The sequence below is a fragment of the Actinoplanes sp. NPDC089786 genome (assembly GCF_040684855.1).
Taxonomy (GTDB): domain Bacteria; phylum Actinomycetota; class Actinomycetes; order Mycobacteriales; family Micromonosporaceae; genus Actinoplanes.
Genome location: NZ_JBFBGU010000010.1, coordinates 167894 through 223079 on the forward strand (window position 1 = coordinate 167894; position 55186 = coordinate 223079).

Below are 55186 nucleotides of genomic sequence, written 5' to 3' on the forward strand. Positions count from 1 at the left end.
GTCCACGTTCGACGGTGTGCTGGCGCTGGGCGGTGGCGCGGTGCTTCGCGAGGAGACCCGCGTGGCGCTGCGCGAGCACACCGTGATCTACCTGTCGGCCGAGTTCGCGACCGCGATCAAGCGGGTCGGGCTGGGCGCGGGCCGGCCGCTGCTGTCGATCAACCCGCGCGCCACCCTGAAACACCTGATGGATCAGCGCCGCCCGCTCTACACCGAGGTCGCGACCCACACCGTCGCCACCGACGAGCGCCTGCCCGACGAGATCGCGGCGGAGATCGCGAAGCTGATCTCAACACGCTGAGGCTCTCAGCAGGCCAGGGCGAAGAACAGGATCAGGATGATGATCACGTCTTCCTGGGTCAGGGTCATCGCGCTTCGAGGGCCTCGACGCGCTTGACGATCGGGGCCAGCTCGCGCCGCAGGAGCATCAGCAGCGCGCTGTTCTGGGCCGCGGGGTTCTTCGCCTGGGTGTAACCGGCCAGCGCGGCCGACACCGAGCGCCGCAGAACCTTGGCGTCCGCCCCCGCCTCGCGCAGCGCGTGGCCGGCGCCGCCGTCGGTCTCGGCGGCCAGCCCGATCAGCAGGTGTTCGCAGCCGACGTAGTTGTGGCCCAGGGCGGTCGCCTCGGCCACGGCCAGCTCCAGCGCGGTCGCCGCGGGCAGGCTGAAGCCCTCGGAGCCCGGCTCGTCGACCTGGCGGGCCGCCTCGACCAGCCGTTTCGGGGAGATCTCCATCGACTGGAGGATCGCCACGGCCATGTTCGCGCCCTCGTCGGCCATGCCCTGGAGCAGCTGGGTGGTGCCGATCTGGCCGTCGGCGGCGTCGCGGGCGAGCTTGAGCACGGTGATCGCGCGCGCCGTGAAGGAGGTCAGCTGGTTGCCCAGCTCCTCGTCGGAGATCGCGGTGAGCACGGTCTGCCGGATCGTGGTGATGCGCCGGACGGCCAGCTCGAGGGCGCGCTGGCAGATGGCGGAGACCGGGAGGCCGGCGTCGCGGACGGCGTCGGCCAGGTCGTCGGGAAGGTACACGTTGATTTTTGGCATGCGGCATTTATAACCCGTGTGGGGTTAGAAAGATATAACCCCACGACGGGCCGAATAGTGTGCTCGGTGTGACCACCCGCATCCCGGTGCGTGGCGACCGGCCGTACGACGTCCTCATCGGCCGGGACCTCGCGAAACACCTGCCCGAACTGATCGGCGGAGCGGCCCGCGCGGCCGTGCTCTTCGCCGCGCCGCTGCGGGACCACGCCGAGGCGGTGGCCCGGGAACTCCCGTCGCCGCTGCTCATCGAGGTGCCGAATGCCGAGGCCGGCAAGACCGTCGAGGTCGCCGCCCGCTGCTGGGACGAGCTGGGCGCGGCCACCTTCACCCGAACCGACGTGGTGATCGGCGTCGGCGGGGGAGCGGTGACCGACCTGGCCGGCTACGTCGCGGCGAGCTGGCTGCGCGGCGTCCGCTGGGTGCCGGTGTCGACGTCGCTGCTGGGCATGGTCGACGCCTCGGTCGGCGGCAAGACCGGGGTGAACGTGGCGGCCGGCAAGAACCTGGTCGGCGCGTTCCATCCGCCCGCCGGGGTGCTCTGCGATCTCGACATGTTGGACACTCTGCCCACCGACGACCTGCTCGCCGGGATGGCCGAGATCGTCAAGGCCGGCTTCATCGCCGACCCGCTGATCCTCGACCTGATCGAGGCCGATCCGGCCGCCGCCGTCGACCCGCGCGGCCCGGCGCTGCGGGAGCTGGTCGAGCGGGCGATCCAGGTCAAGGCCGACGTGGTCGGTCAAGATCTGCGCGAGTCCGGGTTGCGCGAAATCCTCAACTACGGCCACACGCTGGGTCACGCGATCGAGAAGCGCGAGGCGTACGCCTGGAAGCACGGTCACGCCGTGTCGGTCGGGCTGATCTTCGCCGCCGCCCTGTCCCACCTGGCCGGCCGCCTCGACGCCGCGACCCACGCCCGGCACCGGACGGTCCTGGAGTCGCTGGGCCTGCCGACCGGCTACGCCGCCGACGCCTGGCCCGAGCTCCTCCCGGCGATGCGCGTGGACAAGAAGTCGCGCGCCGACACGTTGCGCTTCGTGGTGCTGGACGGTCTCGCCCAGCCGGGCATCCTGGCCGGGCCCGACCCCGAGATGTTGACGCGAGCCTATGCGGAGGTGGCGCGGTGACCCGCGTGTACGTGCTGAACGGTCCGAACCTCGGCCGGCTGGGCACCCGTCAGGTGGACGTGTACGGGCTGACCTCGTACGCCGATCTCGTGAAGCTCTGTGAGACGGCCGGCGGCGAACTCGGCCTGGACGTGGTCGTGCGCCAGACCGACGCCGAGCACGAGATGCTCGCGTGGCTGCACGCCGCCGCCGACGAGGAGGCGCCGGTGGTGCTGAACCCGGGCGCCTGGTCGCACTACAACTACGCGATCCGGGACGCCTGCGCCATGCTGCGCAATCGTCTCGTCGAGGTGCACATCAGCAACATCCACGCGCGTGAGCAGTTCCGGCACCATTCGGTGATCTCCGCGGTGGCCACCGGGGTGATCGCCGGCCTCGGCGTCGATGGGTACAAGCTGGCGCTGCGGCACGTTGCCTCGCAAAACCCCGGTTAGCAGGCCGGGCGTCGCGCCGGTAGACTCGGACGGTCACCGACGAGAACAAGGCAGGACATGGCTTCCACCAACGACCTGAAGAACGGTCTCGTGCTCAACCTCGACGGCGAACTCTGGTCCGTCATCGAGTTCCAGCACGTCAAGCCGGGCAAGGGCGGCGCGTTCGTCCGCACCACGCTCAAGAACGTCCTCTCCGGGAAGGTCGTCGACAAGACCTTCAACGCCGGCACCAAGGTCGAGACGGCGACCGTCGACAAGCGCACGATGCAATACCTCTACCAGGACGGCGACGACTACGTCTTCATGGACCTGGACACCTTCGACCAGATCCAGGTGGCCGGCGGCACGGTCGGTGAGGCGGCGAACTACTTGCTGCCCGAGGCCGAGGCCACGGTCGCCCAGCACGAGGGCGTTCCGCTCTACATCGAGCTGCCGACCAGCGTCTTCCTCGAGGTGACCTACACCGAGCCGGGCCTGCAGGGCGACCGGTCCACCGGCGGCACCAAGCCGGCGACGGTCGAGACCGGCGCCACGGTCAACGTCCCGCTGTTCATCACCACCGGCGAGAAGATCAAGGTCGACACCCGCGATGGCCGCTACCTCGGTCGTAGCTGACCTGATGGCTGAGGGCCCCAAGACGCAGATGCCGGCGCGCCGCAAGGCGCGCAAGCGTGCCCTCGACGTCCTCTACGAGGCTGACCTGCGTGACCTGCCCCCGGGCAAGGTCATGGAGAGCTACCTCGAGCGGATCGAGAAGCCCCACCCCGACCACCTGGCCTACGCGATCAGCCTGGTCGAGGGGGTGGCCCAACACCTCGACCGGATCGACGAGCTGATCGCCAGCTACGCCGAGGGCTGGACCATCGACCGGATGCCGGTGGTGGACCGCAACCTGGCCCGCATCGCGGTGTTCGAGTTGCTGTACGTCCCCGAGATCGACGACCCGGTCGCGATCACCGAGGCGGTCGAGCTGGCCAAGCAGATGTCCACCGACGACAGCCCGCGTTACCTCAACGGCATTCTCGGCCGGATCGCCGAGTTCGCGACTCGCTGATCGTTTCGCGCATGGAAAAGGGGAGCCCGTCGGGCTCCCCTTTCTGCGTGGTGCTTACGTCAGGACGCGAAGAAGGCGCGCGGGTCGGCGACCAGAACACCCTGCTCGGTCAGACGCTCGATGAGACCGGACGGCGAGATGTCGTACACGATCGCGAGAGCGCGCAGGTCGTCGGCGCGGATCGACAGGACCCGGCCGTTGTAGTCACCACGCTGCTGCTGGATCGCCCGGGCGTACCGGGCCACGTAGGCCAGGTCTTCACCCGTGGTGTCGTACAGCTTCTCGAGGTCGAGCACGATCTTGTTGGTGGCCTCGAGCCGGATGCCGCTGCCGTCGGGCAGCAGCTCGGACACGGGGACCCGATAGAAATCGGCCAGCTCGGCCAGACGCGAGACGGTGACCGCACGGTCGCCGCGCTCGTACGAGCCCACCACGACGGCCTTCCAGCGGCCGTTCGACTTCTCTTCCACGCCTTGCAGGGACAGGCCCTGCTGCTGGCGGATCGAGCGCAGGCGGGCGCCCAACGACTTGGCGTACTCAGACGGCATTCGGACACTCCCAGTACTGTGCTGGCCCGGAGGGTTCTTCCTCCGCGATCGCTACGCAGCGTGACGGTACGGCCGTTGCGACCTCTGGTCAAGTGTTGGTCGCCGATGTGTCGTGGGACTCCTGGGAAAGTTGCCTATCTTTTCCCTCTGTGATCCCGCACTCGGCGTCAGCCACGTCACCATGGTCAACGCAATGCGCACTGGTAACGTAGCGTCAGCCGCGGCCCGCCGATCAAGGGGGGCCGTGACATAGAAGACATCCTTTAACGACCTGTCCCGTGAGGCAGGGAAGGAGGTCCCGTATGCATGCGCACCCGCATGCCAATAGGGCCGGCGCAAGCTACAAAACCATTCTGGCCGCCGCCGACATCCAACGCGTTGTCGACCGCATGGCCCATCAGATTCTCGAGAAGACGTCCGGCGCGACCGACACCGTTCTTCTCGGCATCCCGACCCGCGGTGTCCCGCTGGCCCATCGGCTGGCCGGCCGGATCCACGCCTTCGAGGGTCTCGACATTCCGTACGGATCCCTGGACATCACGCTTTATCGCGACGATCTGCGACTGCACGCCACCCGCGCGCTCGGCAAGACCGAGATCCCCGGCGGCGGCATCGACGGGCGGCGGGTGATCCTGGTCGACGACGTCCTCTACTCCGGGCGTACGGTCCGGGCCGCCCTCGACGCGATCAACGATGTCGGCCGGCCCAGCTCGGTGCAGCTCGCGGTGCTCGTCGACCGCGGCCATCGGCAGCTGCCGATCCGCGCCGACTACGTCGGCAAGAACATCCCGACCGCGCTGGACGAGAGCGTCCGGGTGTCGCTCGCCGAGACCGACGACGGCGTCGACGAGGTCAAGCTGACCGGAGGTCCCCGATGATCAAGCACCTGCGCTCCGCCGCCGACCTGGACGCGGCCACCGCGACCTTGATCCTGGACACCGCGGGCGAGATGGCCGCGCTGGCCGGCCGCGAGGTCAAGAAGCTGCCCACGCTGCGCGGCCGGACCGTGGTCAACCTGTTCTACGAAGACTCCACCCGCACCCGGATCTCGTTCGAGGCGGCGGCCAAGCGGCTCTCCGCCGACGTGATCAACTTCTCGGCCAAGGGCTCCAGCGTGTCCAAGGGCGAGAGCCTCAAGGACACCGCGCTGACCCTGCAGGCGATGGGCGCCGACGCGGTGGTCATCCGGCACCCGGCCTCGGGCGCGCCGCACCGGTTGTCGTCCTGGGTGGACGGTTCGGTGATCAACGCCGGCGACGGCACCCACGAACACCCGACGCAGGCGCTGCTCGACGCGTACACCATGAGGTCTCGTCTGGGAAAGATCGAGGGGCTGCGGGTGGCGATCGTCGGTGACGTGCTGCACAGCCGGGTGGCGCGCTCCAACGTCCTGCTGCTCACCACGCTCGGGGCCAAGGTCACGCTGGTCGGGCCGCCGACGCTGATCCCGCTCTGGCCGGGCGCGGATGTCTCCTACGACCTGGACAGCGTCCTGCCCGACGTGGATGTCGTGATGATGCTGCGGGTGCAGACCGAGCGGATGCAGGATTCCTACTTCCCCTCGGCCCGGGAGTACAGCCGCCGCTACGGGCTCGACGCGCCGCGGATGAGGCGGCTGCCCGAGCACGCGATCGTCATGCACCCGGGCCCGATGAACCGGGGCATGGAGATCGCGCCCGAGGTCGCCGACTCGACCAGGTCCACGATCGTCGAGCAGGTCGCCAACGGCGTCAGTGCTCGGATGGCTGTTCTTTATCTTCTGCTGGGAGGCAAGGCGTGACCTCGTACGTCATCAGAGGCGCTTCGATCCTGGGCGCGTCGCCGACGGATCTCTTCGTGCGGGACGGCGTCCTGGCCGACTCGCCCGCCGAGCAGGCCGAGGTCATCGACGCCGACGGCCTGGTCGCGCTGCCCGGCCTGGTCGACCTGCACACCCACCTGCGCGAGCCGGGCCGGGAGGACGCCGAGACGGTCGAGACCGGCTCACGCGCCGCGGCGATCGGCGGTTACACGGCGGTCTGCGCGATGGCCAACACCTCGCCGGTGGCCGACACGGCCGGCGTGGTCGAGCAGGTCTGGCGGCTCGGGCGCGAGGCCGGGCTGGTCGACGTGCAGCCGATCGGCGCGGTCACCGTGGGGCTGGCCGGCAAGCAGCTCGCCGAGCTGGGGGCGATGGCGGCCTCGGCGGCCAAGGTCCGGATCTTCTCCGACGACGGCAACTGTGTCGCCGACCCGCGCCTGATGCGCCGCGCGCTGGAGTACGTGAAGGCCTTCGACGGCATCATCGCCCAGCACGCCGAGGAGCCGCGGCTCACCGAGGGCGCCCAGATGCACGAGGGTGAGGTGTCCACCCGGCTCGGCCTGACCGGCTGGCCCGCGGTCGCCGAGGAGGCGATCATCGCCCGTGACGTGCTGCTGGCCGAGCACGTGGGCAGCCGGTTGCACATCTGCCACGTCTCCACCGCCGGGTCCGTCGAGGTGCTTCGCCAGGCCAAGGCGCGAGGGGTACGGGTGACCGCCGAGGTGACACCGCACCACCTGCTGCTCACCGACGAACTCGCGGCCAGTTACGACCCGGTGTTCAAGGTCAACCCGCCGCTGCGCACCGCACGTGACATCGAGGCGCTGCGGTCGGCCCTGGTCGAGGGCGTGATCGACATCGTCGCCACCGACCACGCCCCGCACGCGGTGGAGGACAAGGAGTGCGAGTGGGCGTACGCGAGGCCGGGCATGGTGGGACTCGAGACCGCATTGCCCATCGTGCTCGAGGTCCTCGGTGAGCAGTGGGATCTGATCGCCGACCGGATGTCCCGCACCCCCGCGCGCATCGCCGGCCTCTCCTCGCACGGGCGTTCGCTCCGGCCGGGCGAGGCCGCCACCTTCACCCTGGTCGACCCGGCCGCCCGCCGCGTCGTCGATCCTTCGGGGCTGACCAGCAAGAGCCGCAACACGCCGTACGCGGGCACCACCCTGCCGGGCCGCATCGTCGCGACCTTCCTCCGGGGCGAGCCGACGGTCCTGGACGGGAAGGCACAGAAATGACCCCAGCGATACTCGTTCTCGAGGACGGCCGCAGCTTCCGCGGCACCGCCTACGGCGCGGTCGGCGAGACGTTCGGCGAGGCCGTCTTCACCACCGGCATGACCGGCTACCAGGAGACGCTGACCGACCCGTCGTACCACCGGCAGGTCGTGGTGCAGACCGCGCCGCAGATCGGCAACACCGGGGTGAACGGCGAGGACGACGAGTCCGACCGGATCTGGGTGTCCGGCTACGTCGTCCGTGACCCGGCCCGGCGCCCGTCCAGCTGGCGGGCCACCGCGTCGCTCGACGAGCGGCTGGCCACCGAGGGCGTGGTCGGCATCGCCGGCGTGGACACCCGGGCGCTGACCCGGCACCTGCGTTCCCGCGGCGCGATGCGGGTGGGCATCTCCTCGGTCACCACCGACGCCGAGGAGTTGCGGGGCCGGGTCCTGGCCCAGCCGCAGATGCTCGGCGCCGACCTCTCGGCCGAGGTCAGCACCGGCTCGCGCTACACGGTCGAGGCCGAGGGCGAACACCGGTACACGGTCGCCGCGCTCGACCTGGGCATCAAGCGCAACGTGGCCCGCCGGCTCGCCGCCCGCGGGGTCACCACGCACATCTTCCCGGCCACGTCGACCGTCGACGACCTGCTCGCGGTCGGCCCCGACGCGGTGTTCTTCTCACCCGGCCCGGGCGACCCGGCCACCGCCGACCACCCGGTCGCCCTGGCCCAGGACGTGATGCGCCGCCAGGTTCCGCTGTTCGGCATCTGCTTCGGCAGCCAGATCCTCGGCCGGGCGCTCGGCTTCGGCACCTACAAGCTGGGGTACGGCCACCGCGGCATCAACCAGCCGGTGCTCGACCGGACCACCGGCAAGGTCGAGGTCACCTCGCACAACCACGGGTTCGCCGTGGACGCGCCGCTCAACCAGGTGATCGACACCGACTTCGGCGGGGTCGAGGTCAGCCATGTGTGCCTCAACGACAACGTGGTCGAAGGTTTGCGTGCTCTCGAATTGCCGGCGTTCACGGTGCAGTACCACCCGGAAGCGGCAGCCGGCCCGCACGACGCCGACTACCTGTTCGACCGGTTCGTCGAGCTCGTGGAAAAGAGGTCCTGATGCCGAAGCGTGAAGATCTGCGGCATGTCATGGTGATCGGCTCCGGTCCGATCGTCATCGGGCAGGCCTGCGAGTTCGACTACTCCGGCACCCAGGCCTGCCGGGTGCTCCGGGCCGAGGGCCTGCGCGTCTCGCTGGTCAACTCCAACCCGGCCACGATCATGACCGACCCCGAGTTCGCCGACGCCACCTACGTCGAGCCGATCACCCCGGAGTTCGTCGAGCTGATCATCGCCAAGGAACGACCGGACGCCATCCTGGCCACGCTCGGCGGGCAGACCGCGCTGAACACCGCGGTCGCCCTGCACGAGAACGGGGTGCTGGAGAAGTACGGCGTCGAGCTGATCGGCGCCAACATCGACGCGATCCGCAAGGGCGAGGACCGCCAGCTGTTCAAGGACATCGTGGCCCAGGCCGGTGGCGAGACGCCGCGCTCGCGGGTCTGCCACTCGATGGACGAGGTCCGCGCGACCGTCGGCGAACTCGGCCTGCCGGTGGTGATCCGGCCGTCGTTCACCATGGGCGGCCTCGGGTCCGGCATGGCGCACACCGACACGGACCTGGAGCGGATCGCCGGCGCCGGGCTGGCCTACTCCCCGGTGCACGAGGTGCTGATCGAGGAGAGCGTGCTCGGCTGGAAGGAGTACGAGCTCGAGCTGATGCGCGACAAGCACGACAACGTCGTGGTGGTCTGCTCGATCGAGAACATCGACCCGATGGGCGTGCACACCGGCGACAGCGTGACCGTCGCCCCGGCCATGACGCTCACCGACCGGGAATACCAGAACCTGCGTGACCTGGGCATCGCCGTGCTGCGCGAGGTCGGCGTGGACACCGGCGGCTGCAACATCCAGTTCGCCGTCAACCCGGTGGACGGCCGGCTGGTCGTGATCGAGATGAACCCGCGGGTCTCCCGGTCGTCGGCGCTGGCCTCGAAGGCGACCGGCTTCCCGATCGCGAAGATCGCCGCCAAGCTGGCCATCGGCTACACCCTGGACGAGATCCCGAACGACATCACGCTGAAGACGCCGGCCGCGTTCGAGCCGGCGCTCGACTACGTGGTGGTGAAGATCCCGCGGTTCGCGTTCGAGAAGTTCCCCGGGGCGGACGCCGAGCTGACCACCACGATGAAGTCGGTCGGCGAGGCCATGTCGCTGGGCCGGAACTTCGCCGAGGCCCTGAACAAGGCGATGCGTTCCATGGAGACGTCGGCGGCCGGATTCTGGACCCGTCCCGACTCCGACGATCTTGAGTCCACTTTGGCGGCTTTGCGCATTCCGCACGACGGTCGGCTCTACACCGTCGAGCGTGCTCTCCGCCTGGGCGCCTCCGTGTCGCAGGTCCACGAGGCCAGCGGCGGGATCGATCCCTGGTTCCTGGACGAGATCGCGGCGCTGGTGGAGTTGCGACGGGACATTTCGGACGCGGCGGTGCTCGACGAGCCGCTGCTGCGGCGGGCCAAGCGGGCCGGGCTGTCCGACCGCCAGCTGGCGGCGCTGCGGCCGGAGTTCGCCGGCGAGGACGGCGTGCGGTCGCTGCGGCACCGGCTCGGGGTGCGGCCGGTCTACAAGACCGTCGACACGTGCGCGGCCGAGTTCGAGGCGGACACGCCGTACCACTACTCGACCTACGACGAGGAGACCGAGGTCGCGCCCTCGGACCGGCCCAAGGTGATCATCCTGGGTTCGGGGCCGAACCGGATCGGCCAGGGCATCGAGTTCGACTACTCGTGCGTACACGCGGTCATGGCCCTCCGGGGTGTCGATTTCGAGACCGTGATGGTCAACTGCAACCCGGAGACGGTCTCCACCGACTACGACACCGCCGACCGGCTCTACTTCGAGCCGCTGACCTTCGAAGACGTGCTCGAGGTCGTGCACGCCGAGGACTCCTCGGGCAAGGCGGCCGGCGGACCGGGCGTGGTCGGCGTGATCGTGCAGCTCGGCGGGCAGACGCCGCTCGGGCTGGCGCACCGGCTCAAGGCGGCCGGCGTGCCCATCGTCGGCACCAGCCCTGAGTCGATCGACCTGGCCGAGGACCGCGGCCAGTTCGGCTCGGTGCTGGCCAGGGCCGGGCTGCGCTCGCCCGACCACGGGACCGCCACCTCGTTCGAGGAGGCCAAGGCAATCGCCGACACGATCGGCTACCCCGTCCTGGTCCGGCCGTCGTACGTGCTGGGCGGCCGCGGCATGGAGATCGTGTACGACGAGCCGACGCTGAACGGGTACATCGACCGGGCCACCGAGATCTCGCCGGACCACCCGGTGCTGGTCGACCGGTTCCTGGACGACGCGATCGAGATCGACGTCGACGCGCTCTGCGACCACACCGGCGAGGTCTACCTCGGCGGCGTGATGGAGCACATCGAGGAGGCCGGCATCCACTCCGGCGACTCGTCCTGCTCGCTGCCGCCGGTCACGCTGGCCGGCTCGCACCTGGCCGAGGTCCGCCGCTACACCGAGGCGATCGCCCGCGGCGTCGGCGTGCGTGGCCTGCTCAACGTCCAGTACGCCCTGAAGGACGACTCGCTCTACGTGCTGGAGGCCAACCCGCGCGCCTCCCGGACCGTGCCGTTCGTCTCCAAGGCGACCGCGGTGCCGCTGGCCAAGGCGGCCGCCCGGATCATGCTCGGCGCCACCATCCAGGAGCTGCGCGACGAGGGCCTGCTGCTGAAGGACCGGGACGGCGGCTCCACGCCGGAGGGCGCGCCGATCGCGATCAAGGAGGCGGTGCTGCCGTTCAAGCGGTTCCGCACCCCCGCCGGGCAGGGCGTGGACAGCCTGCTCGGGCCCGAGATGAAGTCGACCGGCGAGGTGATGGGCATCGACGCCGGCTTCGGGCAGGCGTTCGCCAAGTCGCAGGCCGCGGCGTACGGCTCGCTGCCGACCAGCGGCAAGATCTTCGTGTCGGTGGCCAACCGGGACAAGCGCTCGATGATCTTCCCGATCAAGCGGCTGGCCGACCTCGGCTTCACGATCGTGACCACGGCCGGCACCGGCGAGGTGCTGCGCCGGCACGGCATCGAGTGCGAGATCGTGCCCAAGCACTTCGAGAGCCCGGGGCAGAACGCGATCGCGCTGATCGAGGCCGGGGAGATCGCGCTGATCATCAACACCCCGCAGGGGTCGGGGGCGGCCGCCCGCGCGGACGGGTACGAACTGCGCTCCGCCGCCGTCACCAACGACATTCCGAGCATCACCACGGTGCCCGGCGCGGCCGCCGCGGTGATGGGCATCGAGGCGCTGATGCGGGGTGACCTGACCGTACGCCCGCTCCAGGAGCTGCACGCGGCCCTCCGGAGCGACGGATGACCGCCTTCGAACGGACGCTCCGGCCGATCCTGTTCCGGGTCGGCGGGGGCGACGCCGAGCGCGCGCACGAGTTCACCCTGGCGCGGCTCACTTCGCTCAACCGGCCCCTCTTGAAGGCGCTGCGATCGCGTTATGCGGTGTCGAAGCCGGTCGAGGTGTTCGGCGTGCGGTTCCCCAACCCGGTCGGCCTGGCCGCCGGGATGGACAAGAACGGCGTGGCCCTGGCCTCGTGGCCGGCCATGGGCTTCGGCTTCATCGAGGTCGGCACGGTCACCGCGCACCCGCAGCCGGGCAACGACAAGCCGCGGCTGTTCCGGCTGCGGGACAGCGAAGCGATCATCAACCGGATGGGCTTCAACAACGAGGGCGCCGCCGCCCTGGCGCCACGCCTGGCCGCCGCGGGCGACATCGGCATCCCGGTCGGCGTGTCCCTCGGCAAGTCCAAGGTCACCCCGCTCGACCAGGCCGTCGAGGACTACCTGACCTCGTACAACCTGGTTCAGGAACACGCCGACTACATCGCCGTGAACGTGTCCTCGCCGAACACGCCCGGACTGCGGACGCTGCAGGACAAGGCGGCCATCGGGTCGCTGCTGGGCGCGCTGGTCGGCAAGACGCCGGTGCTGGTGAAGATCGCGCCCGACCTGGCCGAGCCGGCCATCGCCGAGCTGCTCGAGGTGTGCCTGGCGTACGGCGCGGCCGGGGTGATCGCGACCAACACCACCCTCGCCCGGGACGGGCTGGCCCCGGCCGACCAGCCGCGGGCGGCCGAGGCGGGCGGGCTGTCCGGCCGGCCGCTGACCGAGAAGGCCCGCAAGGTCGTCCACTTCGTGCACGAGGAGACCGGGGGAGCGCTGCCGATCATCGGGGTCGGCGGGGTGCTCGACCCGGACGACGCGAGCCGGCTGTTCGACGCCGGCGCGTCCCTGGTGCAGCTCTACACCGGGTTCGTCTATCGAGGACCCGCGCTGGTGCGGGCGATCGCCTCGGCGCGATGAACGACGACCCGGCGCCGCGGCTCCTCGCGCTCGACCGGGCGCACGTCTGGCACCCCTACGGCCCGATGCCCGGGCGCTCCGACCCGTACGTGGTGGAGAGCGCCCGGGGTGTCCGGCTGCGCCTGGCCGACGGCCGCGAGCTGGTCGACGGCATGTCGTCCTGGTGGGCGGCGATCCACGGCTACCGGCACCCGGTGCTGGACGCGGCGCTGGCCGACCAGGCGTCCCGGATGAGCCACGTGATGTTCGGCGGCCTCACCCACGCGCCGGCCGTCGAGCTGGCCACCCGCCTGGTCGACCTCACCCCCGAGGGCCTGGAGCACGTCTTCCTCTGCGACTCCGGCTCGGTCGGCGTCGAGGTGGCGATCAAGATGGCGCTGCAGGCCCGGCCGGGCAAGCGCCGGCTGGCCACCTGGCGCGGCGGCTACCACGGGGACACGTTCCACCCGATGAGCGTCTGTGACCCGGTCGGCGGGATGCACTCGCTGTGGACCGGGGTGCTGCCGGTGCAGATCTTCGCGCCGCCGCCGCCGGCCCACTTCGACGACGGGTACGCGGCTGAGCTGGTCGAGACGATCGAACAGCACGCGGGCGAGCTCGCCGCCGTGATCGTCGAGCCGGTCGTGCAGGGCGCCGGCGGGATGCGGTTCCACGATCCCGGCTACCTCCGGGTGCTGCGGGAGGTCACCCGGGAGCGGGACATTCTGCTCATCTTCGACGAGATCGCGACCGCCTTCGGGCGTACCGGATCGATGTTCGCCGCTGACCGGGCCGGTGTCACCCCCGACATCATGTGTCTCGGCAAGGCCCTGACCGGGGGATATCTGAGCCTCGCGGCGACCCTCTGCACGCCCGAGGTGGCCCATCGGATCTCGGCCGGCCCGGGCGGCGGGCTGGCCCACGGGCCGACCTTCATGGGCAACCCGCTCGCCTGCGCGGTGGCCAACGCCTCCCTGAGCCTCCTGAGCGACGGCTCCTGGTCCGCCGCGACCGCCCGGATCGAAACCGCTCTCCGTGCCGGTCTGGAGCCGCTCAGGGGCGCTGCCGGGGTGGCCGACGTCCGGGTGCTCGGCGCGATCGGCGTGGTTCAGCTCGATCACGACGTCGATCTGCCCACGGCCACCGCGGCCGCGGTCGGCGCCGGGGTCTGGCTGCGCCCGTTCCGCGACCTGATCTACACCATGCCGCCGTACGTCACGGACGACGCCGACGTCGCCCGCATCACCGGTGGCATCGCCGCGGCGGTGTCCGCTCTATCAAGTGATTAGCCGCGGCGGTGTCCGCGAGCCGACAGGAAGAGGACGACCATGGCCACGCTGCCCTTCGGGGAACGTCTCCACCGGGCCGTCGCGGAGCGCGGACCGCTCTGCGTCGGCATCGATCCGCACAGCGCTCTGCTCGCTCGGTGGGGGCTGCCCGACGACGTATCCGGCCTGGAACGCTTCGCCTTCACCGTGGCCGAGGCGCTCGCCGGTCAGGTCGCGGTTCTCAAGCCTCAGTCGGCGTTTTTCGAGAGATTTGGGTCACGTGGCATCCACGTTCTTGAGTCAATTATCCGACAGTCACGAGAGGCGGGAGTGATCATCCTGCTTGACGTTAAGCGCGGAGATATCGGCTCGACGATGGCCGCGTACGCCGACGCGTATCTGAATCCATTGACTCCCATGAGTGTCGATGCGATTACTGTGAGTCCCTACCTCGGTGTGGGTTCGTTGCGTCCCGCATTCGACGCGGCGGCCGAGCACGGCGCCGGCGTCTTCGTCCTCGCGCTCACGTCCAACCCGGAGGGACCGGCCGTCCAGCATGCCGTCACACCGGACGGCCGCACCGTCGCCCAGACCGTGATCGATGAGATTTCCCAGCTCAACGCGGGTGCGAGTCCCCTCGGGAGTATCGGCCTGGTGGTCGGGGCGACCATTGGCGACACCGGTCACGAGCTGTCCAAGGTGAACGGTCCGTTGCTTGCTCCGGGCCTGGGAGCGCAGGGTGGGACCCCTGATCAGCTCCGGACGATCTTCGGCGAAAGTCGGCAAAACGTGCTGCCGTCGTACTCACGCGAGGTCCTCGGAGCGGGGCCCGACGTGACTGCCTTGCGTGCCGCCGCCGAGCGTGCCGCCGACGCGTGCCGCGCCGCGCTCGGGTGAAACGGGCGTCTTAGCAGGCTGGGCGGGAGGTGATCGAGGGGTACCCCCACGTTGCCGAAAGCCCACATGACCGCTAGTTTTCCGAGTCGCCAGGAACCACATGCCCCTTTGGTTCCCTGGCACACCACGTTTCACAGAAGCGCCGGTATTGAACGACCAGCGCGATAGGGACCTGAGGAGAACTGGTGCCGCTCCCGTCATTGACCCCTGAGCAGCGTGCCGCAGCGCTGGAGAAGGCCGCGGAGATCCGCAAGGCTCGGGCTGAGCTGAAGGATCAGCTCAAGTCTGGCAAGACCACCCTCGCCGCCGTGCTTGACCGCGCGGAGGGCGACGATGTCGTCGGCAAGCTGAAGGTTTCGGCGGTGCTTCAGGCACTTCCGGGCATCGGCAAGATCCGGGCGACCCAGATCATGGAGAAGCTCAAGATCGCGGACAGCCGTCGTCTGCGCGGTCTTGGCGAGCAGCAGCGTAAGGCCCTCCTGGGGGAGTTCGCTGCGAACTGACTCGTCGGCTCGTGTAGGAATGAGCCGTGAGTATGGATGACGACGCGCGCCCGGCAGCTCGGCTCACCGTCCTGTCCGGCCCCTCCGGGGTCGGCAAGGACAGCGTGATCGAGTTGATCCGGGCGCGCTCGCCATGGATCAAGCTGTCCGTCTCCGTCACTACGCGGAAGAAACGCGACTACGAGACCGATGGCGAGCATTATCACTTCGTCAGCAGGGCCGAGTTTCAGCGGCTCATCGATGGTGCGCAGTTGCTCGAGTGGGCGGAATTCGCGGGGAATCTCTACGGCACACCCCGCGCGCAGGTGGAGGGCTGGCTCGCACAGGGCCGGCCCGTTTTGTTGAAGATCGACCTGCAGGGCGCCCGCCAGGTTCGCGCCACGATGTCCGACGCCCAGCTGGTGTTCCTCGCCCCGCCCAGCGTCGAAGAGCTGAAACGCCGCCTGATCGGCCGCGGCACCGACGACGAGGAGACCATCCGGAAACGCCTGGTGCACGCCGACGAGGAACTCGCGGCGGAGAAGGAATTCGACCGTACGGTGGTCAATGATTTCGTCGAACGTGCCGCAGATGAGCTGGTAGGGTTACTTGGTTCGTCATATCTGACCCCGGCACAGGCGCCAGAACATTAAGGATCTTCACACCGTGGGAACCGTTGCAAATCCCGAAGGAATCACCAACCCGCCGATCGATGAGCTGCTCGACAAGACGTCGTCGAAGTACTCGTTGGTGATCTTCGCGGCGAAGCGCGCCCGACAGGTCAACGCTTACTACAGCCAGCTCGGTGAGGGTCTCCTCGAGTACGTCGGACCGCTGGTCGAGACCACTCCGCAGGAGAAGCCGCTCTCGATCGCGATGCGTGAGATCAACGCCGGTCTGCTGACCGCCGAGGCGACCGACAACCCCTGATCGACTCAGTAACCTGGTCCCGCGTCCCGCATAGTGGACGCGGGACCATTTTGTTATGGGGGCGTTAGTTGTGACCGAGGTGGTACTGGGAGTTTGCGGTGGCATCGCCGCGTACAAAGCTTGCGAGCTGGTGCGGCTGTTCACCGAATCCGGACATCGGGTACGAGTGGTGCCAACCGCCGCCGCCCTGAAGTTCGTCGGCGAGCCCACCTGGGCGGCCCTTTCCGGACAACCGGTGGCCACCGAGGTCTGGCAGGACGTGCACGAGGTGCCACACGTCCGCATCGGCCGGCACGCCGATCTGCTGGTGATCGCCCCGGCCACGGCCGACATGATGGCCAAGGCGGTCCACGGTCTCGCCGACGATCTGCTGACGAACACGCTGCTCACGGCCACCTGCCCGATCGTCTGGGCGCCGGCCATGCACACCGAGATGTGGGAGAACGCGGCGACCCGGGCCAACGTGGCCACCCTCCGCGACCGCGGTCACCTGGTCATCGAGCCCGCGGTCGGCCGGCTCACCGGTGCCGACACCGGCAAGGGCCGACTTCCGGAACCCGCCGAGATTTTCGAGATCGCCCGCCGCGCGCTGGCCGGCCGGCCCCGCGATCTGCACGGCCGGCACGTGGTCGTCACCGCCGGGGGCACCCGTGAGCCGCTCGACCCGGTGCGGTTCCTCGGCAACAGATCATCAGGCAAGCAGGGGTACGCGTTCGCGCGCACCGCGGTGGCCCGTGGGGCGCGCGTCACACTGATCGCGGCCAACGTCACACTGCCCGATCCGGCGGGCGCCGATGTGATCCGCGTCGCCACCACCGAGGAGCTGCGCAAGGCCACCGTGCAGGCGTTCGCCGACGCCGACGCGGTGGTGATGGCCGCGGCGCCGGCCGACTTCCGGCCCGCCACGTCGGCCGTACAGAAGATCAAGAAGGGTGAGGACGGCAGCGCGCCGACCATCGAACTGGTCGTCAACCCGGACATCGCCGCCGAGCTCGGCGCGGCCAAGAGCCCAGGTCAGCTGCTCGTCGCCTTCGCGGCCGAGACCCATGAGGCGCTGCCCAACGCCCGTGCGAAACTTGTCCGGAAACGTGCCGACCTGATCGTCGTGAACGAAGTGGGCGCCGACCTCGTCTTCGGGTCGGATGCGAACACCGTCACCATTCTCGACGCTTCGGGCACCGTGGCCGAGCTGGGCGAGCGCCCCAAGGACGCCGTCGCCGACGCGGTCTGGGACGAGGTCGTGAAACGGCTGGTCGTCCCCGGTGGGACGGCATGACATGGACGCCGCGGAGGTGACTACACTTCCGCGGAACGTTGTTGGACGAATCTGAGGAGCACCGTGGCACGCCGCCTGTTCACCTCCGAGTCGGTCACGGAAGGCCACCCGGACAAGATCGCTGACCAGATCAGCGACGGCATTCTTGACGCGCTGCTGGCGCAAGACCCGCGCAGCCGCGTGGCGGTCGAAACGTTGATCACGACCGGTCAGGTGCACGTGGCCGGTGAGGTGACCACGCAGGCGTACGCGGACATCCCGAGCATCGTGCGCGAGACGATCCTGAAGATCGGCTACGACTCGTCGAAGAAGGGGTTCGACGGCGCGTCCTGCGGCGTCAGCGTCTCGATCGGCTCGCAGTCGCCCGACATCGCCCAGGGCGTCGACTCCGCGGTCGAGCTGCGCGAGGGCAACTCCGAGCACGTGCTCGACGCCCAGGGCGCCGGCGACCAGGGCATGATGTTCGGCTTCGCCTGCTCCGAGACCCCCGAGCTGATGCCGCTGCCGATCGCGCTGGCCCACCGCCTGGCCCGCCGGCTCTCCGCCGCCCGCAAGGACGGCACCATCCCCTACCTGCGGCCCGACGGCAAGACCCAGGTCACCATCGAGTACGACGGGCTCCGCCCGGTCCGCCTCGACACGGTCGTCGTCTCCTCGCAGCACGCCGCCGACATCTCGCTCGAGTCGCTGCTGACCCCCGACGTGCGCGAGCACGTGATCGGCCCCGAGCTCGAAGGCCTCGGCATCGACACCGAGGGCTACCGGCTGCTGGTCAACCCGACCGGCCGCTTCGAGATCGGCGGCCCGATGGGCGACGCCGGCCTCACCGGCCGCAAGATCATCGTCGACACCTACGGCGGGTACGCCCGGCACGGCGGCGGCGCGTTCTCCGGCAAGGACCCCTCCAAGGTGGACCGCTCCGCGGCGTACGCGATGCGGTGGGTGGCCAAGAACGTGGTCGCGGCCGGCCTCGCCGAGCGCTGCGAGACCCAGGTGGCGTACGCCATCGGCAAGGCCCACCCGGTCAGCCTGTTCGTGGAGACCTTCGGCACCGAGAACGTGCCGGTCGAGCGGATCGAGAAGGCCATCAACGAGGTCTTCGACCTGCGCCCCGCCGCGATCATCCGCGACCTCGACCTGACGCGCCCGATCTACCAGCAGACCGCGGCCTACGGTCACTTCGGCCGTGAGCTGCCCGACCTGCTCTGGGAGAACACGGACCGCGCCCAGGACCTGAAGAACGCCGCTGCCTAGCGAACCGGTCGAAAGGGGCGCCTCGTCATCCGGCGAGGTGCCCCTTTTCGCTGCGCCTGAATCTGTCGTACCCGCTCGGGAGAATCATCCCGTGGAAGTTTCCGGTAAGCGGCCGAAGGCGAAGCCACCCCGTGAGGCGGCGGCGCGGCTGCCGATCGCCCGCGTCGCGGTCGACGTGCCGCTGCCCCACCTCGACCGGCCGTTCGACTACCTGGTCGACGCGTCCGACGATCTCGTGGCTCAGCCCGGGGTGCGGGTGCGGGTGCGGTTCGCCGGGCAGCTGGTGAGCGGGTTCCTGCTGGAGCGGGCCGAGTCGTCGCCCCATGACGGGAAGCTGGCGTTCCTCGACAAGGTGGTGTCGGGCGAGCGGGTGCTTGATCCGGCGGTGGCGCGGCTGGCGCGGGCGGTGGCTGATCGTTATGCCGGGAGCCTTCAGGATGTTCTTCGGCTGGCTGTGCCGCCGCGGCACGCGCGGGTTGAGTCGCAGAAGGCACCGCCGGGGGATCACGACCTCGGCCCCCCGGCCGCCGCTGGTGAAGAACCCCAACCTGCTTCTTCCGGGCCCTTCGCTTTTCCCGCGCCGGGGGCGCTGGATGGCGACACGGTGGGTGAGCGGTGGGGTGATTACGTTTCCGGGGCCGCGTTCTTGCGTGCGCTCGAGGAGGGGCGGACGGCCCGGGCCGTGTGGTCGGCGTTGCCCGGGGAGGACTGGCCGGCCCGGATCGCCGAGGCCGCCGCGGCTTCGGTCCGGGGTGGGCGTGGGGCTCTGGTGCTGGTGGCGGATGCCCGTGATCTCGAACGCGTGGATGTCGCCATGGGCCGGGTGCTCGGCGAGGGGCGGCACGTCGCGCTGAACGCGGCCGCCGGGCCGGCGGAGCGCTATCGGCGGTTCCTGGCGGCCAGCCGGCATCAGGTGCCGGTGGTGGTGGGGACGAGGGCCGCGATGTTCGCGCCGGTGGCCGAGCTGGGGCTGGTCGTCATCTGGGACGACGGGGACGACCTCTACGCCGAGCCGCGGGCGCCCTACCCGCATGCGCGCGAGGTGCTGCTGACCCGGGCGCAGCTCGCCGGGTGCTCGGCGCTGATCGGCGGATTCGCCCGGACGGGTGAGGCGCAGCTCCTGCTGGAGACCGGATGGGCCAAGGAGATCACCGGGTCGAGGGACACCCTTCGGGGCCGAGTGGCCCGGATCCAGCCGACCGGGGACGACCCTCAGCTCGCCCGCGACCCGGGAGCGGCCACCGCCCGGCTGCCCAGCCTCGGGTGGCAGGCCGCCCGCGCCGCGCTGCAGGGCGGGCGCCCGGTCCTGGTGCAGGTGCCACGCCGCGGCTACCTGCCGTCGACCGCCTGCGCCGAGTGCCGCACTCCGGCCCGCTGCCCGCCCTGCTCAGGGCCGCTCGGCCTGGCCGGCGCCCGGGACGTGCCGACCTGCCGGTGGTGCGGCCGGGTCTCCGCCGACTATTCGTGCCCCGCCTGCGGCGGCCGCCGGCTGCGAGCCTCGGTCACCGGCGCCCGCCGCACCGCCGAGGAACTGGGCCGAGCCTTCCCCGGCGTATCCATCCGCACATCGGGCCGCGACGAGATCCTCAACACCGTCCCCGCGGAACCGGTCGTGGTGGTGGCCACTCCGGGCGCCGAGCCGGTCGCCGACGAGGGCTTCGGCTGCGTCCTGCTGCTGGACACCTGGGCCCTGCTGACCCGGTCCGACCTGCGGGCCGGCGAGGAGACCATGCGACGCTGGTTCAACGCGGCCGCGCTGGCCCGGCCCGACGGCTCGGTCATCGTGGTCGCCGACGGCTCACTGGTCACCGTGCAGGCCCTGCTGCGCTGGGACCCGGCTTGGTTCGCCGCCCGTGAACTGGCCGAACGCCGCGAGCTGCGCTTCCCACCGGCCGCCCGGATGGCCGACGTGACCGGCCCGGCCGACGCCGTCGCCGACCTGCTCCAGGTAGCAAGGCTGCCCGCCGACACCGAAATCCTCGGCCCGGTCCCGGCCCCCGACAACCAGGAACGCTTCCTCCTGCGCGTCTCCCGCGGCAAGGCCGCCGAGCTGGCCCACGCCCTGCACGAGGCGGCCGCCGTGCGCAGCGCCCGCAAAGCCGCCCACCCGGTCCGCCTCCAGATGGACCCAGCCACCCTCTTCTAGTTACCCACAGCCCTCGCGCCCGAGCCTCGCCTGTGGACAACCGAGCAAGAACGTCCCACCTTCGCGCTACATTCACCGCCCACCCAGTGGAAGGGGTGGGGGAGGTGGCGGTGCGCGCGACCCCGTTTTTTGGATTCGGTCAACGCCGCGACGCCACGTGCCGCGACGCCACGTGCCGCGACGCCACGTGCCGCGACGCCACGTGCCGCGCCGCCACGTGCCGCGCCGCGCCATGCGCCGCGACGCGCTATGCGCCGCCGCGCCGATCACCGCGAATCGCCACGAACCACAACTCGCTACGAACCACGACGCCACGCACGCGACGCCGGTCGTCACGACGGCCACACGCCACGCCGCGCCACCGATGACGCAACACGATCAGCGCGACGGCGGGCCATGCGGTGCGAGACCTGGGCGGCGCGGTGCCGTGGAAGGTCACCGACCGCAAGGCTGTCACGCTGACCAACCGCCCCCACGAAGGCGTCGTGGTCCTCCGACCGGGACAACCCGGCGCGGGGGCAAGGAGGGTGACCCACCGCCCAGCTTGCGGGTGTGCCACGGCGCCGTGACGTCGCCGTACCCCATGGGTCGGGGGTTGGAATGGGGGGTCCGTAGACTTCCGGGTGACCGAGTGCCACCTAAGTAGGAGTTGCGTCGCGTGACTGTCCAGCCCATCCGCCTCTTCGGGGACCCGGTGCTGCGCACCGCGGCCGATCCGGTCGTCGATTTCGATAAGGAGCTCCGGAACCTCGTGCGTGATCTGGTCGAGACCATGCAGGACGAGGGGGGTGCGGGGCTGGCCGCGCCGCAGCTCGGGGTGGGGCTGCGGGTGTTCGCGTTCGACGTCGACGACGTGGTGGGGCACATCGTGAACCCGGTGCTGTCGTTCCCGGACGACGAGGAGCAGGACGGGCCGGAAGGGTGCCTGTCGATCCCGGGCATCTACATCGACACCAAGCGGCGACAGAACGTGGTGGCGGCCGGGTTCAACGAGCACGGTGACCCGGTACGGCTGGTCGGCACGGGACTGATGGCCCGGTGCGTGCAGCATGAGACCGACCACCTCGACGGGGTGCTGTTCCTCGACCGGCTGGACGCGGCGGGGCGGAAGGACGCGATGAAGCAGATCCGGGCGGCCGAGTGGTACGAGGCCGCCGCACCGCCGGTGGTCAAGGCGAGCCCGCACGGCCGGGGCCTGTTCGGGCGGGGGCGATGAGCATGCGTCTGGTCTTCGCCGGCACGCCCGAGGTCGCCCTGCCCGCCCTGGACGCCGTGGCCGCCTCGCGGCATGAGCTGGTCGCCGTGGTCACCCGGCCCGACGCGCCGTCGGGGCGCGGGCGCCGGCTGGTGCGCTCGCCCGTGGGGGCGTGGGGCGACGAGCACGGTGTCGAGGTGCTGACGCCGCAGCGGCCCCGCGAGCCCGAGTTCCAGGAGCGGCTGCGCGAGATCGGCCCCGACTGCGTGCCGGTGGTCGCCTACGGCGCGCTGGTGCCACCCAGCGCCCTCGGGATTCCCCGGTACGGGTGGGTCAACCTGCACTTCTCGCTGCTGCCCGCCTGGCGCGGCGCCGCGCCCGTGCAACACGCGGTCCTGCACGGCGACGAGGTGACCGGCGCGAGCGTCTTCGAGCTGGAGGCGGGGCTCGACACCGGGCCGGTGTACGGCACGCTGACCGAGCACGTGCGCCCGGCCGACACCTCGGGTGACCTGCTGGAACGGCTGGCCACCGAGGGGGCGGGGCTGCTCGTGGCGGTGCTGGACGCGATCGAGGACGGCACGGCGCGGGCCCATCCGCAGCCCGCCGACGGGGTCTCGCTGGCCCCGAAGATCACCGTCGAGGACGCGCGGATCCGGTGGGGTGACCCGGCGTTCGGGGTCGACCGGCGGATCCGGGCCTGCACGCCGGCGCCGGGGGCGTGGACGACGCTGCGCGGTGACCGGCTCAAGCTCGGCGCGGTGCACCCGGTGGCCAACGCCGAGGCGCTGAAGCCGGGCGAGATCCGGGTGGAGCGGTCACAGGTTCTGGCGGGTACGGCCACCACACCGGTGGCACTGGGAGAGGTTCGCGCGGCCGGCAAGAAGCCGATGTCCGCGACTGACTGGGCGCGGGGACTCCGCCTCGAGGCGGGGGAGACGTTCGCATGACCGGGCATCAGGCCGATCGGCCACACGGATCGGGACGTCCTCGGCGTCCGGGCGGACCGGGCTACAACGGGGGCCGTGGCCAGGAGCGGGATGCCCGGACGGGGCGCGGTCCGCGGGCCGGGCGGCCACCGGCGGATCCGGCCCGGCAGGCCGCGTACGAGGCGATCGCCGCGGTGCATCGCGATGACGCGTACGCCAACCTGGTCCTGAACGAGATCCTGCGCGGGCTGCGGCTGTCGGGGCGGGACGCGGCGTTCGCGACCGAGCTGACCTACGGGACGCTGCGCGCGCTCGGGACCCTCGACCTGGTCATCGAGTCGGCCGCCGGGCGTGAGGTGTCCCGCATCGACCCGCCGGCCCGGGACGCGCTGCGGCTGGGCGTCTACCAGCTGCTCTACACCCGGGTGCCGGCCCACGCCGCGGTGAACCAGACGGTCGACCTGGTGCGCTCGGTGGCGCCGGGCGCGGACGGTTTCGCCAACGCGGTGATGCGCCAGGTGTCCGAAGGCGGCGACCTGGACACGTGGCTGACCAAGCTGGCGCCGGCGTACGAGGAGGACCCGGTCGGGAACCTCGCGGTGCTGCACAACCATCCGCAGTGGATCATCCGGTCGTTCAGCGAGGCGCTGGGCGGCGACCTGGCCGACACCGCGCGGCTGCTGATCGAGGACAACCAGCCGGCCGCCGTGCACCTGTGCGCGCGGCCGGGGCGGGTCGACGCGGTCGACCTGGCCGACGAGATCGACGGCGTGCCGGGGGCGTTCTCGCCGTACGCGGTCTACCTCAAGAGCGGCTCGCCGGGTGAGCTGGCGGCGATCCGCGACGGCCGGGCCCACGTCCAGGACGAGGGTTCCCAGCTGGTCGCGGCGGCGCTGCTGGCCGCGCCGGTCGAGGGCACCGATCTGCGCTGGCTCGACCTGTGCGCGGGGCCGGGCGGCAAGACCGGGCTGCTGGGGGCGATCGCGTCCGGTCGCGGCGCCGAGGTGACCGCGGTCGAGGTGGCCGAACACCGGGCCCGCCTGGTCGAGCAGGCCACCGAGGGCATGCCGGTGACGGTGCTGCCGATGGACGGCCGTTCGGTCGGCCGGGACCCCGACCTGCCCGAGGATTCGTTCGACCGGGTGCTGGTGGACGCGCCGTGCACCGGGCTCGGCTCGCTGCGGCGACGGCCGGAGTCGCGCTGGCGCCGGCAACCGGCCGACCTGCCGCCGCTGACCCGGCTCCAGCGGGAGCTTCTGGTGGCGGCCCTCCGCGCGGTCCGCGTCGGCGGCGTGGTGGCCTACGTCACATGCTCGCCGCACATGGTCGAGACCCAGGTGACCGTCAGCGAGGGCGCGCGGCGCAGCGGCGTCGGGGTCGACTTCGTCGATGCTCGCCCCCTGTTCCCGCCGGGGATGCCCCACCTCGGCGCCGGCCCGACCGTGCAGCTGTGGCCGCACCGGCACGGCACCGACGCGATGTTCCTCGCGGTGCTCCGCCGGACCTCCTAGCCAATCTTGAGCTTTCAGGTCGACAAACTCTGGGTACGGTGACATCCATGGATGTCATCGGCGCGGGATTCGGACGGACGGGAACCCTCAGTCTCAAGGCGGCGCTCGAGCAGGTGGGCTTCGGCCCGTGCGCCCACATGATTCCCCTGATCGAGGATCAGGAGCGGGCCCAGAAGTGGCTCGACGCCGCGAACGAGGTTCCGGGCGCGCTCGACGCCGCGACCGAGGGTTACCGCTCCTCTGTGGACTGGCCGGGCGCCTACTTCTGGCGTGAGCTGGTCGAGGCCCACCCGGCGGCCAAGGTCGTGCTGACCGTGCGCGACCCCGACGCCTGGTACGAGAGCACCTGCCGCACCATCTACCCGGCCGCGATGAAGGCGCTCGACCTGCCCGAGATGCCGCCGTTCGCCAAGATGGCCCATGCGACCGTGTGGGACGGCACGTTCAAGGCCCGCTTCCCCGAGCGTGACTTCGCGATCAGCGTGTTCGAGCGGCACAACGACGCGGTGCGCCGCGTGGTGCCGGCCGATCGGCTGCTCGAGTTCGAGGTGAAGCAGGGCTGGGGACCGTTGTGCGACTTCCTCGGCGTGCCGGTGCCGGCGGCCGAGTTCCCCCGCCTGAACGACACGGCCACGTTCCAGCAGCGGCTATCAGGCGTAATGGATCGGTAGCTTGCTGTTGCCGGCGTCCTTGAACGAGCCGCGCATCGGCTCGTCGGCCAGCCACAGGAAACACTGCACCGCGCGGATGCCGGCCGCCCACTCGCCCCGGCTGGGCGCGAAGGCCAGCCAGCCCGCGCGGTACTGCAGGTTGTTGTCGTCCGGCACGTCGGTGTAATCCGCGATCGACGTGCGGCAGCCCTTGGCCATCCGGCTGTCGTCGTCCAACTCGTCGAGGTCCACCTCCGGGGCGTCCCACAAACCGGTGAATTCCGCGTGGTGCGGGTCGGCGCACGGCACGGCCTTCATGGTGCGTACGTTCGTCCCGTTCACGTCCGGGTCGAAGCACCGCAGCGCCAGCGGCGCCGGCCCGGTCAGCGCGCCCTTCAGCGAGCCGCTGCGGCTGACCACCTTGTCCGTCCCCGGCTCGACCTGGCCCAGGTCACAGCGGTACCAGCGGGCGCCCGCCGACCAGCCGGCCGGCCCGGGCAGCACCGGCTGGAGGCGCAGCGCGGCCGTCCGCCAGTCGCCCCCGGTGAACGCGTCGGCCCGCTTCGAGCACTCCGTGCCGGCCACCCGCATCGCCTTGTCACGGCTGTTGCCGGTGCTCCGGGGCAGGTCACCGACGAAGTACGACTCGGCGACATGGCGCTCGGCGCAGTCGAAGGGCGCGTACTCGGCCAGCGGCGCGACCGCCTCCATCTTGTCGAAGCAGCCCTTCGCGGCCGGCTCGAACGCCACCGGGCTCGGTGGCTGCGGCCAGTCGTCACCCAGGTTGCCGTCGACGCCGGGCGGCAGAGCCTCGGAGCACCCGGTGAGGACGGCGAGAAGGGCCGTGACCAGCAGCAACGAGCCGCGGCAAGTGGGGTGGGGCACGGCGGGACCTCACAGTGGGTTTCAGGATCGGCACGGATCAGTATCCCGGCTCGGCGCGGGCGAGCGAAGCCCGGTCGGCCATCGCTCGTTCTACACTGCGAGCGTGGAGCCTTCGCCGATCATCGCGCCGAGCATCCTGGCCGCCGACTTCGCTCATCTGGCCGACGAGGTGCGCGCCATCGAGGGCGCGGCCGACTGGGTGCACGTGGACGTCATGGACAACCACTTCGTCCCGAACCTCACGATCGGGTTGCCGGTGGTGCAGAGCCTGCGCAAGGCCACGAACCTGCCGTTCGACGTGCACCTGATGATCACCGACCCGGAACGCTGGGCGCCGGGGTACGCCGAGGCCGGCGCGTACAACGTCACCTTCCACGCCGAGGCCTGCGACAACCCGTTCGCGCTGGCCAAGACGCTGCGGGCGGCGGGCTCGCGGGCCGGCCTGGCGATCGACCGGGACACCCCGGTGGAGCCCTACCTGGAACTCCTCCCCTTTGTGGACACGCTGCTGATCATGACGATCAAGGCCGGCTTCGGCGGGCAGAAGTTCCTGCCCGAGATGCTCGGCAAGGTGCGTGACGTCCGCCGCCGGATCAGCGCCATGGATCTCGAGGTGCGGCTGGAGGTGGACGGCGGCATCGCGGCCGACACCATCGAGCAGGCCGCCGAGGCGGGCGCGGACGCGTTCGTCGCCGGCACCGCGGTCTACGGCGCCGACGATCCCGCGGAGGCGGTGCGCAAGCTGCGCGAGCAAGCGGCGAAGACGGAGGTACGGCTGTGACTTCGGGCGCGGTCCGGATGGAGGCGACCGATCTTCCCGGTGACCCGGCAGATGATCGCCCGGACACCATCCTGGTGGTCGACGACGACGACGACATCGCCGGCTTCGTCGCGTTCAACCTGAAGATGGTCGGTTTCGAGGTGGTCCGGGCCAAGGACGGCCAGGAAGCCCTGGACATGATGGAGAAGGTCCGGCCCGACCTCGCCGTGGTCGACTGGATGATGCCGGCCATGGACGGCGTCGAGCTCACCCGGCGGCTGCGCGCCGAGCCGCTGACCAGCGCCCTCCCGGTGATCATGCTGACCGCCAAGGGCCTGACCGTCGACAAGGTCGTCGGCCTGACCGCGGGCGTGGACGACTACCTGGTCAAGCCGTTCGACACCGCCGAGCTGATCGCCCGGGTGGCCTCCACGCTGCGGCGCAACAAGGAGTTCCGGGAGGTGTCGCCGCTGACCGGTCTGCCCGGCAACGCCCGGGTCCGGCGCGAGATCGTCGACCGGATGCGGACCGGCGGCGAGTACTCGGTCGGCTACATCGACATCGACCGGTTCAAGAGCGTCAACGACGTGTACGGGTTCGACCGCGGCGACGAGTTCATCACCGCCCTGGCCCGCAGCCTGCACCGCGCGGTGGCCACCTCCGGCCGGCCGCCGGTGTTCCTGGGTCACATCGGCGGCGACGACTTCGTCTTCATCTGCACGCCCGACCAGGTGCTGCCGCTGACCAAGCGGATGGTGGCCGACTTCGAGAACTCGGCCGACCAGCTCTACGACCCGACCGACGCCCAGCGCGGTTACATCGAGGTGCCCGACCGGCGCGGCAACAAGCAGCGGGCCGCGCTGGTGACCCTCTCCATCGGGGTGGCCGAGGCGAAGACGGGCGGTCGTCAGTTCGACGATCCGCGGGTGGTCGTGGCGGTCGCCTCCGAGATGAAGAAGGTCGCCAAGAGCCAGCCGGGCTCGTACGTGGCCATCGACCGGCGTCGCAGCAGCTCCCCGGATACAGACCCGGGCGAAGTGTGACCTGCGAGACGGACCGGGTGTCACTCCACGGATTTAGTGCAAGACTTTGGGACGACCCACCACGCGCTGGCGGGACTCGGTGAAATTCCGAACCGGCGGTGATCCTCCGCGAGAGCGAAGGTAAGCCCGCGACCCGGACGTCTTCGGACGCACGGTGGACCTGGTGAGAACCCAGGGCCGACGGTGATCGCTCCCTATGGGCGGTCGACAGTCCGGATGGGAGCAGGCGCGCGGAACGGTCAGGCTTCGCCTGACCGCCGCCCCGGGGCAGGAACGGGCTGGAAAGTGCCCGGTCCGAGCCGTCCGTGGGCTGCGTAATCAGGCGTGGTTCTGTCCGCTTCTTTGCGTTTTCTCCATCTTCAGCGCGTGAATGTGCCGCGCTTGGAGAGGGGGATTTGATGATCTCCGATGATGAGGCGATGCGCCGCGCGGTGGCGCTGGGCGCTCGTGGGCTCGGCACCACACATCCCAATCCGGTGGTCGGCTGCGTGCTGGTCGGGCCGGCCGGCGATGTGGTCGGCGAAGGCTTCCACGCCCGGGCCGGCGGGCCGCACGCCGAGATCGCGGCCCTGGCCGACGCGGGCGCCGAGGCCCGTGGCGCCACCGCGGTGGTCACTCTGGAGCCCTGCAACCACACCGGCCGCACCGGGCCCTGCGCGCAGGCGCTGATCGAGGCCGGCGTCCGGCGCGTGGTGATCGCCGTGGACGACCCGACCCGGCTGGCCGGTGGTGGCGCGGCCACGCTGCGGGCGGCGGGCGTCGAGGTCGTCACCGGGGTGCGGCGCGAGGAGGCCGAGCAGGGCAACGTCATCTGGCTGACCGCGGTGCGGCGCGGGCGGCCGTACCTGATCTGGAAGTTCGCCGGCACGCTGGACGGGCGCTCGGCCGCCGCCGACGGCACCAGCAAGTGGATCACCTCGGCCGAGGCGCGGGCCGACGTGCACCGGCTGCGGGGCACGGTCGACGCGATCATCGCCGGGGTGGGCACGGTGCTCGCCGACGACGCGCAGCTGACGGTCCGCGGCGACTACGAGGTGAAGCAGCCGCTGCGGGTCGTGGTCGACTCGTTCGGGCGTACCCCGGGAACCGCGAAGGTCCGCGACGGGAGCGCGCCCACCTGGATCGCGACGGCGGCCGAGGTGGGCCACGGCCCGGACGGCCGCACCGACCTGAACGCCCTGATGACCGTGCTGTTCGGCCGCGGCGTGCGCTCGGCCCTGCTCGAGGGCGGGCCGACGCTGGCCGGGTCGTTCCTCGCCGCGGGCCTGGTCGACCGGGTCACCGGCTACGTCGCGCCGAAACTGCTCGGGGCGGGAGCGAACGCGCTCGCCGCCGCCGGGGTCACCACCATCACCGAGGCCATCGACCTCGACCTCACCGACGTCACGCGGATCGGACCCGACCTGCGGTTCACCGCCACCCTCCGGCAGAAGGAGTCCTGATGTTCACCGGCATCATCGAGGAGCTGGGCGAGGTCAAGTACCTCACCGACGCGGGCGGGGACGCGGCCGTGATCGCCGTCCGCGGGCCGCTGGTCACCTCGGACGCGCGGCACGGCGACTCGATCTCGGTCAACGGCGTCTGCCTGACCGTGCTCGACAACGTCGACGGCGTGTTCACCGCGGACGTGATGGGCGAGTCGCTGCGCCGCTCGTCGCTGGGCGCGCTGCGGCCGGGCAGCCCGGTCAACCTGGAGCGCGCCGCGACCGTCGGCAGCCGGCTGGGCGGGCACCTGGTGCAGGGCCACGTCGACGGGGTCGCCACGATCATCGGGCGCGAGCCGGCCGACGAGTGGGAGGTTCTGCGGTTCGCACTGCCGGAGGAGCTTTCCCGGTACGTGGTGGAGAAGGGCTCGATCACGGTGGACGGCGTCTCGCTGACCGTGATGGCCGTCGACGACTCCTCGTTCTCGGTCGGGCTGATCCCGACGACCTTGAAGTTGACCGTCCTGGGTGCCAAGGCGATCGGCGACCCGGTGAATCTCGAGGTCGACGTGATCGCCAAGTACGTCGAGAAGATGCTGGGGGCCCGCAATGCTGGATGACGTCGATCGCGCCATCAAGGACATCGCCGACGGCAAGGCGGTGATCGTCGTGGATGACGAGGACCGCGAGAACGAGGGCGACCTGATCTTCGCGGCCGAGATGGCCACGCCCGAGCTGATCGCGTTCATGCGCCGGTGGACCTCCGGCTACATCTGCGCCCCGATCACCGAGGCCGAGGCGGACCGGCTCGACCTGCCGCCGCAGTACCACACCAACCAGGACCGGCGGGGCACCGCGTACACGGTGACCGTGGACGCCCGGGAGAACATCGGCACCGGCATCTCGGCCGCCGACCGGGCGCACACCATCCGGCTGCTGTCCGACCCGGCCACCAAGCCGACCGACCTGTCCCGCCCCGGCCACGTGGTGCCGCTGCGGGCCAAGGCCGGCGGGGTGCTGCGCCGCCCGGGGCACACCGAAGCCGCGATCGACCTGGCCGAGCTGGCCGGTCTGCGGCCCGCCGGGGTGCTCTGCGAGATGGTCAACGACGACGGCACCATGATGCGGCTGCCCGACCTGGAGGCCTTCGCGGCCGAGCACGACGTGGCGCTGATCAGCATCGCCGAACTCATCGCCTACCGGCACCGGATGGAACAGCAGGTCGAGCGGGTCGTGGAGACCCGGCTGCCGACCGAGCACGGCGAGTTCACCGCGGTCGGCTACCGCGCGCAGGTGGACGGTTCCGAGCACATCGCGCTGGTCTACGGCGACCTCGGCGACGGCGAGGACGTGCTGGTCCGGGTGCATTCGGAATGCCTGACCGGGGACGTCTTCGGCTCGGTGCGGTGCGACTGCGGGCCGCAGCTCGACGCCGCGCTGGAGCGGGTGGTCGCGGCCGGGCGCGGGGTGGTGCTCTACATGCGCGGGCACGAGGGCCGGGGGATCGGGCTGCTGCACAAGCTCCAGGCGTACCAGTTGCAGGACCGCGGCCTGGACACCGTCGACGCCAACCTCGAGCTGGGCCTGCCGGCCGACGCCCGGGACTACGGCACCGGCGCGCAGGTGCTCTACGACCTCGGCGTGCGCTCGATGCGGCTGCTGACCAACAACCCGGCGAAACGGGCGGGGCTGGAGGGGTACGGGCTGACCGTCACCGGCCGCGAGGAGCTTCCGGTGCGGGTGCACGCCGAGAACGTGGGCTACCTGCGGACCAAGCGTGACCGGATGGGCCACCTCTTCGAAGCGCTCGGTTAGGAATCGGCGTTCCCCGGCGGCACGGACGCCGCCGGGCAGAGAATCAAGCACACGAACGAGGGGATGGCGACATGGCCGGCTTCGGTGACCCGCACATGGAAACCGTCGACGCGGCCGGGCTCAAGCTCGGCATCGTCGGCTCACGCTGGCACAACGGGCTGGTCGACCACATGGTCGACCGGGCCGAGCAGGCGGCCAAGGCGTGCGGGGTGGACGACGTGACCGTGCTCCGGGTGGCCGGCTCGGTGGAACTGCCCGTGGTGGCGCAGGCGCTGGCCAAGCGGTGCGACGCGGTGGTCGCGCTGGGCGTGGTCATCCGCGGCGAGACCAAGCATTTCGAGTACGTCTGCGACGCGGTCACCGCCGGCCTGACCCGGGTGTCCCTGGACGAGCAGACCCCGATCGCGCACGGCGTGCTGACCGTGGAGTCGCTGGGCCAGGCCAAGGACCGGGCCGGCCTGGAGGACTCGATCGAGGACAAGGGCTGGCAGTCGACCGTGGCCGTGCTGGACGCCGCGATGGCGATCCGCTCACTCGGCTGACCGACCACTGGGCTAAAGCCGGCCGGCCTCGATGATCCGGGCCAGGAACTGCCTGGTCCGGGCCTCGGTGGGGTCGCCCAGCACCTGCTCCGGCGGCCCTTCCTCGAGCACCCGGCCGCCGTCCAGGAAGGCCACCCGGTCGGCGACCTGGCGGGCGAAGCCCATCTCGTGGGTGGCCAGCACCATCGTCATGCCCTCGGTCTTGAGGTCGCGGATCATGCTGAGCACCTCGCCGACCAGTTCCGGGTCGAGCGCGCTGGTCACCTCGTCGAGCAGCAGCAGCCTCGGCTCGTTGACCAGGGCCCGCACGATGGCGACACGTTGCTGCTGGCCACCACTCAGCCGATCGGGGTAGCTGTCCGCCTTGTCGGACAGGCCGACCCGCTTCAGCCAGCTGAAGGCCTGTTCCTTCGCTTCGGCGCGGGCACGACGATGCACCTTCGTCGGGGCGAGCACGATGTTGTCCAGCACGGTCATGTGCGGGAACAGGTTGTAGGACTGGAAGACCATGCCGATCTTCTGGCGTACCCGATCGGGGTCGGCCCGCGGATCGGTGATGTCCTCGCCGTCCAGCCGGATCGTCCCGTCGTCCACCTCGGTGAGCAGGTTGACGCACCGCAGCAGCGTCGACTTGCCCGAGCCGGAGGCGCCGATCAGCGCCACGACCTGATGCTCGTCCACGGCCAGATCCAGCGCGTCGAGCACGACGGACGAGCCGAAGACCTTGCGGACGCCCTCCACCGACAGCAGCATCAGGACCCCGCGTTCTGGCGACGGGCGGCGCGCATCGTGACGCCGTCGGTGATCGCGATCAGCGGCAGCGCGAGCAGCACGAACAGGACCGCGGCGACGATGTACGGCGTGTAGTTGAAGGTTTCGGCGGTGGAGATCTGCGCCGCGCGGACCGCGTCGATCGGACCCGCGAGCGAGACCAGGCCGACGTCCTTCTGCAGGGCCACGGTGTCGTTGAGCAGCGGCGGCGCGACCCGGCGGACCGCCTGCGGCAGCACCACGTGACGCATCGTCTGCCGGTAGGTCAGGCCGAGCGACCGGGCCGCCGCGAGCTGGCTGGGGTGCACCGACTCGATGCCGGCCCGGAACACCTCGGCCAGGTAGGCGCCGTACGTCACCACCAGCGCCGCCCCGCCCAGCACCAGCACGCCCGGGGTGCCCTGCAGCCGCAGCCCGGGGACGCCGAAGGCGAACAGGTAGATCACGATGATCAGCGGGACGCCACGGAAGGTGTACGTGTACGTGGTGGCCAGCGCCCGCGCCGGGAAGAAGACCGGGCCGCGCAGCGTACGCAGAACCGCCACCAGCAGACCGAGCGCGAGCGCCGCGACCGCGCAGACGACCAGCAGCCGGATGTTCAGCCAGAGCCCCTCCAGCACGGCCGGCAGCGCGTCCACGCCCAGGTCGAGGCTGAAGAACGACTCGCGCACCCGGTCCCAGCCCGGCGACCCGGTGACCGCCAGCACCAGCACCGTGCCGGTGATCGCCGTCGATACCGCGGCCAGCAGCACGGAGCGGACCGCCCGCCGTCTCCGGTACGCGATCCGCCCTAACTGCACTGCGCTAACTGAAGATCCGCGACCGGGTGTCACTGCAGTTCGCGAGCCCCGGAGCTGCCGGCCAGCCAGGTCTTCTCCAGCACCGCGAGGGTGCCGTCCTGGCGCAGCTCGTCGACCGCGTCCTTGACACAGTCGGTGAGCGGCGAGTCCTTGTCCAGGACCAGACCCAGCTGCTCGGGCACCCCGACCTGGGGCAACTGGCCGACGATGACGCCGTTGTCGAGCTCGGCGCCGGTCATGTAGAACGCGGTCGGCAGGTCTACCACGAGACCGTCGATGGTCCGGTTCTGCAGCGCCTTCTTGGCGTCGTCGTTGCTGTTGAAGACCTGCGCCTGGGCGGTCGGCTTGATCAGATCGTTGATCGCCTGCAGGCTGGTCGTGCCGACCTGGGCCCCGAGCTTGGCGTCCTTGAGCGCGGCGATCGAGGTGGCGTTCTCGATCTTGCTGCCCTTGAGGGTGATGACGGTCTGCCGCACCAGGTAGTAGGCCGACGAGAAGTCGACCGCCTTCTTGCGCTCGGGCGTGATCGAGAACTGGTTGATGTCGAAGTCGTAGGTCTTCGGACCGGGCTGGATCGCGTTGTTGAACGGCACCTGCGTCCAGACCACGTTCTGCGCCGGATAGCCGAGCCGCTCGGCCACCTGGTAGGCCACCGCCGACTCGAAACCCTGGCCGTTGTTCGGCTTGTTGTCCTTGAACCACGGCTCGTAGGCCGGGTTGTCGGTGCCGATCGTGAGCTTGCCGGAGGCGGTGGTGGGAAGCTGACCGGCGGGGCAGGGGTCGGCCGACGCGGAGGGGGAGGCGCCCGCCCCGGGGGTGCTCTCGTCGACTGGGGCACAGGCCGTGAGGACGGCGGCGATGACTGCCGCGCTGCCCAGCGCGGCGAGGGTAGAACTCCTGACCATGAACGGCAGCCTATGGCACGTCCCAGGGGGTGGGGCCGTCCGAGGCCATTACGTAATGAGCTGCAACAATCGCCTCTCGTGAAGACCTTCGAGGAACTGTTCGCCGAGTTGCAGGCCAAGGCGGAGCAGCGCGACCCGGACTCGTCCACGGTCGCCGCGCTCGACCGTGGCGTGCATTTCATCGGCAAGAAGGTGGTTGAGGAGGCCGCCGAGTCCTGGATGGCCGCCGAGCACGAGGGGCCCGAGCGCGCCGCCGAGGAGATCTCCCAGCTGCTGTACCAGGCCCAGGTGTTGATGATCGCCACCGGACTGACCCTGAAGGACGTGTACCGACATCTCTGACGTGTGTCCCACTCTGTCCCCTTCACCCGTGACAAGGAGCACACAGAGATGTTGCGCATAGCCATTCCCAACAAGGGCACGCTGTCCGGTCCCGCGTCGCAGATGCTGCGTGACGCCGGCTATCGGCAGCGCACCGACCCCAAGGACCTCGTCTGCCGGGACGAGCCCAACGACGTCGAGTTCTTCTACCTGCGGCCCCGGGACATCGCCACCTACGTCGGCACCGGCGACCTCGACCTCGGCATCACCGGCCGCGACCTGCTGGTCGACTCCGGCGTCCCGGCGACCGAGCTGCTCGACCTGCGGTTCGGCGGCGCCACCTTCCGCTGGGCGGCGCCGGCCGGCTCGCTGGCCTCCGAGGACGAGATCGCCGGGCGGCGCATCGCCACCGCGTACCCCGGTGTGGTCGATCGTTATCTCACCGAGCACGGCATCGCGGCCGAGGTGGTCCGCCTGGACGGCGCCGTGGAGAACGCGGTCCGGCTCGGCGTGGCCGACGTGATCGCCGACGTGGTCGAGACCGGCGCGACCCTGCGGCAGGCCGGGCTGGCGACGATCGGGGAGCCGCTGCTGAAGTCGTCGGCCATCCTGATCGGCGGCGGCTCGGACGCGGAGACCCGCGCGGCCCAGTTGGTGCGGCGCCTGCAGGGCGTGCTGGTCGCGCGCAGCTTCGTGATGCTGGCGTACGACGTCCGCTCCGACCTGCTGGAGAAGGCGACCGCGCTGACCCCGGGCATCGAGTCGCCGACCGTGTCGCCGCTGGCCCGCGACGGCTGGGTGGCGGTCGCCTCCATGGTCCGGCGTGACGACGTGCACCGGACCATGGACGAGCTGTACGACCTGGGCGCCCGCGCGATCATCGCGACCGACATCTCGAACTGCAGGCTCTGATGCGTACGATCGAGATCGTGGTCTTCAAGCCCCGCCGGATCCGCTGGGTCGCGGGCGTCATCGCCGGTGCCGTCGTCCTGCTGTTCACCGTGCTCAGCTTCGGGCTGCACGGCGCCACCGGCGACGGCCTCGGCCAGTTCCAGCGCGGCGACCAGGCCGCGATGATCGGTCTCGGCGTGCTGATCGGTCTCGGCGTGCTCGCCTTCACCCGGCCGCGGGTCACCGCCGACGCCGACCACGTGGTGGTGCGCAACGTCATCGGCGGCTACGACCTGCCCTGGTCGGCGGTGCGGGCGGTGCGCTTCGACCGCAACTCACCCTGGGCGATGCTCGAGCTGCACGACGACGAACAGGTCTCGGTGCACGCGCTCCAGGCCGCCGACAAGGAGTACGCGGTGGAGGGCGTTCGCGCGCTCAGGGCCCTTCACGCAGGGTCAGCAACCGCCTGATAGACTTTCCCCCGAGTCGACCACACGTGCGCCTCGCTATCGCCAGGCCCCTTCCAAGACCCGGCGAGACCGCAGACGTACGTGCGAAAGAGGAGCCCGCTGGTTCCCACCCGAGCTGCGTCAAGCGGCCGGGTCCGGTCAACCGCCCTCGGGGAATACCCGGGGTGCGGTGCGCGTCCTCACAGGGACGCCGATGACCGGTCGAGCGGGCCCTGGCGTATGCCGGGGCCTTCTGCTTTCCCGGCGCCCGCACCCGGGGCGTCGTGATGGCCGACCGACATTGGCAACGCCTTCGCCACACGCCGTGGCGGAGGAACCGTTCTGAGGAGGCCACATCAGCGTCGAACCACGCGTGAACGAGCAGATCCGGGCGAGAGAGGTCCGACTGGTCGGCCCCGAGGGTGAGCAGGTGGGCATCGTCCCCCTGGAGCGCGCCCTGCAGCTGGCCGCGGATGTCGATCTGGATCTGGTCGAGGTGGCGCCGATGGCCCGCCCGCCGGTGTGCAAGCTCATGGACTTCGGCAAGTTCAAGTACGAGTCGGCACTCAAGGCGCGCGAAGCCCGGCGTAACCAGCAACAGACCGTCATCAAGGAAATGAAGCTGCGGCCGAAGATCGACCCGCATGACTACGAGACCAAGAAGGGTCACGTGGTCCGCTTCCTCAAGGCGGGCGACAAGGTCAAGGTCACGATCATGTTCCGTGGTCGTGAGCAGAGCCGCCCCGAGCTGGGCTTCCGGCTTCTCCGCCGGCTCAGCGAGGAGATCTCTGAGCTCGGCTTCGTCGAGGCCAGTCCCAAGCAGGACGGCCGAAACATGATCATGGTGTTGGCCCCGCACCGGGCCACCAAGGCTGCCGCGGCCACCGCGGCGACCGAGGCTGCGGCGAGCCGGGCCCGCCCGCCTCGTGAGGGCGATGGTGCCGGCGTCGAGCCGGCCGTGACAACTGCCGACACCACCGCAGAGTAGACAGCTTCCCCGGCCGGGGGAGCACGGAAAGAGGCGTTCTAAGTGCCGAAGATGAAGAGCCACACCGGCATGGGTAAGCGGGTGCGGGTCACCGGCAAGGGCAAGATCGTCCGCGAGCAGGCCGGCAAGCGCCACCTGCTCGAGGGCAAGTCGTCCCACGTCACCCGCCGGATGACCGGCACCGTCGTGGTGGCCAAGGCCGACACCCCGCGAGTGAAGAAGCTGCTGGGCCGCTGACGCGCGCGCCACCAACGTTTTCCTGACCTTTTAGGAGTCGAGAGATGGCACGCGTCAAGCGGGCTGTGAACGCCCAGAAGAAGCGCCGCACGCTGCTCGAGAGCGCCAGCGGTTACCGCGGGCAGCGCTCGCGCCTGTACCGCAAGGCCAAGGAGCAGATGCTGCACTCGATGCAGTATTCGTACCGTGACCGGCGGGACCGCAAGGGCGACTTCCGCCAGCTGTGGATCACCCGCATCAACGCCGCGGCGCGGGCGAACGGCATGACCTACAACCGGCTGATCCAGGGTCTGCGGCTGGCCGAGGTCGAGGTGGACCGCAAGATCCTCGCCGACCTGGCCGTGCACGACGCGACCGCGTTCGCCGCGATCGTCGAGATCGCACGGGCCGCGGTGGCGGCCGAGGGCACCGGCGGCGCCGCTGCCCAGGCTGCCTGAGCACCCTTTGCACGTGACAGAGGCGTCCTCCGCTTCCGGTTCCGACCGGGACGGTGGGCGCCTTTTCACGCCGCGTACGCCGCGGATCGTCGCGGCCCGGCGTCTGCAGCGGCGGCGTGACCGCGACCAGACCGGCCGCTTCCTGGCCGAGGGCCCGCAGGCCGTCGCCGCGGCGCTGGCCGCCGGGGTGGTCGTCGAACTGTTCGCCACCCCGTCCGGGCTCTCCCGGCATCCCGCGCTGACGTCGGAGGCCACGCTGGTCTCCGAGGAGGCGCTCGCCGCGCTGGCCGAGACCATGCACCCGCAGGGGCTGGTGGCGGTCTGCTCCGTTGTGGACGTGTCGCTGTCCCCGCACCGCCTGACCGCGGTGCTCGCCGACATCCGCGACCCGGGCAACGCCGGCACGATTCTGCGTACGGCCGACGCGGCCGGCGCCGGGGCGGTCGTCTTCGCCGGGGACGCCGTGGACCCGTACAACGGGAAGTGTGTGCGGGCGTCGGCGGGCTCGCTGTTCCACGTCGACGTGGTGCGGTCGCGGTCGGCGGCCGACGTGGTCTCGGCGCTCCGCCGGTCCGGGGTGCGGGTGCTGGCCGCCACCGGCTACGGCGACGTGAGCCTGGATGATCTCGTCGACGACGGGTCGCTGGCCGGGCCGACGGCGTGGCTGTTCGGATCGGAGGCGCACGGGCTGTCCGAGGAGCTGCTGGCCGCGGCGGACGCCCGGGTCCGCGTACCCCTCTACGGCGGCGCCGAAAGTCTCAACCTGGCCGCGGCCGCCGCGGTGTGCCTCTACTCGTCGGCGCGGGCCCAGCGCTGATGCGGGCGATCGTCTACGCCGGGGTGGGTTCGCCTCCGGTGGTGCGGTCGGTGCCGCCGCCCCCGTGCCCCTCCGGCGGTGCTGTCGTGGCGGTGCGGGCGACCGGGGTGTGCCGGTCGGACTGGCACGCGTGGCGGGGACACGACCCGGTCACGCTGCCACACATTCCCGGCCACGAGTTCGCCGGCGAGGTCGTCGAGATCGGCGCCGGGGTGCGGGACTTCGCCGTCGGCGACCGGGTGACCAGCCCGTTCGTGAACGGGTGCGGGGAGTGCTCGTACTGCCGGGCCGCGGACGCGCAGGTGTGCCCGGCGCAGACCCAGCCGGGATTCACCCACCCCGGCTCCTTCGCCGAGCTGGTGGCCGTGCGGGCCGCCGACACCAACCTCGTGCGCTTGCCGGCCGGGCTCGGGTTCCCGGCCGCGGCGGCGCTGGGGTGCCGGTTCGCCACGGCCTACCGGGCGCTGACCGCGCAGGCCGGGCTGGTCGTGGGGGAGTGGGTCGCGATCTTCGGCTGTGGCGGGGTCGGTCTCTCGGCGGTGATGATCGCCAAGGCGCTGGGCGCGCGGGTGATCGCGGTCGACCCGTCGCCGGCCGCCCGGGAGCGGGCCGTCGAGCTCGGCGCCGACCACGCCGTCGAAGTCTCGGCCACCCGCTCGTCCTCGGACGCGGCCGCGTATTCGTCGACCCGCACGCTCCACGACCCGTCGGTGATCGAGGGCCTCTCGCCCGGCGGCGTGCACGTGACGGTGGACGCGGCGGGATCGGCCGCGACGGCGGACGCCGCGGTGCGCAGCCTCCGGCGCCGGGGCCGGCACGTCCAGGTCGGCCTGATGCTCGGCGCGGACGCGCTCGCCCCGCTGCCGTGGGACCTCGTGGTCGCGCGCGAGCTGGAGATCTACGGATCACACGGCATGGCCGCGGCCGGCTACCCGCCGATGCTCGCGATGGTGGCCGACGGCCGCCTCGACCCGGCCGCGCTGGTCGGCCGCACGATCTCGCTCGACGAGGGCCCCGCCGCCCTGATGGCGATGGACCAGCCCGCGGCGGGTGCCGGGATCACGACGATCCTGGTTTGATGGCGGCATGGAATACATCGTCGTGGTGGCCGGGGTCATTCTCGTGGTGGGGCTGGCCATGCTGGCGGCCGGTTCACGCGGGCAAGATCGGCGGAACACCGCGATCCGGCTGGCCGCCATCGAGCGCAAGCTCGACCTGATCATGAAGCACCAGGGCATCGTGGAGCCGCGGATCGAGGCGCCCGACGTGGTCCAGGAGCTGATGCAGGGCCGGAAGATCCAGGCGATCAAGATCTATCGGGAGCGTACGGGCGTCGGGCTGGCCGAGGCCAAGAACGCGGTCGAGCAGATCGCCCGCGAGCGCGGCCTCGACGTCCGTTAGGAACGCCCGACCACCCCGGACGACGCCGGGCGAGGTGGCGGCCGCAAAGGGCTCGGCCGCCACGCTCGGCCTGCTTCAGCTTTGCCCACGCAGGAAACCGACAAAACCCCCGAACGGACCAGAAGCTCTGGCCTTCCTGGGCGTCACGCCCCGCGGAGGGCCGCGCCGGTCGCCTTCGCGGCGGCGGCCACGGCCGCGTCGCGGGCCGCCACCGCCTCCTCGACCGTGAGGGTGCGATCGGGGGCGCGGAACGTCAGCTTGTAGGCCAGCGACCGCATCCCCTCGCCGAGCTGCGCGGACGCGTACACGTCGAAGAGCCGGACCGACTCCAGGAGCGGGCCCGCGCCGGCGGTCAGCGCCTTCTCCACCTCGGCGGCGGGGATGTCCAGCGGGACGACCAGGGCCACGTCGATCAGCGCCGGCGGGTAGGTCGTCAGCCGGCCCGCCTGGGTGACCTCGCGCGGCGGCACCGCGTCCAGGTCGATCTCCATCGCGCAGACGCGCTTGGGCAGCTCCAGGGCGGACAGGACGCCGGGGTGCAGCTCTCCGGCGTACCCGACGATCTCGCCGTCGACGCAGATGGCCGCGCACCGGCCGGGGTGCCACGGCGCGTACTCGGCCCGGCGTACCGAGACCCGCCCGGAGGGCACGCCGGCCGCCGACAGAGCGGTCCGCGCCGCCTCCACCGCATCCCCCCACGCGGCCGCGCGCCCCTCGCCCCACCAACCGGCCGGGTCGAACTCGCCGGTCAGCGCCGCGGCGAGATGCCACGGCTGGTGCGGGACGAGCGCGTTGGCCGCCGACCACTCCTCGTCGGACGGGCGGCGGTCGACGCCCAGCACGGGCGGCGGGGTGTCCACGGCCTGCGGCTGGAACACCTCGCCCAGCTCGTAGAGCGCCAGGTCGCGCTGGCCGCGGCCCAGGTTGCGGCGGAGCGTGCCGAGCAGGGTGGCCAGCAGCGACGTGCGCAGCTGGGGCTCCTCCTCGGACAGCGGGTTGGTCAGCCGGACGGCGCTGCGGCGCGGATCATCCGCGGGCAGGCCGAACGCGTCGTGCACGGACGGCGCGACGAACGGGTAGGAGAGGACCTCGACGTAACCACTCTCGGCCATGGCCCGCCCGACCGAACGACGGCGGCGCTGGGTCGCGGTCAGCCCGCCCCCGCCCGGCGCCGGCGGCAGCACGCTCGGGATGTCGTTGTAGCCACCCAGCCGCGCCACCTCCTCGACCAGGTCGGCCGGGGTGAGCAGGTCGGGCCGCCAGGTCGGCGGGGTGACCTCCCAGGTCGACGCGACCTTGCAGCCGACCTGCGACAGCAGCCCGGCGACGTCGTCTTCGTCGTAGGCCAGACCGATCACCCGGGACGGCAGCCGCGGGTCGAGCGCGATCGGCGCCGGCGGCACCAGGTGGTCGATGTCCAGGACCCGCTCGTCGGCCGTGCCGCCGGCGTGCTCGGTGAGGATGTCCACCGCGCGCTGCAACGCGACCAGGGCCAGCTGCGGGTCGACGCCGCGCTCCCAGCGCTTGGCCGCCTCGCTGAACAGCTTGTGCCGCCGGGCCGTGCGCCCGACCATCACCGGGTCCCAGTGCGCCGCCTCCAGCAGCACGTCGACCGTGCCCGGCTGCCAATCGCTGGTCTCGCCGCCCATCACCGCGGCGAGCGAGATCGGCCCGGTGTCGTCGCAGATCACCATGTCCTCGGCGTCGAGCACGCGCGCGACACCGTCCAGGGTGGTCAGCTTCTCGCCGGGGGTGGCCCGGCGCACGACCAGGCCGCCGCGAAGCCGCCCGAGGTCGAAGACGTGCATCGGCTGGCCGAGCTCGACCATCAGGTAGTTGGTGATGTCCACCGGCAGCGAGATCGTCCTGATCCCGGCCGCGGCCAGCCGCTTCTTCATCCAGGCGGGCGACTGCGCGTCGGGGTTGATGCCCCGGACGACGCGGGCGGCGAACCGGTCGCATCCCACGGTGTCCTCGACGCGGACGGCGTGGGGCGCCTCGTCGGTTCTGGCGGCGAAGGCCGCGTTGGCGGGGTCGCTGTACGCCGACTTGTAGGCGTAAGAGAGCTCCCGCGCCATCCCGCGCAGGCTCATCTCATAGCCCCGGTCGGGCGTGATCTCCACCTCGACCAGCACGTCATCCAGCCCGACCACCGGCCGTGCGTCATCACCCGGGGCGCCGGCTCCCTCCGCGAGCACGAGGATCCCGGCGTGATCGTCGCCGAGACCCAGCTCCCGTACCGAACAGATCATGCCGTGGGAATTGCGGCCGTAGGTCTTCCGCGCCCCGATCTTGAACCCACCCGGCAGCTCGCCACCGGGCAGGATCACGACGACCAGGTCACCGACCGCGAAGTTGGTGGCCCCGCACACGATCTCCTGCGGGTCGGACCGGCCCACGTCGACCCGGCAGAAGCGGATCGGCTTCTTGAACCCGGTCAGCTCCTCGATCTCCAGCACCCGGCCGACCACCAGGTCACCGCGCACGGTGGCGGCCTGGTCGACGACCGACTCCACCTCCATGCCCAGGTCGGTCAGCGTCTGGTCGAGCTCCGCGGCGGTCAGCGACGCGGGCAGCTCCACATAGTCACGAAGCCACGACAGTGACGTCTTCATCGCGTCAGACCTCCATTCCGAACGTACGGGTGAAACGAACGTCGCCCTCGACCATGTCGCGCATGTCGCTGACCCCGTTGCGGAACATCAGCGTCCGCTCGACGCCCATGCCGAAGGCGAACCCGGAGTACCGCGACGGGTCGATCCCGCAAGCCGTCAGCACGCGCGGGTTGACCATGCCGCAGCCACCCCACTCGACCCAGCGCGGCCCGTCCCGGTGCTGCTCGAACCACACGTCGAACTCGGCCGACGGCTCGGTGAACGGGAAGTAGTGCGGCCGCCAGCGGGTCTTCGCGTCCGGACCGAACATGGCCCGGGCGAAATGGTCGAGCGTCCCGCGCAGGTGGGCCATGGTGATGCCCTCGTCGACGACCAGGCCCTCGATCTGGTGGAAGACCGGGCTGTGGGTGGCGTCCAGCTCGTCCGACCGGTACGCCCGCCCCGGGCTGACCACGTAGATCGGCGGCGTCCGGGTGAGCATGGTGCGCACCTGGCCGGGCGAGGTGTGCGTGCGCATGACCAGGCCCGGCAGGTCGACGTAGAAGGTGTCCATCGACCCGCGCACCGCGTTGTCCGGCCCGATGTTGAGGGCGTCGAAGTTCACCCACTCGAGTTCGAGCTCGGGCCCGTCGACGATCTCGTAGCCCATGCCGATGAACAGGTCGGCCATGTGCTCGATGAGCGTGGTCAGCGGGTGCCGGGCGCCGCGCGGGCGCCGGTCCCAGGGCAGGGTGACGTCGACGCGCTCCTCGACCAGCACGCGCGCGGCCCGTTCCAGCTCCAGCTCGGCCAGGCGCGCGTCGAACGCGCCCTGGACCGCCTGCCGGGCGAGATTGACGCGCTTGCCGGCGTCGGACTTGGCGGCCGGCGGCAGCGACCCGATCTCGCGGCGCGCGAGCGACACCGGCGAGCGGTCGCCGAGGTGGGCGGGCTTCAGCCCACCGAGCGCGTCGAGGTCTTTCGCGGCCGCGAAGTCCGCGGTGGCGGCGGTGACGGCGGCGTCGAGCGCCGACGGGTCGAGCAGGGCGGCCTGCTTCGGATCGTACGGATCGTTGCGGTAGGACATGATGCGGCGAACTCCCTCACACCGGATGAGCCATCGGGCAGTTTACGGACGGCTGTGCCGTAGCCCACCGGTCGGGGAGGAATCGCGGAGTAATCGCGCGAGGAAGGACCCGTCAACCAGCGGGCCGCGTAAACCATCTCCCTGTCGCCACGCCGAAATCATAGACCACCCCCTTCGCCGGGGACGCTGGGTTTTGGCCTCGCCGTTCAACCCTCAAGATCAAGAGTTTGATGTTCCCGCGTCCGTCGGGGTACAGACCGTATGCTCCCGCGGGCTCGAGGTCCGTGCAGCCCTACCCGGTCTGACCGGCTCGTGCTTTCATGCTGTGGTGGCGCACCCGATCATGTTCGACGACGACGACCCGATCCTGGCCCGCGTCCGTGACCTGGCGCTGGCCTTCCCCGACGCGGCCGAGAAGATCTCGCACGGCCACCCCGCCTTCTACACGACCAAGGTCTTCGCCTACTACGGCGGCTCGGTCAAGCGGGACGGTGAGTGGATCCGCCACGAGCGCGCGCTGATGGTGCTGACCGGCCCGGACGAACGCGAGGCCATGCTGTCGGCGTCGGAACGCTGCTTCGTGCCCGCCTACCTGGGTCCGTCCGGCTGGCTGGGCGTCGACCTGGCCGACGACACCGACTGGGACGAGATGGCCGAACTCCTCGACGCGAGTTACCGCCGCACCGCCGGCGTCCGCCGGGTGGCCCGGCTGGACGCTCGCGACGCGCGTTCCTAGCCGCCCGGCCGCGGGGCCTCAGTTGCTCGGCCGGCCGGGCTCAGCTGCCCGGCCGCCGGGGCCTAGCTCCTCGGCCGGACGGCTCAGCTGCCCGGGCGCGGAGCGGCGACCGGGCTGCGGTGGCCGGTGCGGTCGATGGCGCGTACGCCGAACTGGACGTTGTCCTTGGAGATGTCGATCGTGGCCGACGAGACGGCGCCGACCAGGGTGCCGTGGGTCCAGTCGGGTTCGGTGGTCTCGCGCCAGACGACCTCGTAGCCGGCCAGATCGGTGTCGGTGCCGGCCCGCCAGCGCAGCGTGGTGGCGTTGGTCAGCTGGGTGGTGTCGATGATGACGTCGCGCGGGGTGGACGGGGCCTGGGCCAGCGACCAGAGGACCGCGGCGTTCACCCGGGCCACCCGGGCGATGTAGAAGAAGTCGCAGAACCGGGGCAGGTCGCCGTACTGCACGCCGTCTTCCACCCGGACGTCCTGGTGTTGCAGGCGGAAGTTCTCGCGCGGCTCGGTGAAACGGGCCGCGGGGTAGCCACGCCGCAGGAACGAGACGTGGTCACTGCCGCGCAGGTAGCGGTCGCGGCGCCAGACGACCCGGATCTTCATGCCGGTCTCGGCGTTCTCGGCCACGTCGCGGACGAACCGGCCGAGCTGGCGGGACGCGCCGTCGTTCTCGCCGCCGACCGACTGCCGGGTGGTCGCCTCGGCCGGCGTCTCGGCGGTGGGCACGCCCTCGACGAAGAGCCGGACCGTGCGGTGTTCGGGCGGGGTGCCGTCATGGGCGTCGCCGGTGCCGACGATGTCGTTGCTGAACATGCCCTGGATGTCGGCGCCCGCGTCCTTGTAGGTCTGGGCCAGGTGGTCGGAGCCGTACAGTCCCTGCTCCTCGGCGGCCACCGCGGCGAAGACGATGGTCGCCTCGGTGTCGCGGGTGGCGAAGACCCGGGCCAGCTCCATCACGGCGGCCACACCGGACGCGTCGTCGTCGGCGCCGGGGGCGTCGGCCGTCGCGTTCATCACGTCGGTGACCCGGGAGTCGTAGTGGCCGGTCACCACGTAGACCCGGTCGGGGTCGGCGGCGCCGCGGAGCGTGGCGACGATGTTGGTGATGCGCGTCGGCGCGGGCACCCGGGGACTGACCGGCTGGATGAACGACTGGAGCTCGACCGTCATCCGGCCGGCCGACGCGGCGGCGTACCGCTGCATCTGCTCGAAGATCCAGTCGCGGGCGGCGCCGATGCCGCGGACCGGGTCGTCCTGCGCGGACAGGGTGTGCCGGGTGCCGAAATCGGCGAGGCGGCGGACGGTTCGCTCGATGCGGCGCGGATCGATCTCGCGCAGCACCTCCTTGAGTTCCCGGTCGGGGGCCTGCGGCCGGATGCGGGTGCGCGGCGAGGCGGTGGCCTCGGGGCTGCCCAGGGCCTGGCCGGGGTGGCCGAGGAACGGAGCCGCGACGGCTGCCGCGGCGGACGCGGAAAGGAAGGCTCGCCGGTCTGCCATACCGGACACTTTGGTCTACATCGCCGTACGTGTCTACGGTCATCTATGTCAAATGCTGCACACGGGCTGCGATCAACGCAGCGCATCATCCACTGACGTCTCGTAGCGTCCGAGAAATACCGGATCGCGGCCGGAAGCGACATCCAGCATCGCCTTCACGACCGCCATCCGCTCCCGGCCCGAGCTGGACAGCCACGGCTGCCGGTAGATCCGCGCGGAGTCGTCGCCGACCCCGTCCGTGTCCACGCCGAGCTTGCGGCAGAGGGCGACCGCCCGTGCGATGTGATAGCTCTGCGTGACGACAATGGCCTTCCGTACGCCGAAGATCTGCCGGGCCCGGGCACACGAGTCGTAGGTGTCGAAGCCGGCGTGGTCGAGCGCCACCTGCGTCCCCGGCACGCCGTGCTGGACCAGCCATCGGAACATCGCGCCCGGCTCGTTGTACGCCCACCTGGCGTGGTCTCCCGAGACCAGGATCGCCTTGACCTTGCCGGCGGCGTACAGCTGCCGCGCGATCTCCAGCCGGGCCACCACGAACGGTGACGGTTCGTCGTCGGCGTAGATCTCCGCGCCGAGCACCAGGGCGACCGGGGCACTCGGCGCGGCCGCCGCGTCGGCGTACACATGACCTGCGGAAACGCCTTTTACCCAGAACGCTCCGGCGGCCATCGTGAGCACCGCGGCGGCCACCGCGAGCGAACCGGCGACGACTACGCGGCGGAACCACTTGATGAGCACAGGCCGACTTTGGCAGGCCCGGTCAAGCCTCGAGGTAGATGTCATCTACGTAGATGACATCTACCTCAGTCCGCCGGTCAGGAGGCTCTGATGACGCGCTCGATGATCTGCCAGGTGTCGTCGTCGTCCTGGCCGCCGTGGTGGACGCCGCGGAAGCGGGCCACGCCGATGGCCAGGTCGGCCAGGTCCCACCACTCGCGGTAGAGGGCCAGCACCTCGGGCCGCGGGTCGGTGCCGGTGGCCCGGGCGTACGCGTCGGTCATCTGGTCGCCGAGCAGCCACAGGTCGCGTTCGGGCGGCGCGATCAGGGCGGTGTCCCAGTCGATCAGGCGCCAGCCGCCGGCGGTGCGCATGCTGTTGGCCGGGTGGGGCTCGCCGTGGGTCAGCACGTCGCGGGAGCGGTCGACCCCGGCGGTGCGCTCGTCGTAGCGGGCGTAGCGGGCCGCCACCTGGTCGGCGTGCTCGGCCAGCAGCGCCGCCGTGCGGCCGGCGTACGGGCCGTCGCCGGTGGGCGGGCCGGTCAGCGCGGCCGCCACCGCGTCGCGGCGGGGCACGCTGAGGTCGTCCACGCCGGCTTTCTCGCGCACGACCGGTGGTGCGGCATGAACACCCACGACCATGTCGAGCACGCCGTGCCGATGGTCGTCACCGGTCCACTCGTCCCACCGGAAGCTGGTGCCCTCGACGTGGGGATAGACGGCCGCCGCCCAGCGGGGACCGAGCCGCACGACCGGCCGGCCACCCGCGGTCGGCACCGGTGCCACCACGAAACCCGCGCCGGTCTGGCGCAGCGCCCGGGCCGCGGCCAGGGCGCGACCCAGCCGGGCGTACGCGTCGTCGTGGGTCTCGGCCGCCGCGAAGCGACCGATCTCCAGATCGTCGACGGTCACGAACCACCGGCCGCCGGACGGGTCGCGAGCGATCCAGTGGTGGCTGCCGAAGCCGACCGGCGCGTGGTCGAGCCGGGCCACCGCCACGCCCCACTCGCGGGTCAGGGCGGCGGCCAGCTCGCCGGTGTCGAAGTCGTCGGGCAGGCTCTGCACCCGCCCGATTCTGTCAGGCCGTGACCGAGAAGCGGGCGACGATCAGGTCACGAGAGTTGGGTCCGACCTGGAGCTGGAACGCGCCCGGCTCGACCACCCGGCGGCCGTCCGCGGTGACCAGCGTGCAGTCGGCCACCGGCAGTTCGAGATCGACGGTGGTCGAGGACCGCGGCGGCACGGTCACCTGCCGGTAGGTCTTCAGCTCCTTCTCGGCCCAGGTCACGCTGGTGACGAGGTCGCTGACGTACACCTGAACGGTTTCCACCGCGGGGCGGTCGCCGGTGTTGGTGAGGGTGATCCGGGCCCGGACCGTGCCGTCCCGGGGCGGCTCTTCGTCGAGAAGGACCAGGTCGGCGTACTCCACCGTGGTGTAGCTCAGGCCTTCACCGAAGACGAACTGCGGCTCCTGGCTGAGGTCGGCGTAGCGGCGGCCGTGCTGGCCGCGGATCTGGTTGTAGTAGACCGGCTGCTGGCCGACGTGCCGCGGCATGGTGATCGGCAGCCGGCCGGTCGGCTCGATCGCGCCCAGCACCAGCTCGGCGATCGCCCGGCCGCCGCGCATGCCCGGGTTGAAGGCCTGGATGACGGCCGCCGCGCCGACCGCGGCCGGGGGCAGGACCAGCGGCTTCGAGTTGATCAGAACGACCACCATCGGCGTTCCGGTGGCGGCCACCGCCTCCAGCAGCGCCACCTGGCCGCCCTGGAGCTCCAGGGTGGCGGTCGACTTGCTCTCGCCGGTCAGCGCGACCGTGTCGCCGACGACTACGACCGCCACGTCGGCGTCGCGGGCGGCGGCCACCGCCTCGGCCAGTTCGGCCTGGTCGACCGGGACGCCCTGGGCGACCGGCGGGCGCGGCTGGCCGTCCGGGAAGTGCGTGCCCCCGGGGTCGGGGACCAGCTGGACGACGCCGGCGCCGCGGGCGTGGACGACATCGGTGAACAGGGCGCGGAAGCCGTCCAGCACCGTCTCGGTGAGTTCCCGGGGGTGGCCGTCGGGCAGCCAGTCGACCTGGCCGGAGTCGCCGGCCCAGTCGCCGAGCTGGGCCGACACGTCGTCGGCGTTGGGGCCGAGGACGGCAATCTTGCTGGTTCCGGCGAGCGGCAGCACGCCGTCGTTGCGCAGCAGCACCAGCGAGCGGCGGGCGGTCTCCAGGTTGAGCGCGCTGTGCTCGGGTGCGCCGATCACCGCCGCCTGCCGGGCCGCGTCCGGGCCGCGCGGGTTCTCGAAGAGCCCGAGGCGGAACTTCAGGCGCAGGATCCGGCGTACGGCCTCGTCGATCTCGGACTCCTCGAGCGTCCCGCGCTCGATCGCCTGCTGTGCGCCCTCGAAGAAGCCGGGGGTGGTCATGATCAGGTCGTTGCCGGCCCGGACGGCGGCCGCCGCGGCCTCGGCGATGTCGGCGCAGACCTGCTGCTCCCAGACCATCCGGCCGACGTTGTCCCAGTCGGTGACCAGCGTGCCGGTGAAGCCCCACTCCTGCTTGAGCACGTCGTTGAGCAGCCACCGGTTGGTGGTGATGGGCACGCCGTCCATCGACTGGTAGCCGAGCATGAACGTGGCCACGCCCTCGCGGGCCACCCGCTCGAACGGCGGCAGGAACCAGGCGCGCAGCTTGCGCGGGGTCAGGTCGGCCTCGCTGGCGTCCCGGCCGCCCTGCGTCTCGGAGTAGCCGGCGAAGTGCTTGGCCGTGGCCAGGATCGCGGTCGGGTCGGTCAGCCCGCCGCCCTGGTAGCCGCGGACCATCGCCGCGCCCAGCTCGCCGATCAGGTACGGATCTTCGCCGAAGGTTTCGTCCACCCGGCCCCAGCGCAGGTCGCGGGCGATGCACAGGACGGGGGAGAAGGTCCAGTGCACGCCGGTCGCCGACACCTCGACCGCCGTGGTGCGGGCCACCCGCTCGACCAGGCCGGCGTCCCAGGAGGCGGCCATCGCGAGCTGGGTCGGGAAGATCGTCGCGCCGGGCCAGAACGAGTGACCGTGGATGCAGTCCTCGGCGGTGAGCAGGGGGATGCCCAGCCGGGTGCCGGCCGCGAGGTCGATCGCCTCCAGCAGCTTCTGCGGCGAGGTGTGCAGGATCGACCCGGCCAGCTTGTCCGTGACGATCTCCTTGAGGTCGCCGCGGGAGTCCAGCTGGAGCATCTGCCCGACCTTCTCGGGCAGGGTCATCCGGCCCAGCAGATCCTGCACGCGCTCGTCGACGGGGAGCGCGGGATCACGGTACGGATCGTCAGCGGGCACTTGGGGGGACCTCCGGGGGATCGATGAGCGATAACACTTTTTGGGGACCAGATACCGCAGTCTGACAGTCCGGAACCGGTTCCGTCACCCCGCGGCGGTTCCGGAACCTACACGTGTCAGTGGCTAGGACTGGCGATACCAGGAACATCAGGGGGCTTAGGGGAACACTTGGGGGCATGACCGCCTGCGCCGAGCGGCACTCAGCCGCAGGCGAGGGCCAGAAGGGCATGCCAAAGGAGGCTCAGCATGACCACCTCGGACTTCGGGCGGGCGATCCGCACCTGGCGGGACCGGATCGGGCCGGGCGCGGCCGGTCTCCCCGCATACGGTCACCGGCGCGCCGCCGGCCTCCGCCGCGAGGAGCTGGCACTGCTGGCGGGCATCTCGGTCGACTACGTGACCCGGCTGGAGCAGGGCCGGGCCACCCAGCCCTCGGTGCAGGTGGTCGAGGCGCTGGCCCGGGGACTGCGGCTGACCGGCAACGAGCGCGAGCACCTGTTCCGGCTGGCCGGCCTGGTGCCGCCGGGCAGCGGCCTGATCCCCGGCCACCTCACCCCGAGCATCCAGCGGCTGCTCGACCGGCTGGCCGGCACCCCGGTCGCGGTGTGCGACCTGCTCTGGACCATGGTCACCTGGAACCCGCCGTGGGCGGCGCTGATGGGCGAGCCGGGGCCGGCCCACAACACCATCCGGCGGCACTTCCTCGACCACGACCCGGGCCGGGTCGTCCGGACCCCGGAACAGACCGCCTCGTTCGAGTCGGAGATGGTCGGCGACCTCCGGACCGCGCTGAGCCGCTACCCGGACGATCCCCGGGGGCCGCGGATGGTGGCCGAGCTGCGGGCGGGCAGCGCCCGGTTCGCCGACCTGTGGGACTCCGGGGTGCTGGGCGTGCATGTCGCGTTCCGGAAGATCATCGACCACCCCGCGGCCGGGCTGATCGAGCTCGACTGTGACGTGCTGAGCGCGGCCGGCACCGATCTCCGGCTGATCGCGTACACCGCGGAACCTGGTTCTGAAGCAGCCGAGAAGCTGGCGCTGGTCACCGTGCTCGGGACTCAGACCCTGACCTCGTAGCCGAGCACCGTCCCGGCCACCTCGCGCACCCGGCGGTCGAGCTCCGAGGCGAACTCGGCCAGCTCGGCGCCGGTCGCGTCCAGCTCGCGGGCCCGGTCCAGCGCCTCGGCGGCGGTCCGCTCGTCGCCCAGCACCAGGGCCAGCTCGGCCCGGTAGGCCAGCGCCTCGACCATCAGCGCCGGATCCTCCTCGGGCGGCACCTGGCCCAGCGCCCCGTCCAGCACGGCCGCCGCCCGCCCGTGGTCCTCCTGGACGTCGGCCAGCACCACGGCGTGCTCCAGGGCCCGGGCCAGCACGGTCCGCGGGCCCGGGGCACGTTCGGCGCCGTGGGCGATCACCCGGATCCAGTTGCCGGCCGGGTCGACGATGCTGAAACCGCCGAGCGCCGCCGCGCGTACCCGTGGCCTGGTCATCCTCGGCACCCCCGAGACCAGCACCTTCCCGTACGCGGACCGCATGCCGTCCGCGAAGGCCCGGTGCAGCGCGCCGATGTCGTCCACCAGCACCAGGCAGGAGCCGTACGAGGTCTCCGGCTCGAACTCGGGCACCACGAAGAAGTGCAGGTTCAGGTCGGCCCGGCGGAGGGCGACGTAGCCCGGCTGCCGATAGGTCGCCCGGAACCCCAGCACCGCGTAGAAGGCGGTGATCTCGTCGACGTCCCGGCAGGGCAGCAGCGGGACCGTCACCTCGTTGGCCACGTGCTCTTTCTACTACGGTTCGGGCGGAACCCTCCCGGAAAGGCCGCTCATGATCATCGAATCCGCCGAAGTCGTGGTTACCAGCCCGGACCGCAATTTCGTCACGCTCCGCGTCACCACCGACGACGGGCTCGTCGGGCTGGGCGACGCCACCCTCAACGGGCGGGAGCAGAGCGTGGTGGCGTACCTCGCCGAGCACGTGGCGCCGCTGCTCGTCGGCCGGGACGCGCACCGGATCGAGGACGCCTGGCAGTTCCTCTACCGCGGGGCGTACTGGCGGCGCGGGCCGGTCACGATGGCCGCCATCTCGGCCGTCGACGTGGCCCTGTGGGACCTCAAGGCGCAGGCCGCGGGGATGCCGCTCTACCAGTTGCTGGGCGGGGCGTCCCGGAGCGGGCTGCTCGCGTACGGGCACGCCAGCGGGCCGGACCTGCCGTCGCTCTTCGACTCGATCCGGCGGCTGCTCGCGGAGGGCTATCGCGCCATCCGGGTGCAGACCAGCGTGCCGGGGCTGGACCGGATCTACGGCATCGGTGGTCCGGTCGCCTATGAGCCGGCCGGCCGGGTGGCGGCGCCCGTCGAGGAGGACTGGGACAGTCGTTCCTACCTGCGGCACCTGCCGGGCGTCTTCGAGGCGGTCCGGGCCGAGTTCGGTCCCGAACTGCCGCTGCTGCACGACGTGCATCACCGGCTCACCCCGATCGAGGCGGCCCGGCTGGGCCGGGCGCTCGAGCCGTACGACCTGTTCTGGCTGGAGGACTGCACCCCGGCCGAGGATCAGGAGGCGTTGCGGCTGGTCCGGCAGCACACCACCACGCCGCTGGCGATCGGCGAGGTGTTCAACTCGGTCTACGACTACCGGCGGCTGATCGCCGACCGGCTGATCGACTACGTCCGCTCGGCGGTGACCCACACCGGCGGCATCACCCACCTCAAACGGATCCTGGAGTACGCCGGGCAGTACGGCATCAAGTCGGGCATCCACGGGCCGACCGACATCTCGCCGGTGGGCATGGCGGCGGCGCTGCATCTGGGTCTCGCCGTGCACAACTTCGGGATCCAGGAGTACATGAAGCACGGCGCGCGTACGGATCTCGTCTTCGAGCAGTCGTTCAGCTTCACCGACGGGCTCATGCACCCCGGGTCTTCCCCCGGGCTGGGCGTCCGGCTCTCGCTCGACGAGGCCGGCAAGTACCCCTACCAGACCGCCTATCTGCCCATCAACCGGCTGAAGGACGGCACCCTGCACGACTGGTGACGTACGGCACGGTTGTCTCCGCGTCGTGTTACTTGATACGGTCTTCTGCATAGTCATACGGAGGGCTGCATGGGTTATTCAGTCGCGGTCGCGGGAGCGAGCGGATATGCGGGCGGTGAGCTGCTGCGCCTGATCTCGGGTCACCCCGAGTTCGAGCTGGTGGCGGCCACCGCCCACAGCCAGGCGGGTGCGCCGGTGGCCGCGGTGCACCCCCAGCTGACCGGTCTCGACCTGGTGCTGAAAGCCACCGAGCCGAGCTCGTTCGACGGTGCTGACCTGGTCTTTCTCGCCTTACCCCACGGGCAGTCGGCCGCCCTGGCGGGCCGGCTGCCGGCCGGGGTCAAGGTAGTCGATCTGGGCGCCGACTTCCGTCTCGAAGACGCCTCCCTGTGGACGAAGTACTACGGCGGCGACCACGCCGGCACCTGGACCTACGGGCTGCCCGAACTGCCCGGCCAACGGGCCGCGATCGCCGCGTCCGACCGGGTGGCCAACACGGGTTGTTATGCAGCGACGATCACGCTCGCGCTGGCGCCGCTGATCGCCGCCGGGGCGGCCGATCCGGCCGACGTGGTGGTCGTCGCCTCCTCCGGCACCAGTGGCGCCGGGCGCTCGGCCAAGGTGAACCTGCTGGCCAGCGAGGTGATGGGCGACCTTTCGCCCTACAAGGTCGGCGCCCACCAGCACGTGCCCGAGATCAAGCAGGCCACCGGCGCGACCTCGTTGTCGATGACCCCGGTGCTCGCGCCGATGCCGCGCGGCATCCTGGCCACGGTCACCGCCAAGGCATTGGGCCCCGACCCGCGTGCGGTGCTGGCCGCGGCCTACGCCGACGAGCCCTTCGTTCATGTGCTGCCCGAGGGCGTCTGGCCCCACACGGCCGCCACCGCCGGTTCCAACTCCTGTCACCTGCAGGCGACCGTCGACATCGATTCGGGGCGGATCATCGTCGTCAGCGCCCTCGACAACCTCGGTAAGGGCGCGGCCGGTCAGGCCGTGCAGAACGCCAACCTGATGGTCGGCCTGCCCGAGACCGCGGGCCTGTCCGTCCTGGGGGTCGCGCCATGAGCGTCACCGCGCCGAAAGGCTTCCGGGCCAGCGGGGTCGCCGCCGGGCTGAAGGACGGCGGTCGTTCCGACGTCGCGCTGGTCGTCAACGACGGCCCCGATTTCACCGTCGCCGGCGTCTTCACCGGCAACCGGGTGAAGGCCGCGCCGGTGCTCTGGAGCGAACAGGTGCTCAAGGGCGGCATCGTCCGGGCCGTCGTGCTCAACTCCGGCGGCGCCAACGCCTGCACCGGCAGCCAGGGCTTCCGCGACACCCACGCCACGGCCGAACACACCGCCGCGGCGCTGCGGGCCGCCGCCCGGCCGATGCTGATCGGCGCGGGCGACGTCGCGGTCTGCTCGACCGGGCTGATCGGCGAGCTGCTGCCGATGGACAAGCTGCTGCCCGGCGTCACCCATGCGGCCAAGAGGCTGACCGCCGACGGTGGGGATGCGGCCGCCGAGGCCATCATGACCACCGACACGGTGGCCAAGACCGCGGTCCGCGCCGGCGAGGGCTGGAGTGTCGGCGGCATGGCCAAGGGCGCCGGCATGCTGGCGCCCGCGCTGGCCACCATGCTCGTGGTGATCACCACCGACGCGGTGGCCGGCAACGACGCGCTCGACGAGGCGCTGCGCGAGGCGACCAGGCTGACCTTCGACCGGATCGACTCCGACGGCTGCATGTCCACCAACGACACCGTGCTGCTGCTCGCCAGCGGCGCCTCCGACGTGCAGCCCGAGCAGGCCGAGCTGACCGCGGCGGTCACCGCGGTCTGCCACGACCTGGCCCAGCAGCTGATCGCCGACGCCGAGGGCGCGACCAAACACGTCGCGATCGAGGTGCACGGCGCGGCCAGCGAGGCGGACGCGGTCGAGGTCGGCCGCACGGTGGCCCGCAACAACCTGGTGAAGACCGCGCTGTTCGGCAACGATCCCAACTGGGGCCGCATCCTGGCGGCGGTCGGCACCACCAAGGCGGCGTTCGAGCCCGACCGGATCGACGTCGCGGTCAACGGCGTGTGGGTGTGCAAGAGCGGGGCGGCCGCGGAAGACCGGTCCTCCGTCGACCTGACCGGCCGTGACGTGAACATCCGGATCAATCTTCACGAGGCCGAGATGTCCGCGACGATCTGGACCACCGACCTGTCACACGCCTACGTGCACGAGAACTCGGCGTACTCGTCGTGACCATGACCCCCCACCAGAAGGCGGCCGTGCTCATCGAGTCGCTGCCGTGGCTCGAGCGCTTCCACGGCGAGACGGTGGTCATCAAGTACGGCGGCAACGCGATGATCGACCCCGAGCTGCAGGCGGCGTTCGCGGCCGACATGGTGTTCCTGCGCTACGCGGGCATCCGGCCGGTCGTCGTGCACGGCGGCGGCCCGCAGATCAACGCCATGCTGGGCCGGCTCGGCATCGAGAGCGAGTTCAAGGGCGGGCTGCGGGTCACCACGCCCGAGGCGATGGACGTGGTCCGCATGGTGCTCACCGGTCAGGTCGGCCGCGAGCTG

Annotated in this window: 57 protein-coding genes and 1 riboswitch (2 of these 58 cut by a window edge); of the genes, 44 read left to right on the forward strand and 13 right to left on the reverse strand. The window is 71.1% G+C overall.

Features of this window, described 5'->3' with window-relative positions:
* Positions 1-301, forward strand: the 3' portion of a protein-coding gene (locus tag AB0O15_RS26960) for a shikimate kinase (RefSeq protein WP_364323599.1). 206 nt of this gene lie to the left of the window's left edge; the window shows 301 of its 507 coding nt (coding positions 207-507); the start codon falls outside the window, past its left edge; the stop codon is at positions 299-301.
* Positions 302-365: 64 nt separating this feature from the next.
* On the opposite strand, the gene AB0O15_RS26965 is transcribed toward AB0O15_RS26960, so the two are convergent.
* Positions 366-1043 (reverse strand): Clp protease N-terminal domain-containing protein, encoded by a 678-nt coding sequence (locus AB0O15_RS26965; RefSeq protein WP_364323601.1) that lies wholly within the window; start codon positions 1041-1043, stop codon positions 366-368.
* A gap of 59 nt (positions 1044-1102) precedes the next feature.
* On the opposite strand from AB0O15_RS26965, the gene aroB reads away from it, so the two are divergent.
* From aroB to nusB, 4 genes are read left to right on the forward strand one after another with little or no spacing between them, the layout of a single operon-like run.
* Positions 1103-2170: a 3-dehydroquinate synthase gene (aroB, locus tag AB0O15_RS26970; RefSeq protein ID WP_364323603.1), complete on the forward strand. Its 1068-nt coding sequence runs from the start codon at positions 1103-1105 to the stop codon at positions 2168-2170.
* Positions 2167-2604 carry a type II 3-dehydroquinate dehydratase gene (aroQ, locus tag AB0O15_RS26975; protein ID WP_364323606.1) on the forward strand — a complete coding sequence of 146 codons (438 nt, stop codon included), beginning with the start codon at positions 2167-2169 and terminating at the stop codon, positions 2602-2604. The genes aroB and aroQ overlap by 4 nt, the downstream gene beginning before the upstream one ends.
* A 57-nt stretch (positions 2605-2661) precedes the next feature.
* The gene (efp, locus tag AB0O15_RS26980) at positions 2662-3219 is read left to right on the forward strand and encodes an elongation factor P (protein ID WP_364323608.1); all 558 of its coding nucleotides are present in this window, start codon (positions 2662-2664) and stop codon (positions 3217-3219) included.
* Positions 3220-3247: 28 nt separating this feature from the next.
* Positions 3248-3658: a transcription antitermination factor NusB gene (nusB, locus tag AB0O15_RS26985; RefSeq protein WP_364323812.1), complete on the forward strand. Its 411-nt coding sequence runs from the start codon at positions 3248-3250 to the stop codon at positions 3656-3658.
* 59 nt (positions 3659-3717) lie between these two features.
* Here the strand turns inward: nusB and AB0O15_RS26990 are convergent, their stop codons facing one another.
* Positions 3718-4206, reverse strand: a complete 489-nt coding sequence (locus AB0O15_RS26990; protein WP_014446326.1) for a transcriptional regulator — start codon at positions 4204-4206, stop codon at positions 3718-3720.
* A gap of 302 nt (positions 4207-4508) precedes the next feature.
* Here AB0O15_RS26990 and pyrR point away from each other — a divergent pair, with 302 nt between their 5' ends.
* The 18 genes from pyrR (at position 4509) to AB0O15_RS27080 (ending at position 25198) form a co-directional block, all read left to right on the forward strand.
* On the forward strand, positions 4509-5084 hold the full coding sequence (pyrR, locus tag AB0O15_RS26995) for a bifunctional pyr operon transcriptional regulator/uracil phosphoribosyltransferase PyrR (RefSeq protein ID WP_364323610.1): 576 nt from the start codon (positions 4509-4511) through the stop codon (positions 5082-5084).
* Positions 5081-5986 carry an aspartate carbamoyltransferase catalytic subunit gene (locus tag AB0O15_RS27000; RefSeq protein WP_364323611.1) on the forward strand — a complete coding sequence of 302 codons (906 nt, stop codon included), beginning with the start codon at positions 5081-5083 and terminating at the stop codon, positions 5984-5986. The genes pyrR and AB0O15_RS27000 overlap by 4 nt, the downstream gene beginning before the upstream one ends.
* Positions 5983-7248 carry a dihydroorotase gene (locus AB0O15_RS27005; RefSeq protein WP_364323613.1) on the forward strand — a complete coding sequence of 422 codons (1266 nt, stop codon included), beginning with the start codon at positions 5983-5985 and terminating at the stop codon, positions 7246-7248. Before AB0O15_RS27000 ends, AB0O15_RS27005 begins: the two co-directional genes overlap by 4 nt.
* A complete protein-coding gene (gene carA, locus AB0O15_RS27010) occupies positions 7245-8351 on the forward strand; it encodes a glutamine-hydrolyzing carbamoyl-phosphate synthase small subunit (protein ID WP_364323615.1) in 1107 nt (368 codons plus the stop codon). Before AB0O15_RS27005 ends, carA begins: the two co-directional genes overlap by 4 nt.
* Positions 8351-11662 carry a carbamoyl-phosphate synthase large subunit gene (gene carB, locus AB0O15_RS27015; RefSeq protein ID WP_364323617.1) on the forward strand — a complete coding sequence of 1104 codons (3312 nt, stop codon included), beginning with the start codon at positions 8351-8353 and terminating at the stop codon, positions 11660-11662. The genes carA and carB overlap by 1 nt, the downstream gene beginning before the upstream one ends.
* Entirely contained in the window at positions 11659-12660 is a 1002-nt protein-coding gene (locus AB0O15_RS27020) for a quinone-dependent dihydroorotate dehydrogenase (RefSeq protein WP_364323619.1), read from the forward strand. Before carB ends, AB0O15_RS27020 begins: the two co-directional genes overlap by 4 nt.
* On the forward strand, positions 12657-13928 hold the full coding sequence (locus tag AB0O15_RS27025) for an adenosylmethionine--8-amino-7-oxononanoate transaminase (protein WP_364323621.1): 1272 nt from the start codon (positions 12657-12659) through the stop codon (positions 13926-13928). The genes AB0O15_RS27020 and AB0O15_RS27025 overlap by 4 nt, the downstream gene beginning before the upstream one ends.
* A gap of 39 nt (positions 13929-13967) precedes the next feature.
* Entirely contained in the window at positions 13968-14804 is an 837-nt protein-coding gene (gene pyrF, locus AB0O15_RS27030; protein ID WP_364323623.1) for an orotidine-5'-phosphate decarboxylase, read from the forward strand.
* A gap of 185 nt (positions 14805-14989) precedes the next feature.
* Complete coding sequence (mihF, locus tag AB0O15_RS27035) at positions 14990-15307, forward strand: integration host factor, actinobacterial type (protein WP_285684834.1); 318 nt, start codon at positions 14990-14992, stop codon at positions 15305-15307.
* A 32-nt stretch (positions 15308-15339) separates the two neighbouring features.
* The gene (gene gmk / locus AB0O15_RS27040; protein WP_364323625.1) at positions 15340-15939 is read left to right on the forward strand and encodes a guanylate kinase; all 600 of its coding nucleotides are present in this window, start codon (positions 15340-15342) and stop codon (positions 15937-15939) included.
* 13 nt (positions 15940-15952) lie between these two features.
* The gene (gene rpoZ, locus AB0O15_RS27045) at positions 15953-16216 is read left to right on the forward strand and encodes a DNA-directed RNA polymerase subunit omega (protein WP_020517552.1); all 264 of its coding nucleotides are present in this window, start codon (positions 15953-15955) and stop codon (positions 16214-16216) included.
* A gap of 55 nt (positions 16217-16271) precedes the next feature.
* Positions 16272-17492, forward strand: a complete 1221-nt coding sequence (gene coaBC, locus AB0O15_RS27050; RefSeq protein ID WP_364323628.1) for a bifunctional phosphopantothenoylcysteine decarboxylase/phosphopantothenate--cysteine ligase CoaBC — start codon at positions 16272-16274, stop codon at positions 17490-17492.
* Positions 17493-17555: 63 nt separating this feature from the next.
* Positions 17556-18746: a methionine adenosyltransferase gene (metK, locus tag AB0O15_RS27055; RefSeq protein WP_364323630.1), complete on the forward strand. Its 1191-nt coding sequence runs from the start codon at positions 17556-17558 to the stop codon at positions 18744-18746.
* A 154-nt stretch (positions 18747-18900) separates the two neighbouring features.
* Positions 18901-20892, forward strand: a complete 1992-nt coding sequence (locus AB0O15_RS27060; RefSeq protein WP_364323814.1) for a primosomal protein N' — start codon at positions 18901-18903, stop codon at positions 20890-20892.
* Positions 20893-21550: 658 nt separating this feature from the next.
* Entirely contained in the window at positions 21551-22108 is a 558-nt protein-coding gene (def, locus tag AB0O15_RS27065; protein WP_364323632.1) for a peptide deformylase, read from the forward strand.
* Between the two features lie 2 nt (positions 22109-22110).
* Entirely contained in the window at positions 22111-23037 is a 927-nt protein-coding gene (fmt, locus tag AB0O15_RS27070; RefSeq protein WP_364323816.1) for a methionyl-tRNA formyltransferase, read from the forward strand.
* Positions 23034-24527: a transcription antitermination factor NusB gene (locus AB0O15_RS27075; protein WP_364323634.1), complete on the forward strand. Its 1494-nt coding sequence runs from the start codon at positions 23034-23036 to the stop codon at positions 24525-24527. Before fmt ends, AB0O15_RS27075 begins: the two co-directional genes overlap by 4 nt.
* 47 nt (positions 24528-24574) lie before the next feature.
* Positions 24575-25198, forward strand: a complete 624-nt coding sequence (locus tag AB0O15_RS27080) for a sulfotransferase family protein (protein ID WP_364323636.1) — start codon at positions 24575-24577, stop codon at positions 25196-25198.
* Here AB0O15_RS27080 and AB0O15_RS27085 read toward each other — a convergent pair.
* Complete coding sequence (locus tag AB0O15_RS27085; protein WP_364323638.1) at positions 25178-26062, reverse strand: septum formation family protein; 885 nt, start codon at positions 26060-26062, stop codon at positions 25178-25180. The two genes, AB0O15_RS27080 and AB0O15_RS27085, sit on opposite strands and share 21 nt — an antisense overlap.
* A gap of 103 nt (positions 26063-26165) precedes the next feature.
* On the opposite strand from AB0O15_RS27085, the gene rpe reads away from it, so the two are divergent.
* The 6 genes from rpe to ribH all read left to right on the forward strand — a co-directional run bounded on the left by rpe (position 26166) and on the right by ribH (position 31646).
* Positions 26166-26843 carry a ribulose-phosphate 3-epimerase gene (gene rpe, locus AB0O15_RS27090; RefSeq protein ID WP_364323640.1) on the forward strand — a complete coding sequence of 226 codons (678 nt, stop codon included), beginning with the start codon at positions 26166-26168 and terminating at the stop codon, positions 26841-26843.
* A 17-nt stretch (positions 26844-26860) separates the two neighbouring features.
* Positions 26861-27865, forward strand: a complete 1005-nt coding sequence (locus tag AB0O15_RS27095; protein ID WP_364323818.1) for a response regulator — start codon at positions 26861-26863, stop codon at positions 27863-27865.
* A gap of 61 nt (positions 27866-27926) precedes the next feature.
* Positions 27927-28097: riboswitch (FMN riboswitch) on the forward strand.
* Between the two features lie 166 nt (positions 28098-28263).
* On the forward strand, positions 28264-29307 hold the full coding sequence (ribD, locus tag AB0O15_RS27100) for a bifunctional diaminohydroxyphosphoribosylaminopyrimidine deaminase/5-amino-6-(5-phosphoribosylamino)uracil reductase RibD (RefSeq protein WP_364323642.1): 1044 nt from the start codon (positions 28264-28266) through the stop codon (positions 29305-29307).
* Positions 29307-29909, forward strand: coding sequence for a riboflavin synthase (locus AB0O15_RS27105; protein ID WP_364323644.1), 603 nt, complete (start codon positions 29307-29309; stop codon positions 29907-29909). Before ribD ends, AB0O15_RS27105 begins: the two co-directional genes overlap by 1 nt.
* Positions 29899-31104, forward strand: a complete 1206-nt coding sequence (locus AB0O15_RS27110; RefSeq protein WP_364323646.1) for a bifunctional 3,4-dihydroxy-2-butanone-4-phosphate synthase/GTP cyclohydrolase II — start codon at positions 29899-29901, stop codon at positions 31102-31104. The genes AB0O15_RS27105 and AB0O15_RS27110 overlap by 11 nt, the downstream gene beginning before the upstream one ends.
* 71 nt (positions 31105-31175) lie before the next feature.
* A complete protein-coding gene (gene ribH / locus AB0O15_RS27115; protein WP_364323648.1) occupies positions 31176-31646 on the forward strand; it encodes a 6,7-dimethyl-8-ribityllumazine synthase in 471 nt (156 codons plus the stop codon).
* Positions 31647-31658: 12 nt separating this feature from the next.
* On the opposite strand, the gene AB0O15_RS27120 is transcribed toward ribH, so the two are convergent.
* Genes AB0O15_RS27120 through AB0O15_RS27130 form a run of 3 tightly spaced genes read right to left on the reverse strand, consistent with a single transcriptional unit; the run spans position 31659 to position 34122 of the window.
* The gene (locus tag AB0O15_RS27120) at positions 31659-32399 is read right to left on the reverse strand and encodes an amino acid ABC transporter ATP-binding protein (protein WP_364323650.1); all 741 of its coding nucleotides are present in this window, start codon (positions 32397-32399) and stop codon (positions 31659-31661) included.
* Positions 32399-33217, reverse strand: coding sequence for an amino acid ABC transporter permease (locus AB0O15_RS27125; RefSeq protein ID WP_364323652.1), 819 nt, complete (start codon positions 33215-33217; stop codon positions 32399-32401). The genes AB0O15_RS27120 and AB0O15_RS27125 overlap by 1 nt, the downstream gene beginning before the upstream one ends.
* A gap of 29 nt (positions 33218-33246) precedes the next feature.
* Entirely contained in the window at positions 33247-34122 is an 876-nt protein-coding gene (locus tag AB0O15_RS27130) for an ABC transporter substrate-binding protein (protein WP_364323654.1), read from the reverse strand.
* Between the two features lie 78 nt (positions 34123-34200).
* On the opposite strand from AB0O15_RS27130, the gene AB0O15_RS27135 reads away from it, so the two are divergent.
* The 9 genes from AB0O15_RS27135 to AB0O15_RS27175 all read left to right on the forward strand — a co-directional run bounded on the left by AB0O15_RS27135 (position 34201) and on the right by AB0O15_RS27175 (position 39663).
* Entirely contained in the window at positions 34201-34464 is a 264-nt protein-coding gene (locus tag AB0O15_RS27135) for a phosphoribosyl-ATP diphosphatase (protein WP_364323656.1), read from the forward strand.
* Between the two features lie 48 nt (positions 34465-34512).
* The gene (hisG, locus tag AB0O15_RS27140) at positions 34513-35355 is read left to right on the forward strand and encodes an ATP phosphoribosyltransferase (protein ID WP_364323658.1); all 843 of its coding nucleotides are present in this window, start codon (positions 34513-34515) and stop codon (positions 35353-35355) included.
* The gene (locus tag AB0O15_RS27145) at positions 35355-35804 is read left to right on the forward strand and encodes a PH domain-containing protein (RefSeq protein ID WP_364323660.1); all 450 of its coding nucleotides are present in this window, start codon (positions 35355-35357) and stop codon (positions 35802-35804) included. The genes hisG and AB0O15_RS27145 overlap by 1 nt, the downstream gene beginning before the upstream one ends.
* A gap of 352 nt (positions 35805-36156) precedes the next feature.
* Positions 36157-36771 carry a translation initiation factor IF-3 gene (infC, locus tag AB0O15_RS27150; protein WP_364323662.1) on the forward strand — a complete coding sequence of 205 codons (615 nt, stop codon included), beginning with the start codon at positions 36157-36159 and terminating at the stop codon, positions 36769-36771.
* Between the two features lie 42 nt (positions 36772-36813).
* Positions 36814-37008, forward strand: a complete 195-nt coding sequence (gene rpmI, locus AB0O15_RS27155; RefSeq protein ID WP_285684870.1) for a 50S ribosomal protein L35 — start codon at positions 36814-36816, stop codon at positions 37006-37008.
* Between the two features lie 44 nt (positions 37009-37052).
* A complete protein-coding gene (gene rplT / locus AB0O15_RS27160) occupies positions 37053-37445 on the forward strand; it encodes a 50S ribosomal protein L20 (RefSeq protein WP_364323664.1) in 393 nt (130 codons plus the stop codon).
* A gap of 13 nt (positions 37446-37458) precedes the next feature.
* A complete protein-coding gene (locus AB0O15_RS27165; RefSeq protein WP_364323666.1) occupies positions 37459-38262 on the forward strand; it encodes an RNA methyltransferase in 804 nt (267 codons plus the stop codon).
* On the forward strand, positions 38262-39341 hold the full coding sequence (locus AB0O15_RS27170) for an alcohol dehydrogenase catalytic domain-containing protein (RefSeq protein WP_364323668.1): 1080 nt from the start codon (positions 38262-38264) through the stop codon (positions 39339-39341). The genes AB0O15_RS27165 and AB0O15_RS27170 overlap by 1 nt, the downstream gene beginning before the upstream one ends.
* Positions 39342-39348: 7 nt before the next feature.
* A complete protein-coding gene (locus AB0O15_RS27175; RefSeq protein WP_364323670.1) occupies positions 39349-39663 on the forward strand; it encodes a ribosomal protein L7/L12 in 315 nt (104 codons plus the stop codon).
* A gap of 143 nt (positions 39664-39806) precedes the next feature.
* Here the strand turns inward: AB0O15_RS27175 and pheT are convergent, their stop codons facing one another.
* Together pheT and pheS are read right to left on the reverse strand one after the other, a co-directional pair.
* Positions 39807-42278: a phenylalanine--tRNA ligase subunit beta gene (gene pheT, locus AB0O15_RS27180; RefSeq protein WP_364323672.1), complete on the reverse strand. Its 2472-nt coding sequence runs from the start codon at positions 42276-42278 to the stop codon at positions 39807-39809.
* Positions 42279-42282: 4 nt separating this feature from the next.
* Positions 42283-43344 (reverse strand): phenylalanine--tRNA ligase subunit alpha, encoded by a 1062-nt coding sequence (gene pheS / locus AB0O15_RS27185; protein WP_364323674.1) that lies wholly within the window; start codon positions 43342-43344, stop codon positions 42283-42285.
* Between the two features lie 328 nt (positions 43345-43672).
* On the opposite strand from pheS, the gene AB0O15_RS27190 reads away from it, so the two are divergent.
* Positions 43673-44080, forward strand: a complete 408-nt coding sequence (locus tag AB0O15_RS27190; protein WP_364323676.1) for an MmcQ/YjbR family DNA-binding protein — start codon at positions 43673-43675, stop codon at positions 44078-44080.
* A gap of 83 nt (positions 44081-44163) precedes the next feature.
* On the opposite strand, the gene AB0O15_RS27195 is transcribed toward AB0O15_RS27190, so the two are convergent.
* The 4 genes from AB0O15_RS27195 to AB0O15_RS27210 form a co-directional block, all read right to left on the reverse strand.
* A complete protein-coding gene (locus AB0O15_RS27195) occupies positions 44164-45573 on the reverse strand; it encodes a M20/M25/M40 family metallo-hydrolase (protein WP_364323678.1) in 1410 nt (469 codons plus the stop codon).
* Positions 45574-45645: 72 nt separating this feature from the next.
* Positions 45646-46242: an ElyC/SanA/YdcF family protein gene (locus AB0O15_RS27200; protein ID WP_364323821.1), complete on the reverse strand. Its 597-nt coding sequence runs from the start codon at positions 46240-46242 to the stop codon at positions 45646-45648.
* A gap of 146 nt (positions 46243-46388) precedes the next feature.
* Entirely contained in the window at positions 46389-47354 is a 966-nt protein-coding gene (locus tag AB0O15_RS27205; protein WP_364323680.1) for a hypothetical protein, read from the reverse strand.
* Positions 47355-47367: 13 nt separating this feature from the next.
* Positions 47368-49593 carry a glycoside hydrolase family 3 N-terminal domain-containing protein gene (locus AB0O15_RS27210; protein ID WP_364323682.1) on the reverse strand — a complete coding sequence of 742 codons (2226 nt, stop codon included), beginning with the start codon at positions 49591-49593 and terminating at the stop codon, positions 47368-47370.
* A 246-nt stretch (positions 49594-49839) separates the two neighbouring features.
* On the opposite strand from AB0O15_RS27210, the gene AB0O15_RS27215 reads away from it, so the two are divergent.
* Positions 49840-50670 carry a helix-turn-helix transcriptional regulator gene (locus AB0O15_RS27215; RefSeq protein ID WP_364323684.1) on the forward strand — a complete coding sequence of 277 codons (831 nt, stop codon included), beginning with the start codon at positions 49840-49842 and terminating at the stop codon, positions 50668-50670.
* Here the strand turns inward: AB0O15_RS27215 and AB0O15_RS27220 are convergent.
* Positions 50652-51368 carry a VOC family protein gene (locus tag AB0O15_RS27220; RefSeq protein ID WP_364323688.1) on the reverse strand — a complete coding sequence of 239 codons (717 nt, stop codon included), beginning with the start codon at positions 51366-51368 and terminating at the stop codon, positions 50652-50654. The genes AB0O15_RS27215 and AB0O15_RS27220 overlap by 19 nt on opposite strands.
* Before the next feature lie 49 nt (positions 51369-51417).
* On the opposite strand from AB0O15_RS27220, the gene manD reads away from it, so the two are divergent.
* The 4 genes from manD to argB form a co-directional block, all read left to right on the forward strand.
* A complete protein-coding gene (gene manD, locus AB0O15_RS27225; RefSeq protein ID WP_364323690.1) occupies positions 51418-52626 on the forward strand; it encodes a D-mannonate dehydratase ManD in 1209 nt (402 codons plus the stop codon).
* Between the two features lie 69 nt (positions 52627-52695).
* On the forward strand, positions 52696-53694 hold the full coding sequence (gene argC / locus AB0O15_RS27230; RefSeq protein ID WP_364323692.1) for an N-acetyl-gamma-glutamyl-phosphate reductase: 999 nt from the start codon (positions 52696-52698) through the stop codon (positions 53692-53694).
* Positions 53691-54863, forward strand: a complete 1173-nt coding sequence (argJ, locus tag AB0O15_RS27235; RefSeq protein ID WP_364323693.1) for a bifunctional glutamate N-acetyltransferase/amino-acid acetyltransferase ArgJ — start codon at positions 53691-53693, stop codon at positions 54861-54863. The genes argC and argJ overlap by 4 nt, the downstream gene beginning before the upstream one ends.
* A 2-nt stretch (positions 54864-54865) precedes the next feature.
* Positions 54866-55186: the beginning of an acetylglutamate kinase gene (gene argB / locus AB0O15_RS27240; protein WP_364323823.1), read on the forward strand. Its footprint extends 546 nt past the window's final position; 321 of the gene's 867 nt are visible here — the first part of the coding sequence; the start codon lies at positions 54866-54868; the stop codon falls past the right edge of the window.

What these genes read in the sequence shown, in the direction of transcription:
- AB0O15_RS27170 (WP_364323668.1), top strand. Translation starts at nt 38,262, where the DNA reads ATGCGGGCGATCGTCTACGCCGGGGTGGGTTCGCCTCCGGTGGTGCGG.
- AB0O15_RS27110 (WP_364323646.1), top strand. Translation starts at nt 29,899, where the DNA reads ATGCTGGATGACGTCGATCGCGCCATCAAGGACATCGCCGACGGCAAG.
- argJ (WP_364323693.1), top strand. Translation starts at nt 53,691, where the DNA reads ATGAGCGTCACCGCGCCGAAAGGCTTCCGGGCCAGCGGGGTCGCCGCC.
- AB0O15_RS27175 (WP_364323670.1), top strand. Translation starts at nt 39,349, where the DNA reads ATGGAATACATCGTCGTGGTGGCCGGGGTCATTCTCGTGGTGGGGCTG.
- pyrF (WP_364323623.1), top strand. Translation starts at nt 13,968, where the DNA reads ATGGCCACGCTGCCCTTCGGGGAACGTCTCCACCGGGCCGTCGCGGAG.
- pheS (WP_364323674.1), bottom strand. Translation starts at nt 43,344, where the DNA reads ATGTCCTACCGCAACGATCCGTACGATCCGAAGCAGGCCGCCCTGCTC.
- rplT (WP_364323664.1), top strand. Translation starts at nt 37,053, where the DNA reads ATGGCACGCGTCAAGCGGGCTGTGAACGCCCAGAAGAAGCGCCGCACG.
- pheT (WP_364323672.1), bottom strand. Translation starts at nt 42,278, where the DNA reads ATGAAGACGTCACTGTCGTGGCTTCGTGACTATGTGGAGCTGCCCGCG.
- AB0O15_RS26990 (WP_014446326.1), bottom strand. Translation starts at nt 4,206, where the DNA reads ATGCCGTCTGAGTACGCCAAGTCGTTGGGCGCCCGCCTGCGCTCGATC.
- fmt (WP_364323816.1), top strand. Translation starts at nt 22,111, where the DNA reads ATGCGTCTGGTCTTCGCCGGCACGCCCGAGGTCGCCCTGCCCGCCCTG.
- AB0O15_RS27120 (WP_364323650.1), bottom strand. Translation starts at nt 32,399, where the DNA reads ATGCTGCTGTCGGTGGAGGGCGTCCGCAAGGTCTTCGGCTCGTCCGTC.
- AB0O15_RS27020 (WP_364323619.1), top strand. Translation starts at nt 11,659, where the DNA reads ATGACCGCCTTCGAACGGACGCTCCGGCCGATCCTGTTCCGGGTCGGC.
- hisG (WP_364323658.1), top strand. Translation starts at nt 34,513, where the DNA reads ATGTTGCGCATAGCCATTCCCAACAAGGGCACGCTGTCCGGTCCCGCG.
- carA (WP_364323615.1), top strand. Translation starts at nt 7,245, where the DNA reads ATGACCCCAGCGATACTCGTTCTCGAGGACGGCCGCAGCTTCCGCGGC.
- nusB (WP_364323812.1), top strand. Translation starts at nt 3,248, where the DNA reads ATGCCGGCGCGCCGCAAGGCGCGCAAGCGTGCCCTCGACGTCCTCTAC.
- AB0O15_RS27145 (WP_364323660.1), top strand. Translation starts at nt 35,355, where the DNA reads ATGCGTACGATCGAGATCGTGGTCTTCAAGCCCCGCCGGATCCGCTGG.
- carB (WP_364323617.1), top strand. Translation starts at nt 8,351, where the DNA reads ATGCCGAAGCGTGAAGATCTGCGGCATGTCATGGTGATCGGCTCCGGT.
- AB0O15_RS27195 (WP_364323678.1), bottom strand. Translation starts at nt 45,573, where the DNA reads ATGGCAGACCGGCGAGCCTTCCTTTCCGCGTCCGCCGCGGCAGCCGTC.
- manD (WP_364323690.1), top strand. Translation starts at nt 51,418, where the DNA reads ATGATCATCGAATCCGCCGAAGTCGTGGTTACCAGCCCGGACCGCAAT.
- AB0O15_RS26965 (WP_364323601.1), bottom strand. Translation starts at nt 1,043, where the DNA reads ATGCCAAAAATCAACGTGTACCTTCCCGACGACCTGGCCGACGCCGTC.
- ribD (WP_364323642.1), top strand. Translation starts at nt 28,264, where the DNA reads ATGATCTCCGATGATGAGGCGATGCGCCGCGCGGTGGCGCTGGGCGCT.
- AB0O15_RS27075 (WP_364323634.1), top strand. Translation starts at nt 23,034, where the DNA reads ATGACCGGGCATCAGGCCGATCGGCCACACGGATCGGGACGTCCTCGG.
- ribH (WP_364323648.1), top strand. Translation starts at nt 31,176, where the DNA reads ATGGCCGGCTTCGGTGACCCGCACATGGAAACCGTCGACGCGGCCGGG.
- AB0O15_RS27025 (WP_364323621.1), top strand. Translation starts at nt 12,657, where the DNA reads ATGAACGACGACCCGGCGCCGCGGCTCCTCGCGCTCGACCGGGCGCAC.
- argC (WP_364323692.1), top strand. Translation starts at nt 52,696, where the DNA reads ATGGGTTATTCAGTCGCGGTCGCGGGAGCGAGCGGATATGCGGGCGGT.
- AB0O15_RS27095 (WP_364323818.1), top strand. Translation starts at nt 26,861, where the DNA reads ATGGAGGCGACCGATCTTCCCGGTGACCCGGCAGATGATCGCCCGGAC.
- AB0O15_RS27130 (WP_364323654.1), bottom strand. Translation starts at nt 34,122, where the DNA reads ATGGTCAGGAGTTCTACCCTCGCCGCGCTGGGCAGCGCGGCAGTCATC.
- coaBC (WP_364323628.1), top strand. Translation starts at nt 16,272, where the DNA reads ATGGGGGCGTTAGTTGTGACCGAGGTGGTACTGGGAGTTTGCGGTGGC.
- efp (WP_364323608.1), top strand. Translation starts at nt 2,662, where the DNA reads ATGGCTTCCACCAACGACCTGAAGAACGGTCTCGTGCTCAACCTCGAC.
- AB0O15_RS27000 (WP_364323611.1), top strand. Translation starts at nt 5,081, where the DNA reads ATGATCAAGCACCTGCGCTCCGCCGCCGACCTGGACGCGGCCACCGCG.
- gmk (WP_364323625.1), top strand. Translation starts at nt 15,340, where the DNA reads ATGGATGACGACGCGCGCCCGGCAGCTCGGCTCACCGTCCTGTCCGGC.
- AB0O15_RS27200 (WP_364323821.1), bottom strand. Translation starts at nt 46,242, where the DNA reads ATGGCCGCCGGAGCGTTCTGGGTAAAAGGCGTTTCCGCAGGTCATGTG.
- AB0O15_RS27105 (WP_364323644.1), top strand. Translation starts at nt 29,307, where the DNA reads ATGTTCACCGGCATCATCGAGGAGCTGGGCGAGGTCAAGTACCTCACC.
- AB0O15_RS27215 (WP_364323684.1), top strand. Translation starts at nt 49,840, where the DNA reads ATGACCACCTCGGACTTCGGGCGGGCGATCCGCACCTGGCGGGACCGG.
- AB0O15_RS27080 (WP_364323636.1), top strand. Translation starts at nt 24,575, where the DNA reads ATGGATGTCATCGGCGCGGGATTCGGACGGACGGGAACCCTCAGTCTC.
- pyrR (WP_364323610.1), top strand. Translation starts at nt 4,509, where the DNA reads ATGCATGCGCACCCGCATGCCAATAGGGCCGGCGCAAGCTACAAAACC.